This window comes from Sphingomonas sandaracina (assembly GCF_036663695.1).
Lineage (GTDB): Bacteria > Pseudomonadota > Alphaproteobacteria > Sphingomonadales > Sphingomonadaceae > Sphingomonas.
In genome coordinates this window covers 55,867-112,382 of sequence record NZ_JAXOJK010000002.1, presented here as the reverse complement: position 1 = coordinate 112,382, position 56,516 = coordinate 55,867, and the positions used below count along the sequence as shown (strand labels likewise).

The 56,516-nt window shown below is 65.7% G+C and carries 52 protein-coding genes and 1 tRNA gene (2 of these 53 only partly in view); 28 read left to right on the top strand and 25 right to left on the bottom strand.

Translation table 11 applies throughout. The features are described 5' to 3' along the window. The 3 genes in view from secD to U1707_RS05840 are tightly spaced (at most 14 nt apart) and all read left to right on the top strand, a layout consistent with a single transcriptional unit that may run on beyond the window. A protein-coding gene (secD, locus tag U1707_RS05850; RefSeq protein WP_332799168.1) for a protein translocase subunit SecD crosses the window boundary here: on the top strand, nt 1-930 show its 3' portion. The gene continues 675 nt to the left of window position 1, outside the view; only the last 930 of its 1,605 coding nucleotides appear in the window; its start codon lies off the left edge, out of view; the stop codon is at nt 928-930. A gap of 14 nt (nt 931-944) precedes the next feature. Next, nucleotides 945-1,913, top strand: a complete 969-nt coding sequence (gene secF, locus U1707_RS05845; RefSeq protein ID WP_332799167.1) for a protein translocase subunit SecF — start codon at nt 945-947, stop codon at nt 1,911-1,913. Next, entirely contained in the window at nt 1,910-2,284 is a 375-nt protein-coding gene (locus U1707_RS05840; protein WP_443025658.1) for an MTH938/NDUFAF3 family protein, read from the top strand. Before secF ends, U1707_RS05840 begins: the two co-directional genes overlap by 4 nt. Here U1707_RS05840 and U1707_RS05835 read toward each other — a convergent pair. Both U1707_RS05835 and U1707_RS05830 read right to left on the bottom strand, forming a co-directional pair. Next, complete coding sequence (locus U1707_RS05835; RefSeq protein ID WP_332799165.1) at nt 2,266-3,450, bottom strand: glycosyltransferase; 1,185 nt, start codon at nt 3,448-3,450, stop codon at nt 2,266-2,268. The two genes, U1707_RS05840 and U1707_RS05835, sit on opposite strands and share 19 nt — an antisense overlap. Before the next feature lie 503 nt (nt 3,451-3,953). Continuing rightward, nucleotides 3,954-4,778 (bottom strand): class I mannose-6-phosphate isomerase, encoded by an 825-nt coding sequence (locus tag U1707_RS05830; RefSeq protein ID WP_332799164.1) that lies wholly within the window; start codon nt 4,776-4,778, stop codon nt 3,954-3,956. A 164-nt stretch (nt 4,779-4,942) separates the two neighbouring features. Between U1707_RS05830 and U1707_RS05825 the strand changes: the two genes are divergently transcribed. Further along, entirely contained in the window at nt 4,943-5,902 is a 960-nt protein-coding gene (locus U1707_RS05825) for an outer membrane protein assembly factor BamD (RefSeq protein WP_332799163.1), read from the top strand. 88 nt (nt 5,903-5,990) lie between these two features. Further along, nucleotides 5,991-7,655 carry a DNA repair protein RecN gene (gene recN / locus U1707_RS05820; RefSeq protein ID WP_332799162.1) on the top strand — a complete coding sequence of 555 codons (1,665 nt, stop codon included), beginning with the start codon at nt 5,991-5,993 and terminating at the stop codon, nt 7,653-7,655. 417 nt (nt 7,656-8,072) lie between these two features. On the opposite strand, the gene U1707_RS05815 is transcribed toward recN, so the two are convergent. Then, on the bottom strand, nt 8,073-8,852 hold the full coding sequence (locus U1707_RS05815) for a class II aldolase/adducin family protein (protein WP_332799161.1): 780 nt from the start codon (nt 8,850-8,852) through the stop codon (nt 8,073-8,075). 97 nt (nt 8,853-8,949) lie between these two features. Between U1707_RS05815 and U1707_RS05810 the strand changes: the two genes are divergently transcribed. Continuing rightward, on the top strand, nt 8,950-9,618 hold the full coding sequence (locus U1707_RS05810) for a Crp/Fnr family transcriptional regulator (RefSeq protein ID WP_332799160.1): 669 nt from the start codon (nt 8,950-8,952) through the stop codon (nt 9,616-9,618). A gap of 145 nt (nt 9,619-9,763) precedes the next feature. Here the strand turns inward: U1707_RS05810 and U1707_RS05805 are convergent, their stop codons facing one another. After that, nucleotides 9,764-10,747 (bottom strand): SDR family oxidoreductase, encoded by a 984-nt coding sequence (locus U1707_RS05805; protein WP_332799159.1) that lies wholly within the window; start codon nt 10,745-10,747, stop codon nt 9,764-9,766. 115 nt (nt 10,748-10,862) lie between these two features. On the opposite strand from U1707_RS05805, the gene ligA reads away from it, so the two are divergent. From ligA to U1707_RS05775, 6 genes are all read left to right on the top strand, one after another. Then, nucleotides 10,863-13,043, top strand: a complete 2,181-nt coding sequence (gene ligA, locus U1707_RS05800; RefSeq protein ID WP_332799158.1) for an NAD-dependent DNA ligase LigA — start codon at nt 10,863-10,865, stop codon at nt 13,041-13,043. A gap of 206 nt (nt 13,044-13,249) precedes the next feature. Continuing rightward, nucleotides 13,250-16,585, top strand: coding sequence for a TonB-dependent receptor (locus tag U1707_RS05795; RefSeq protein WP_332799157.1), 3,336 nt, complete (start codon nt 13,250-13,252; stop codon nt 16,583-16,585). A gap of 138 nt (nt 16,586-16,723) precedes the next feature. Next, nucleotides 16,724-17,857 (top strand): sensor histidine kinase, encoded by a 1,134-nt coding sequence (locus U1707_RS05790; protein ID WP_332799156.1) that lies wholly within the window; start codon nt 16,724-16,726, stop codon nt 17,855-17,857. Then, a complete protein-coding gene (locus U1707_RS05785; protein ID WP_031393111.1) occupies nt 17,854-18,651 on the top strand; it encodes a LytR/AlgR family response regulator transcription factor in 798 nt (265 codons plus the stop codon). Before U1707_RS05790 ends, U1707_RS05785 begins: the two co-directional genes overlap by 4 nt. A 272-nt stretch (nt 18,652-18,923) precedes the next feature. Further along, complete coding sequence (locus U1707_RS05780) at nt 18,924-19,940, top strand: cell wall hydrolase (protein ID WP_332799155.1); 1,017 nt, start codon at nt 18,924-18,926, stop codon at nt 19,938-19,940. A gap of 325 nt (nt 19,941-20,265) precedes the next feature. Further along, a complete protein-coding gene (locus U1707_RS05775; protein WP_332799154.1) occupies nt 20,266-22,134 on the top strand; it encodes an ABC-F family ATP-binding cassette domain-containing protein in 1,869 nt (622 codons plus the stop codon). A 123-nt stretch (nt 22,135-22,257) separates the two neighbouring features. Here U1707_RS05775 and U1707_RS05770 read toward each other — a convergent pair whose 3' ends face one another. Further along, a complete protein-coding gene (locus tag U1707_RS05770) occupies nt 22,258-22,560 on the bottom strand; it encodes a DUF3297 family protein (RefSeq protein ID WP_443025677.1) in 303 nt (100 codons plus the stop codon). 117 nt (nt 22,561-22,677) lie between these two features. Beyond that, on the bottom strand, nt 22,678-23,061 hold the full coding sequence (locus U1707_RS05765) for a hypothetical protein (protein WP_332799152.1): 384 nt from the start codon (nt 23,059-23,061) through the stop codon (nt 22,678-22,680). Nucleotides 23,062-23,278: 217 nt separating this feature from the next. Here U1707_RS05765 and U1707_RS05760 point away from each other — a divergent pair, with 217 nt between their 5' ends. Next, the gene (locus U1707_RS05760) at nt 23,279-23,938 is read left to right on the top strand and encodes a L,D-transpeptidase family protein (protein ID WP_332799151.1); all 660 of its coding nucleotides are present in this window, start codon (nt 23,279-23,281) and stop codon (nt 23,936-23,938) included. 476 nt (nt 23,939-24,414) lie between these two features. Here U1707_RS05760 and typA read toward each other — a convergent pair whose 3' ends face one another. The 3 genes from typA to U1707_RS05745 all read right to left on the bottom strand — a co-directional run bounded on the left by typA (nt 24,415) and on the right by U1707_RS05745 (nt 28,907). Further along, nucleotides 24,415-26,259 carry a translational GTPase TypA gene (gene typA, locus U1707_RS05755; RefSeq protein ID WP_332799150.1) on the bottom strand — a complete coding sequence of 615 codons (1,845 nt, stop codon included), beginning with the start codon at nt 26,257-26,259 and terminating at the stop codon, nt 24,415-24,417. Nucleotides 26,260-26,453: 194 nt separating this feature from the next. Next, on the bottom strand, nt 26,454-27,419 hold the full coding sequence (locus U1707_RS05750; protein WP_332799149.1) for a DUF2268 domain-containing putative Zn-dependent protease: 966 nt from the start codon (nt 27,417-27,419) through the stop codon (nt 26,454-26,456). A 474-nt stretch (nt 27,420-27,893) separates the two neighbouring features. Beyond that, nucleotides 27,894-28,907 carry a zinc-binding alcohol dehydrogenase family protein gene (locus tag U1707_RS05745; RefSeq protein WP_332799148.1) on the bottom strand — a complete coding sequence of 338 codons (1,014 nt, stop codon included), beginning with the start codon at nt 28,905-28,907 and terminating at the stop codon, nt 27,894-27,896. Nucleotides 28,908-29,056: 149 nt separating this feature from the next. On the opposite strand from U1707_RS05745, the gene U1707_RS05740 reads away from it, so the two are divergent. Together U1707_RS05740 and U1707_RS05735 are read left to right on the top strand one after the other, a co-directional pair. Then, nucleotides 29,057-30,268: a toxic anion resistance protein gene (locus U1707_RS05740; RefSeq protein WP_332799147.1), complete on the top strand. Its 1,212-nt coding sequence runs from the start codon at nt 29,057-29,059 to the stop codon at nt 30,266-30,268. Nucleotides 30,269-30,273: 5 nt separating this feature from the next. Then, entirely contained in the window at nt 30,274-30,981 is a 708-nt protein-coding gene (locus U1707_RS05735) for a hypothetical protein (protein ID WP_332799146.1), read from the top strand. Nucleotides 30,982-31,210: 229 nt separating this feature from the next. On the opposite strand, the gene U1707_RS05730 is transcribed toward U1707_RS05735, so the two are convergent. The 5 genes from U1707_RS05730 to ubiA all read right to left on the bottom strand — a co-directional run bounded on the left by U1707_RS05730 (nt 31,211) and on the right by ubiA (nt 35,317). Further along, nucleotides 31,211-31,429: a hypothetical protein gene (locus U1707_RS05730; RefSeq protein ID WP_332799145.1), complete on the bottom strand. Its 219-nt coding sequence runs from the start codon at nt 31,427-31,429 to the stop codon at nt 31,211-31,213. Next, a complete protein-coding gene (locus tag U1707_RS05725; RefSeq protein ID WP_332799144.1) occupies nt 31,429-31,932 on the bottom strand; it encodes a hypothetical protein in 504 nt (167 codons plus the stop codon). The genes U1707_RS05730 and U1707_RS05725 overlap by 1 nt, the downstream gene beginning before the upstream one ends. A 276-nt stretch (nt 31,933-32,208) precedes the next feature. Then, complete coding sequence (locus U1707_RS05720) at nt 32,209-32,973, bottom strand: 3'(2'),5'-bisphosphate nucleotidase CysQ (protein WP_332799143.1); 765 nt, start codon at nt 32,971-32,973, stop codon at nt 32,209-32,211. A 46-nt stretch (nt 32,974-33,019) separates the two neighbouring features. Beyond that, on the bottom strand, nt 33,020-34,366 hold the full coding sequence (locus tag U1707_RS05715) for a TldD/PmbA family protein (protein WP_332799142.1): 1,347 nt from the start codon (nt 34,364-34,366) through the stop codon (nt 33,020-33,022). Nucleotides 34,367-34,375: 9 nt separating this feature from the next. Next, nucleotides 34,376-35,317: a 4-hydroxybenzoate octaprenyltransferase gene (gene ubiA / locus U1707_RS05710; RefSeq protein WP_332799141.1), complete on the bottom strand. Its 942-nt coding sequence runs from the start codon at nt 35,315-35,317 to the stop codon at nt 34,376-34,378. A gap of 82 nt (nt 35,318-35,399) precedes the next feature. On the opposite strand from ubiA, the gene U1707_RS05705 reads away from it, so the two are divergent. From U1707_RS05705 to U1707_RS05695, 3 genes are all read left to right on the top strand, one after another. Then, nucleotides 35,400-35,561, top strand: a complete 162-nt coding sequence (locus U1707_RS05705; RefSeq protein ID WP_332799140.1) for a hypothetical protein — start codon at nt 35,400-35,402, stop codon at nt 35,559-35,561. A 311-nt stretch (nt 35,562-35,872) separates the two neighbouring features. Then, nucleotides 35,873-36,622, top strand: a complete 750-nt coding sequence (locus U1707_RS05700) for a 16S rRNA (uracil(1498)-N(3))-methyltransferase (RefSeq protein WP_332799139.1) — start codon at nt 35,873-35,875, stop codon at nt 36,620-36,622. A 76-nt stretch (nt 36,623-36,698) separates the two neighbouring features. After that, nucleotides 36,699-38,072 (top strand): glutamate--cysteine ligase, encoded by a 1,374-nt coding sequence (locus U1707_RS05695; protein ID WP_332799138.1) that lies wholly within the window; start codon nt 36,699-36,701, stop codon nt 38,070-38,072. Nucleotides 38,073-38,243: 171 nt separating this feature from the next. Here U1707_RS05695 and U1707_RS05690 read toward each other — a convergent pair whose 3' ends face one another. Continuing rightward, a complete protein-coding gene (locus tag U1707_RS05690) occupies nt 38,244-39,524 on the bottom strand; it encodes a methyltransferase family protein (RefSeq protein WP_332799137.1) in 1,281 nt (426 codons plus the stop codon). 146 nt (nt 39,525-39,670) lie between these two features. Between U1707_RS05690 and U1707_RS05685 the strand changes: the two genes are divergently transcribed. Next, nucleotides 39,671-39,744: transfer RNA gene (locus tag U1707_RS05685), tRNA-Gly, on the top strand. A 44-nt stretch (nt 39,745-39,788) separates the two neighbouring features. On the opposite strand, the gene U1707_RS05680 is transcribed toward U1707_RS05685, so the two are convergent. The 5 genes from U1707_RS05680 to groES all read right to left on the bottom strand — a co-directional run bounded on the left by U1707_RS05680 (nt 39,789) and on the right by groES (nt 44,002). Continuing rightward, entirely contained in the window at nt 39,789-40,190 is a 402-nt protein-coding gene (locus U1707_RS05680) for a MarR family winged helix-turn-helix transcriptional regulator (protein ID WP_332799136.1), read from the bottom strand. Nucleotides 40,191-40,212: 22 nt separating this feature from the next. Further along, a complete protein-coding gene (locus U1707_RS05675; RefSeq protein ID WP_332799135.1) occupies nt 40,213-40,671 on the bottom strand; it encodes a hypothetical protein in 459 nt (152 codons plus the stop codon). 34 nt (nt 40,672-40,705) lie between these two features. Continuing rightward, nucleotides 40,706-41,665: a sigma factor-like helix-turn-helix DNA-binding protein gene (locus tag U1707_RS05670; protein WP_332799134.1), complete on the bottom strand. Its 960-nt coding sequence runs from the start codon at nt 41,663-41,665 to the stop codon at nt 40,706-40,708. Between the two features lie 339 nt (nt 41,666-42,004). After that, a complete protein-coding gene (groL, locus tag U1707_RS05665; RefSeq protein WP_056052034.1) occupies nt 42,005-43,648 on the bottom strand; it encodes a chaperonin GroEL in 1,644 nt (547 codons plus the stop codon). Nucleotides 43,649-43,714: 66 nt separating this feature from the next. Beyond that, complete coding sequence (gene groES, locus U1707_RS05660; RefSeq protein ID WP_056052039.1) at nt 43,715-44,002, bottom strand: co-chaperone GroES; 288 nt, start codon at nt 44,000-44,002, stop codon at nt 43,715-43,717. A gap of 492 nt (nt 44,003-44,494) precedes the next feature. Here groES and sppA point away from each other — a divergent pair, with 492 nt between their 5' ends. Together sppA and U1707_RS05650 are read left to right on the top strand one after the other, a co-directional pair. Next, complete coding sequence (gene sppA / locus U1707_RS05655; RefSeq protein ID WP_332799133.1) at nt 44,495-46,441, top strand: signal peptide peptidase SppA; 1,947 nt, start codon at nt 44,495-44,497, stop codon at nt 46,439-46,441. A 2-nt stretch (nt 46,442-46,443) separates the two neighbouring features. Beyond that, nucleotides 46,444-47,037, top strand: a complete 594-nt coding sequence (locus U1707_RS05650; RefSeq protein WP_332799132.1) for a GNAT family N-acetyltransferase — start codon at nt 46,444-46,446, stop codon at nt 47,035-47,037. 307 nt (nt 47,038-47,344) lie between these two features. On the opposite strand, the gene U1707_RS05645 is transcribed toward U1707_RS05650, so the two are convergent. Then, nucleotides 47,345-47,983 (bottom strand): trimeric intracellular cation channel family protein, encoded by a 639-nt coding sequence (locus U1707_RS05645; RefSeq protein WP_332799131.1) that lies wholly within the window; start codon nt 47,981-47,983, stop codon nt 47,345-47,347. Between the two features lie 161 nt (nt 47,984-48,144). Between U1707_RS05645 and U1707_RS05640 the strand changes: the two genes are divergently transcribed. From U1707_RS05640 to U1707_RS05630, 3 genes are all read left to right on the top strand, one after another. Beyond that, nucleotides 48,145-48,450, top strand: coding sequence for a glycine zipper 2TM domain-containing protein (locus tag U1707_RS05640; protein WP_131583811.1), 306 nt, complete (start codon nt 48,145-48,147; stop codon nt 48,448-48,450). 102 nt (nt 48,451-48,552) lie between these two features. Further along, complete coding sequence (locus U1707_RS05635) at nt 48,553-48,981, top strand: OsmC family protein (protein ID WP_332799130.1); 429 nt, start codon at nt 48,553-48,555, stop codon at nt 48,979-48,981. Nucleotides 48,982-49,092: 111 nt separating this feature from the next. Next, entirely contained in the window at nt 49,093-49,692 is a 600-nt protein-coding gene (locus tag U1707_RS05630) for a glycine zipper 2TM domain-containing protein (protein WP_332799129.1), read from the top strand. Between the two features lie 55 nt (nt 49,693-49,747). Here U1707_RS05630 and U1707_RS05625 read toward each other — a convergent pair whose 3' ends face one another. Then, the gene (locus U1707_RS05625) at nt 49,748-49,969 is read right to left on the bottom strand and encodes a hypothetical protein (protein ID WP_332799128.1); all 222 of its coding nucleotides are present in this window, start codon (nt 49,967-49,969) and stop codon (nt 49,748-49,750) included. A 157-nt stretch (nt 49,970-50,126) separates the two neighbouring features. On the opposite strand from U1707_RS05625, the gene U1707_RS05620 reads away from it, so the two are divergent. Next, nucleotides 50,127-50,852, top strand: coding sequence for a hypothetical protein (locus U1707_RS05620; RefSeq protein WP_332799127.1), 726 nt, complete (start codon nt 50,127-50,129; stop codon nt 50,850-50,852). A gap of 16 nt (nt 50,853-50,868) precedes the next feature. Here the strand turns inward: U1707_RS05620 and U1707_RS05615 are convergent, their stop codons facing one another. Beyond that, nucleotides 50,869-51,912, bottom strand: coding sequence for a CaiB/BaiF CoA transferase family protein (locus tag U1707_RS05615; RefSeq protein ID WP_332799126.1), 1,044 nt, complete (start codon nt 51,910-51,912; stop codon nt 50,869-50,871). Between the two features lie 182 nt (nt 51,913-52,094). Between U1707_RS05615 and U1707_RS05610 the strand changes: the two genes are divergently transcribed. The 3 genes from U1707_RS05610 (at nt 52,095) to U1707_RS05600 (ending at nt 55,076) form a co-directional block, all read left to right on the top strand. Then, entirely contained in the window at nt 52,095-53,738 is a 1,644-nt protein-coding gene (locus tag U1707_RS05610) for a Na+/H+ antiporter (protein WP_332799125.1), read from the top strand. Nucleotides 53,739-53,807: 69 nt separating this feature from the next. Beyond that, nucleotides 53,808-54,029: a hypothetical protein gene (locus tag U1707_RS05605; protein ID WP_332799124.1), complete on the top strand. Its 222-nt coding sequence runs from the start codon at nt 53,808-53,810 to the stop codon at nt 54,027-54,029. A gap of 84 nt (nt 54,030-54,113) precedes the next feature. Then, on the top strand, nt 54,114-55,076 hold the full coding sequence (locus U1707_RS05600) for a 2-hydroxyacid dehydrogenase (RefSeq protein WP_332799123.1): 963 nt from the start codon (nt 54,114-54,116) through the stop codon (nt 55,074-55,076). 2 nt (nt 55,077-55,078) lie between these two features. Here U1707_RS05600 and U1707_RS05595 read toward each other — a convergent pair whose 3' ends face one another. Beyond that, nucleotides 55,079-56,083, bottom strand: a complete 1,005-nt coding sequence (locus U1707_RS05595) for a sugar kinase (RefSeq protein WP_332799122.1) — start codon at nt 56,081-56,083, stop codon at nt 55,079-55,081. Continuing rightward, on the bottom strand, nt 56,080-56,516 hold the end of the coding sequence (locus tag U1707_RS05590) for a mannitol dehydrogenase family protein (protein WP_332799121.1). 1,018 nt of this gene lie beyond the right edge of the window; 437 of the gene's 1,455 nt are visible here — the last part of the coding sequence; its start codon lies off the right edge, out of view; it ends in the stop codon at nt 56,080-56,082. Before U1707_RS05590 ends, U1707_RS05595 begins: the two co-directional genes overlap by 4 nt.

Sequence of the window (56,516 nt, the reverse complement as noted above, 5' to 3'; positions counted from 1 at the left end):
CTGGTCAAGGGCATCGCACCGGTCGGCAGCCAGATCCTCCCCTACCCCGGCAACCCGCAGGGCGTGCCGCTCATCGCGGTGAAGCGATCGGTGATCATCTCAGGCGACCAGCTCGCCGATGCACGCCAGGAGTTCGAGCCGCAGACCAACGCGCCGCAGGTGGCGATCACGTTCGATGCGGTCGGCGGGCGTCGCTTCGCCAAGGTCACGACCGAGAACACCGGCAAGCCGTTTGCGATCATCCTCGACAATTCGGTGATCTCCGCGCCGAACATCAACGAGCCGATCCTGGGCGGTCGCGCGTCGATCTCGGGCAATTTCACGGTTGAATCGGCGAATGCGCTGGCGATCTCGCTGCGCTCGGGCAAGCTGCCGGTCGCGCTGAAGACGATCGCGGAAAGCACCGTCAGCCCCGATCTCGGCAAGGATTCGATCCGGGCCGGCGTGCTCGCGTCGATCATCGCGGCGCTTGCGGTGATCGTGTTCATGTTCGTCACCTATGGCCGGTTCGGCGTCTATGCGAACCTCGCCGTGGTCATCAACATCCTGGTCATCGTCGCCGTCATGGCAATGCTGAACGCGACGCTGACGCTGCCCGGTATCGCCGGCTTCGTGCTGACGATCGGCACCGCGGTGGACGCCAACGTGCTGATCAACGAGCGTATTCGCGAAGAGCGGCGACGCGGGCGTAGCGTCGTCCAGTCGGTCGAACTCGGCTACAAGGAAGCATCGCGGACGATCTTCGAGGCGAACATCACGCACGCCATCACCGGCGTGATCATGCTGCTGCTCGGTTCGGGTCCGGTGAAGGGCTTCGCGGTCGTGCTGCTGATCGGGATCTGCACGTCGGTGTTCACCGCCGTCACGTTCACGCGAATGATGGTCGCGCTGTGGCTGCGGAAGAACCGCCCCACCACGATCAATATTTGAGGCGGGAGATTACCATGCGCCTGCTGAAACTCGTACCCGACAACACGAACCTGAAGTTCGTCTCGCTCCGTAAATGGGCGTTCGGGCTGACCCTGCTGCTGTCGTTGCTGGCGATCGGCCTCGTCGCCGTGAAGGGCCTCAACATGGGCGTCGACTTCGCTGGGGGCGTCCTGATCGAAGAGAAGTTCGCGACCACGCCGTCGATCGACGTGGTCCGCACAGAGGTCGATCGGCTCGGCGTCGGCGAGGCCTCGATCCAGTCGTTCAGCGACCCCAAGACGCTGTCGATCCGCCTGCCCTTGCCCGACAGTGGCGACGAAGGCGCGACCAACCGGCTGGTGAAGAAGGTGTCGGACGACCTCGCCGCGAAGTTCCCCGGCGCGACGTTCTCGAAGTACGACACGATCTCGGGCAAGGTTTCGGACGAACTGATCAGCAAGGGGCTCCTCGCGGTCGGCCTCGCGATCCTCGGCATCGCATTGTTCGCGGTGGTGCGGTTCGAGTGGCAGTTCGGCGTCTCGACCGTCGTCGCGATCGTCCACGATCTGTTGATGACGCTCGGCTTCTTCGCGCTGACGCAGTTCGAGTTCGACCTGAACATCGTTGCCGCCGTGCTGACGATAATCTCGTATTCGATCAACGACAAGATCGTGATCGACGACCGTATCCGCGAGAACATGCGCCGGTACCGGAAAATGGACATGCGCGAGATCATCGACCTGTCGGTGAACGAGACGCTGCCGCGGACCGTGATGACCTCGGTGACGATCCTGCTGGCGCTGGTCGCGATGCTGGTGCTGGGCGGCCACGTGCTGCGCGGGTTCACCGCGGCGATGATTCTGGGTATCGTCGTGGGGACGTATTCGTCGATCTACGTGTCGTCGTCGCTCCTGATTACGCTTGGGCTGCGGGCCGATCCGGCCCCCCGCAAGGGCGGCGTGCAGGACGGGGCCGAGCGGGTGGGTCCGAAGGTCGAGCGTTGAGGATGGACCGCGAGAAGACCGATGGGCCGATGATTTCGGCGATCGGTCGGGCGGGGTTCAAGGTCGACGACGGCTATTACACCGCATTGTCGATCAGTCCCGAGCGCTCCGATGGCTGGAAGCCGCCGGCGTTCGAGGCCCTCGGCGAGGCGGATGTCGCGGCGCTGCTCGCGCTCGATCCGCCGCCGGAGTTCCTGTTGCTGGGGACCGGTTCGGCGCTGCGCCAGCCGCCGCTCGCGTTCAAGCGTGCGGTCGAGGCGCGGGGGTTCGGGATCGAGGCGATGGACAGCCGCGCTGCGGCCCGCGCGTGGGCGGTGCTGCGCGGCGAAGGTCGCTGGATCGTGGCGGCGCTCTACCCTCTCGAAGGGTGATCCGCGACGAGCGTCGCGAGATGCGCGTACAGCGTCGCGGTGTTCTTCTCCCAGGTAAAGCCCGCCGCCATCGCCCGCGTCGCATCTGGTAGCGGCGGCGCGGCGAGCAGGTCGCTCAACGCCGCGGCGAACGCGAGCGGATCGCCGATCGTGACGCGGCCGGCATCGGGCGACGTCACGACCTCGCAGGCGCCGCCGGCCGCGGTGATGACGATCGGTGTCCCGCAGGCGAGCGACTCGACCCAGACATTGGCGAGCCCCTCCGAACTGGAGGCCAGCGCGCTGACGTCGGCGGCGGCGATCAGCCCCGGCAGGTCCGCGTGCGGGAGCGCGCCCAACAGGCGGACTCGGTCGCCGATGCCCAGTCTTGCGATTTGCGCTTCCAGCGTGGCGCGTGCGGGGCCTGCGCCTGCGATCAGCAGCGTGACCCCGGGTAACGCGGCGACCGCATCGATGACGATGTCATGGCCCTTGCGCGACAGGAGTCCGCCGATCGCGATGACCAGTGGCCCCGCCACGCCGAGGCTGGCCTTGGCGGCGGCCCGGTCGTCGGCGGGGCGGAAGCGGTCCTGGTCGACGCCGGTATGGTGCACCGTGATCCGGTCGCCCGGCATGCCCAGCGTGACCATGTCGGCCTTCATCGCCGCGCTGACCGCAAGGAGTCCGGCGGCGCCCTGCCCTGCGCTGCGGACCTGCGCCGCGGTCGCCCGCGCTTCGCCCCAATGGTGGATGTCGGAGCCACGGGCCTTGATCGAGACGGGCACGCCGTAGCGCTTGCCGAGAACGACGGCGGCGGGGCCGTCGGGGAAGAAGAACGACACGTCGATGACGTCGAACGCGAAGTCCGAGCGGATCGCATCGAGCACCGGCACGAGCGCGCGCTCCAGCGCGGCGGCATGATGACGGCCCTTGGTGAACGGGAGCGCGGCGAAGCGCGGGCGGTGGACATCCACGCCCTTCCAGGTTTCGCGCACCGGGAGCGTGGCGAGGCGCGCGTAGCGGCCTATGCGGCCGAGGGGCCCCGGAGGGAGACCGATTGGCGCTACCGCCACGAGTGATACGTCCGGGTGCGCGGCAAGGCCCAGCGTCTGTCGTTCGACGAAGCCGCCGAAGTTCGGACGGGTCGCGTCCGGGAACAGGGTGGAGAGGGTGAGAACGCGCAGCATTGCGCGGGGGTATAGGGCGACACGGGTTAATTGGGGATGATTGCGGTGGCCAGGAGCACCTGCTCGATCCCCGCCGCAGCTTCACCAACTCGGCGGAGGCCGGAGAGCAGTTGGGGAGGTGGAAAACGGCGTGCCCGGCTCAATTAACACCGTCACCCAACTGGGCCCCGGCCTTCGCCGGGGTGGTGGTGATGGTGACGTGCCTGGGTAATGAGGGGCTAGTTAGCGGGCAAAAGAGGAGGCGTGCCATCCCCGCTTACCACCCCGGCGGAGGCCGGGGCCCAATTGGTAAGGTGGCAATAACCGTGTGCCACGCTTCATTAGCAACGTTCCCCAATTGGGCCCCGGCCTCGCCGGGGTGGTTGCCCTTGGGAATGGCGCACGTCTGAACCATGATGTTTTCCCGCGAAGGCGGGGATCCAGGCTGGGCTCCCGCCTTCGCGGGAGAACAAGGAGGGGCGGGATGCGCTTTCTTCCCCCTCCTCGTTCGATCTACCCCTTGCTCAGATACGCTTTGCCAGGGGATATGCGAAGAGCACGTCGGCGTCGGGGCTGGTGGCGACCGTCTCGCTGCCGGTCATCGTCGCGCATTCGCCTGCCTTGAACGCCACGCCGGCGACATCGCCCGATCCGGTGATCGGGATCACCCAGCCGGTCGTGCCCTCGGGCAGATTGACGACGTGGTCGCCGCCCTTCCAGCGCTCGAGCACGAACTTCGGGCCTTCGACCATGATCGTGCGACCGGTCTCGATCTCGATCGGCGGCGCGACGGGGACGTAGGGCGTCGGGTCGGCGACGTCGATGCCGTCGTCGAGATGCAGTTCACGATCGCTGCCATAGTCATAGAGGCGGTAGGTAGTCTCGGAATTTTGCTGGACCTCGATCACGGTCACCCCGCCGCCGATCGCGTGGATCGTGTCGGACGCGCAATACATGAAGTCGCCCGGCTTGACCGGCTTCCAGTCCAGCTTGTCCTCGATCGTGCCGTCGATCGCCGAGGCGCGCAGATCGTCCTTCGACATCGGCGCCTTGGTGCCGACCGCGATCGTCGAATCGGGCTCGGCGGCCAGGATCGTCCAGCATTCGTCCTTGCCGCGCGGCAGGCCACGTGCGTGCGCCTGTTCGTCGTTGGGATGGACCTGCACCGACAGCTTCTGGCTGGTGAACAGATATTTGATCAGCAGGTCGGGCGTGGTGTTGCCGGGCTCCTGGAACCAGACTTCGCCGATCGGCGGCGATCCTGCTGCGGGATTTGCGAAACCGGGCCAGAGCGTGTCGCGACCCCAGGGCTTTTCGACACGGTGGGTTTGCAACAGGGTGGCGGGCATGGGGTGATCCTCGATTTGAATGGCTTTTGGAATGGCGTTTCGGCAACGAACGACCCTTGCCGTGTGATCCGCGCCGGCGGAAGCCCCCCACCTGCGAAAGCGCGTTGGCGTGTTTGGCGAAAGGGATTGTTCGCGAAGCCCCGCTTACGCTAAGGACGACGCCAATGCGTATCCCCCAGTCCATTCCGAGCATGCCACGCGCCCTCGCGGTCACGCTCATCGCCGCGCTTGCGCTCCCCATGGCCGGCTGCGGAGGCGGTCGCGCCGCCAAGGGCGATCTGCCCTATGTGGCGCGCGACGTGGGTACGCTGTACTCGACCGCCAAGCGGCGGCTTGATCAGGCGCGCTATAAGGAAGCGGCGCAGCTGTTCGACGAGGTCGAGCGCCAGCATCCCTATTCGATCTGGGCGCGCCGTGCGCAGATCATGTCGGCGTTCAGCTATTACCTTGCGCGGGACTATACTGCATCGATCAGCTCGGCGCAGCGCTTCCTGGCCGTGCATCCGGGCAACCGCGATGCGCCATATGCCTATTACCTGATCGCGCTCGGCTATTACGAGCAGATCACCGACGTGACGCGCGACCAGAAAATCACGCGACAGGCGCTCGATTCGCTCGGCGAACTGATGCGGCGCTATCCGAACACGCGCTATGCGTCGGATGCGCGCCTCAAGATCGATCTGGTCAACGACCATCTCGCGGGCAAGGAGATGGAGATCGGGCGGTTCTATGAGACGCGCGGCCAATGGCTCGCGGCGAATGGCCGGTTCCGCACCGTGATCGACAAGTTCCAGCAGACCACGCACACGCCGGAAGCGCTGATGCGACTGACCGAGACGTATCTGGCGCTCGGCGTACCTGTCGAGGCCGAGAAGGCCGGCGCGGTGCTGGGGCGCAACTATCCGGGCACCGACTGGTACCAGCACGCGTACGACCTGTTGAAGAAGAATCAGGTGCCGGCCGTGCCGCCGCTGACGCCTGGCGAACAGGTGGTGCCGGTCGGCACCAAGGGCACGCCGTCGGTGATGGTCGAGCTCGACGAGCCCGGCTCGACGCCGACCGGCCCGGCCGAGCGCGCGCCTGCTCCCCGGGCGGCCGGCCAGCCGTCCAACACCGGTAACTGAAGCGCCCTTAAGCGATAGCGGCGCGGATCGTCGGGTTGGAACATAGGGGGATCGCATTGCGCGCCCGTTCGTCTAAGGCGGACAAACTATGCTGACCGAACTTTCCATTCGCGACGTGGTGCTGATCGAGGCGCTGGATCTGGGATTCGGCGTCGGGCTTGGCGTGCTCACCGGCGAGACCGGGGCGGGCAAGTCGATCCTGCTCGATGCGCTGGGCCTGGCGCTGGGCGGGCGCGGCGACAGCGGGCTGGTGCGACACGGCGCGGCGCAGGCGGTGGTGACCGCGACGTTCGACGCCCCTGCGCCCGAATCGCCCCTCGCCCTACTGTTCGACGAGAACGGGCTGGAGATCGAGCGCGGCGAACCGTTGATCGTGAAGCGAATCGTCAAAGCGGGCGGCGGCAGTCGCGGGTTCGTCAACGACCAGCCGGCATCGGCGGGGCTGCTGCGCGAGATGGCGCCGCATTTGGTCGAGATCCACGGCCAGCATGACGAGCGCGGATTACTGAACGCGCGTGGGCATCGCGCGCTGCTCGATATTTTCGGGCGGACCGAGCCGGGCGCTACCGGCAAGGCGTATGTTTCGTTCCGCGCGGCCGAGGCTGAGCTTGCCGCCGCCCGTGCGGATATCGAGACCGCCGCGCGCGATCGCGAATGGCTGGAGCATACGGTTGCCGAACTGACCGCGCTGGCGCCTGTCGCGGGCGAGGAGGAGACGTTGGCGGATACGCGACGGTCGATGCAGCGCGCCGAGAAGATCGCCGACGATCTCGCCGCGATCGACGATTTTCTCGAGGGCAAGGACGGCGGCATGGCGAAGCTGCGCCAGGCCGCGCGCGTGCTCGAGCGGATCGCGGAGGATCATGTTGCGCTCGGCAATGCGCTGGCGGCGGTCGATCGCGCGGTGATCGAGGCGTCGGTGGCCGAGGAGAGCCTGCGCGATGCGCGGGCGGAAATGGCGTATGACCCGCGCGCGCTGGAGGATGACGAGGCACGGTTGTTCGAGTTGCGGGCGATGGCGCGCAAGCACCGCGTGCAGCCGGATGACCTGGCGGCACTGGCCGACGAGATGCAGGCGCGGTTGGAACGGCTCGATGCGGGCGAAGGCGGGATCGCGGTGATCGAGGCGCGGGTAGCGGCGGCTCGGAAGGCGTATGACACCGCGTCCGATGCGTTGACGAAGCGGCGGCTGGCAGCGGCGAAACGGCTGGACGTGGCGGTCGCAGGCGAGCTTGCACCGTTGAAGCTCGACGCGGCGCGGTTCCAGACGGTGGTTGCGCCGCTCGGCGAGGAGGGCTGGTCGGCGGCCGGCAAGGACCGGGTCGAGTTCGAAATCTCGACCAATCCGGGCGCGCCGTTCGCGGCGCTGACCAAGATCGCGTCGGGCGGCGAATTGTCGCGCTTCATTCTCGCGTTGAAGGTGGCGCTGGCGGAAGAGGGCGGCGCGTCGACGATGGTGTTCGACGAGATCGACCGCGGCGTCGGCGGCGCGGTGGCGAGCGCGATCGGCGAACGACTTGCGCGGCTTGCGCTGAGCACGCAGCTGCTGGTGGTGACGCACAGCCCGCAGGTGGCGGCGCGCGGCGCGAAGCATCTGCTGATCGCCAAAAGCAGCGACGGAACCGTCACGCGGACCGGCGTGCGGGCGTTGTCTGAGGACGAGCGCCGCGAGGAGATCGCACGGATGCTGTCCGGCGCGCAGATCACGGACGAGGCGCGAGCCCAGGCGGAGCGGTTGCTGGAGCGCGCGTGAAGGCGCGACGTTTCGACAATTTCTCCCCCCTCCCTGAAAGGGAGGGGTCGGGGGTGGGTCGGTTTCCGCGGGTTCGGACTGTGGTGGCACAAGCCGGCCTACCCACCCCCAGCCCCTCCCTTTCAGGGAGGGGAGCCGACATTTTCCAGGGCGAGGTCATCTTAATGGATGCGATCACGGCATCGCCTGCCGCGGCGGGGTTGCCTCGAAAGAGCGTGAGCGCGAATACCGGCGACGTTTTCGGCACCCTCGCGCCTAACTACCCCGGCGGGGGCCGGGGCTCGGTTGGGCGACGGCATTTGGCGAATGCCTCCAACCGTTACAGCGGCCTTGCCAACTGGGCCCCGGCCTTCGCCGGGGTGGTGAGCTTGGCTGACGGGTAGCAAGAATTCGAACGCATCTCCTCGCGGGCTCGCTTCAGTCGCGGAAGCTCGGGTCGATCCGGTCTAGCTTGCGCAGCAACGCCGGCCACGCCAGCCCGTCCGCCAGCATCCGCATGCCGGGACCGCTCGACTGGCCTTCGACCTTTTCCGCGACGCCCTGGTTGGGGGTGTTCAGATTCTCGCGGCCGGCACTCAGCATCAGCACCTGCGCCTCGCACGCGCGCTCGAGGAAATACATGCGGAGGAACGCCTGCGGGATCGACTCGCCGACCGTGAGCGTGCCGTGGTTGCGCAGGATCATGCTGTGCTTCGTACCCAGGTCGACGACGAGTCGCTCGCGCTCCTCGAGCTCGGTCGCGATGCCTTCGAAGTCATGATACGCCACGTCGTGCCCGGCGATCATCGCCGTCTGGGTGTGCGGGAGCAGCCCTTCCGACATCGCCGACACCGCCTGACCGTGCGGCGTATGCAGATGCAGCACCGCGACCGCATCGTCGCGCGCGGCGTGGATGGCGGAGTGGATCACGAAGCCCGCGCGGTTGACCGGCGCCGGCGTGTCCATGACCTTGTTGCCATCGACGTCGATCTTCACGAGCGACGAGGCGGTGATCTCCTCGAACATGTGCGTGTAGGGATTGATCAGGAAGTGATGCTCGGGACCGGGCACGCGCGCCGACAGATGCGTGAAGATCAGGTCGTCCCAGCCATAATAGGCGATCAGGCGATAGGCGGCGGCGAGATCGACGCGCAGCGCCCATTCCTCGGGTGAAACGAGATCGCGTACGGTCGGTTCGGTCCTGAATGCGGTCGCCATCGTCCATCTCCTGTTATTATGGGCCCTGCGTATCACGCCGCCACTGCCGAGAATGTCGCCACATTGACAATGTGCGCAAAGCCCGGAGAGTCGTGCGATGTCGACCATCGATCACGCCTTGCTCGACGCCGATCCGTGGTTCGGCGCGATCCCGGCGGGGCGGCGGGCAGTGTTGCTGAATCAGGCGATCGTGCGGTCCGTGACCGCGGGCACGCAAATATACGGCGTCGGCGATCCGCCCGATGGGCTGTGGGCGGTGCTGGACGGGCAGGTCCGGCTGATCGGCTATCCCGCTATCGGCGCCGAACTGGTGGTGCTGATCATGCGGCCGGGAACGTGGTTCGGCGAACTGTCGACGCTCGACGACGGGCCGCGGCCGCACGACGCGATCGCGTTCGGTCCGGCGCGGGTCCTGCACATCGGGATCGAGGCTGTCCGGCGGCTGGCGCGCGACACGCCGGAGCTGTGGCACGACATCGCGCTGTTGGCGTGCGCGCACCAGCGGGCCTCGCTGGCGTTCATGATGAACACGCTCGCGCAGCCGATCCCGGTACGACTGGCGCGAACGCTGGGAGGGATGGTGCGCGCGGCGGGCGGCGACAGCGTCGGCATCCGCCAGGAAGACATCGCCGCGATGATCGGCGTGTCGCGCCAGACGCTCAACAAGGCGCTGAAGGCGATGGAACGGGCGGGGGTTATCGCGCTTGAGTATGCGCGGATCAGGGTGGTGGATGCGGAGGGGTTGCGGCGGTGGGGTATGGGGTGAGGCTTTTAGGGAACTATCACGCCGCCACCCCGGCGAAGGCCGGGGCCCAATTGGAAAGGTTGCGGTAACGCAGCGGTGCGCCAAGTCATTACCGTCCCCCAATTGGGCCCCGGCCTGCGCCGGGGTGGGCTTATAACTCGAGCAGTTACAGCACGCCGCTGCCGCCGGTGGCGGCGAATACGCTGCCACTCGTGAAGCTCGTGCCCGTCTCCGCCAGCGTCACGAACAGCGAGGCGAGTTCGGCCGGCTGGCCCGCGCGACCGAGCGGCGTGTCCTGCCCGAACTCGCCCATCTTGCCCGGCAGCTGGCCGCCCGCCACCTGGAGCGGTGTCCAGATCGGGCCAGGCGCGACCATGTTGACGCGGATGCCCTTCTTGCCGAGCTGTTTCGCAAGCCCCTTGGTGAAGATCAGGATCGCGCCCTTGGTGGTCGCATAGTCGAGCAGTTCCTCGCCCGGATCGACCGAATTGACCGAACCGGTGTTGATGATCGACGCGCCCGGCTTCATCAGCGGGATCGCCGCCTTGCACAGGTGAAACATCGCATAGACGTTGGTCTTCATCGTCCGGTCGAATTGCTCGACGCTGATCTCGGCGATCGACGCCTTCGATTGCTGGTACGCGGCGTTGTTGACGAGGATGTCGAGCCCGCCGAGTTCGCGATTGGCGCGCGCGATCAGGTCGTTGCAGAACTTCGCATCGGTCAGGTCGCCGGGAATCAGCACGACCTTGCGCCCTTCCGCGCGGAGCAGCTTGGCAACGTCCTGCGCGTCGGGCTCCTCGGTCGGATAATAGTTGATCGCGACGTCGGCGCCCTCGCGCGAGAAGGCGATCACGGCCGCGCGACCGATGCCCGAGTCGCCGCCGGTGACCAGCGCCTTGCGGCCTTGGAGACGACCTGAACCGCGGTAGCTCGCCTCACCGCTGTCGGGGACGGGGCGCATGTCGCGCTGGAGTGCGGGCCATTTCTGGCGCTGTTCGGGGAAGGGTGCCGACGTGAACCGCGTCTGCGGATCGGCGAGTTGCGCCTGCCCCGCCGCCTGCCCTTGCGCGAAGGCCGGCGCGGCGGCTGCGGCGAGGCCGGTGACGGCGGCGCCCTTGAACAGGTCTCGGCGGCTGGTGTCTGTCATGATTGCGCTTCCCGGAAAAATTCTCTTGGGATGTCAGCGCGCAAGTCGGGCGAATGTTCACGCCATGTTGATCGAGCTCTTGTCGAAAGACGCCCCCCTCCCCTAACCCGGCGCGATGACCGACCTTCCCGCGACCGAGACCGAAGCCGCTGCCGAGCTGGAGGCGCTCGCCACGCAGATCGCGTTTCACAACGCGCGCTATCATACCGACGACGCGCCCGAGATCAGCGATGCCGAGTATGACGCGCTGGTGCGGCGCAATGCGGCGATCGAGGCGGCGTTTCCGGCGGCGGTCCGGGGCGATTCGCCTAGTCGGACGGTCGGCGCAGCACCGGCCGGCCATCTGGCGAAGGTCCCGCATGCGAAGGCGATGATGAGCCTCGACAACGCGTTTGCGGACGAGGAGGTCGAGGAGTTCGTCGCGCGCGTGCGCCGATTCCTGAAGCTGGCGGACGACGAGCCCGTGGCGCTGACCGCGGAGCCGAAGATCGACGGGCTGTCATGTTCGCTTCGCTATGAAGAGGGCGAGCTAGTCCAGGCACTCACGCGCGGCGACGGGCAGGTTGGCGAAGATGTTACCGCCAATGTGCGGACCATCAGCGACATCCCCCCGACCTTGTTCCCCCGCGAAGGCGGGGGCCCAGACTGGACCCCCGCCTTCGCGGGGGAACATAGTGAGCCAGGCATTCCTGCGATCTTCGAGGTCCGCGGCGAGGTGTACATGGCGAAGGACGACTTCGCCGCGTTGAACGCCCGCCTGCTCGCCGGGGCAGAGGAGACCGGCAAGGACGCGCGGCAGTTTGCCAATCCGCGCAACGCCGCTGCCGGCTCGCTGCGCCAGAAGGACGCCGGCGTTACCGCGAGCCGGACGCTGCGGTTCCTCGCGCATGGCTGGGGCCAGGCCAGTGTCGTGCCGGGGAATACCCAGGCGGAGGTCGTCGATACCCTACGCAGCTGGGGCTTCCCGATCGCCGACGGGTTTGCGCGGGTCGAAGGGACGGCGGCGGCGCTCGACGTGTACCGGGAGATCGAGACCGAACGCGCCGACCTCCCGTTCGATATCGACGGCGTGGTCTACAAGGTCGACCGGCTCGACTGGCAGGCGCGACTCGGCCAGGTCGCCAAAGCGCCGCGCTGGGCGATCGCGCACAAATTCCCCGCCGAGCGTGCGCAGACGCTGCTGGAGCGGATCGACATCCAGGTCGGCCGGACCGGTGCGATGACCCCGGTCGCGCGCCTCTCCCCCGTCACCGTCGGCGGCGTCGTCGTGACCAACGCGACGTTGCATAATGCCGACGAGATCGAGCGACTCGGCGTGCGCCCCGGTGACCGCGTGCTCGTCCAGCGCGCCGGCGACGTCATCCCGCAGATCGTCGAGAACCTGACGCCGGACGCCGAGCGCGAGGCCTACGTCTTCCCGCATGCCTGCCCCGAATGCGGGTCCGCCGCCGAGCGCGAGGAGGGTGAGGTCGTCTATCGCTGCACCGGCGGGCTGATCTGCCCGGCGCAGCGAGTCGAGCGACTGATCCATTTCGCCTCGCGCCACGCGTTCGACATCGGCGGGCTTGGCCAGACGCTGATCGAGGCGTTCTTCCGCGAAGGCCTGATCGAATCGCCTGCCGACATCTTCCGCCTGACCGAGGAACAGCTCGCCGCGCGGAAGAAGGACGGGCGCGTCTGGGCGGCGAAGGTCATCGCGGCGATCGAGACCAAGCGGACGATCCCGCTCGACCGGTTCCTGTTCTCGCTTGGCATCCGTCACGTCGGTGAGATTACCGCGCGTGACCTTGCGCGACGCTATGTTTCAGCCAAGGCGCTCGGCGCGGTGCTGCGTCACGCGGTGTTCCTGCGCAGCCGGATCGAGCCGGTAATCGGCGAATCCGAACGCAAGTTCGTCCTGCGCCGTGACAAGCTGCTGGTCGGCGCGATCGAGACCGCGGGGATCGGCCCCGAGGTCGCCAGCGCGCTCGTCGGCTTCTGCGCCGAGCCGCACAACCGCCGCGTCGTGTTCGACCTGTTGCGCGAAGTAAGGCCCGCAGACGTCGTCCATGAAACCCGCGAATCGCCGGTAGCCGGCCAGATTCTGGTCTTCACCGGCAGCCTGGAAACGCTCAGCCGCGACGAGGCCAAGGCGCAAGCCGAAGCGCTCGGCGCACGCGTGGCCGCATCGGTATCGAGCAAGACCGGGCTGGTGATCGCCGGACCGGGCGCAGGCTCCAAACTTAAAAAGGCCACCGACCTCGGCATCCGCGTCATCACCGAAGCCGAATGGGCGGAAATCGTCGCGGGGATTTGAGGCGCGCCGCATCGGTTCCGCATTGGTTCCGACAACCCCCAAAAGAGTTCGATTGCGTGGCTTTTTTGCAACGCACCATGACCGAGTGTGTCTGTGACACTTCCCGACTCGCCAATGTCACAGAACCGAAATATCCGGCGTGCAGGGGCGCAGCAGGCCGAACGAAAAGTCGCGGATCTAGAGCAGAAGCTCAAAGGGGAACTTCAATGCGTAACAACCTATCGCTAGGTGCGGCAGCAATTGCGCTGATCGCACCGATGACTGCGTCCGCGCAGGAAACGACGTCTTCGATCCGCGGTACCGTGACGGCAAACGGTTCGCCCGTCGCCGGCGCGACCGTCACGATCGTGCATGTGCCATCGGGCACGCGTAGTACGCTCACCACCAACGAGAACGGTGCCTACACCGCGCAAGGCCTGCGTATCGGCGGACCGTTCAGCGTCAGCGTTACCGCATCGGGCTATCCCGACACGCAGATCACCGACATCAACACGAATTTCGGCCAACCCTACGATCTGCCGATCGAACTCGCGGCCGCGGGCGGCGGCGAAGAGATCGTCGTCAATGCCTCGCGCGTGACCAGCGCACGGTCGGTAAGCCAGGGCCCCGTGACGATCCTTGGTACTGAGCAGATCAGCCGCATCGCCAGTGTCAATCGCGACATTCGCGACTTGATGAAGCGTGATCCGTTCGCTTCGCTCGACACGAGCAGTACCACGGGGCGCAACGTCAGTTTCGCCGGCCAGAATTCGCGCTTCAACCGGTTCACCGTCGACGGTGTGGCGATCAATGACAGCTTCGGCCTGAACCCGGACGGCCTGCCGTCGCGTCGCGGCCCCGTCCCGCTCGACGCGATCGGCCAGTTCCAGACCAAGGTCGCGCCATACGACATACGCGAAGGCTTTTTCCAGGGTGGCGTGGTTAACGCCATTCTGCGCTCGGGTACCAACAAGTTCCAGGGTACCGGTTTCTATACCTACAACAGCGACAAGCTGGTCGGTGATCGCACCAAGTCGTTCATCTCGAACGTCAGCGGCTCCATCCCCCAGCCGAAGTTCAAGAGCGAGGATTACGGCATCGAGCTGTCCGGTCCGATCATCAAGGACAAGCTGTTCTTTATGATTGCAGCTGAGCGCGTCCGGGCGAACAATCCGATTACGTTCGGCACGACCGAGACCAACTCTGGCACGCCGGTCGTCGGCCTAACCGACGCGGTGCTTGCCAAGACCCTAGACGCATACAACGCCCGGTATAGCGGTCGTGATCCCGGCGGCATCCTGTCGAACAACCAAGACAAGGACGATCGTATCGTCGGCAAACTCGACGCCAACATCTCGGACACGCAGCGGTTGGCGCTGACCGGCATCTACACCAAGGATTCGCTGGCAACGCCGTCTACGTCGGGGAACACCTCGCTCGGCCTGTCCTCAAACGCCTATACCAAGCCTAACCGCGTCTATGCCGGCATCGTCCAGTTGAACTCGGACTGGTCCGACACCTTCTCGACCGAAGTGCGCGGCGTCTATCGTAACTACAAGAGCGGCCAGTTCCCGCTCAACGGCAACAGCTCGTCCTTCTCGATCTGCACCGCGGATACGTCGGACCGCACGAACAACGGCACCTCGACCGGCACGAGCCTGTCGCAGGTCTGCCCGACCAACACCGCGCAGGTCGTCGTCGGACCGGGTGGTCCGAGCCAGGCAAATATCCTCACCGTCGAGGCGTTCGGTGGATCGTTCGTCGGCCGCCTGGCCATGAACAACCACAACGTGCGCGTACTGGCCGAAGGCAACGATACCAAGGTCTACAACCAGTTCGTAAACAACTTCCGCGGCACCTATTATTTCGACTCGCTGGCTGATCTGCGTGCGGGGAACGCTCAACAGTTGACCTACCAGAACGCGCCATCGCTCGATCCTGACGATGCCGCTGCCCGGTTCCGCTACCAAACCTTCACCTTCGGCATTCAGGACGACATCCGCGTCACTGACACGCTGAACGTCTCGGCCGGCATGCGCTACGACCTGTTCGGCGGTAACAGCCGCCCAGCAGGAAACCCCAACTTCCTGGCGCGTTACGGTTACACCAACACGAGCTATGTCTCGGGCCGCGGCCTGTTCCAGCCACGCGCTGGCTTCGACTTTACACCGACGCCTCGCCTTTCGATCCGCGGCGGCGGCGGCATCTTCGGTGGGGGCACTCCCGACGTGTATGTCGGCAACAGCTTCTCGGTTTCGGGCGTGCTGTCGAGCACCGTCACGGCCCGCGTCACCGATGGTGGCATTTACCAGCTCAACGGGAGCAACACGGCAGCCAATGCCGCAATTGCACGGCAAATCCTGAACGGCGTCGACATCAACGCGGTCAACCCAGCGGCCAGCGCAGTTATCGCGGGCAGTGATCCAACCGTGACATCGACCACGTCGGTCAATGCCCTTGCGCCGAACTTCAAGATCCCGTCGCAGTGGCGCTCCACCCTGTCGACCACCTATCGCGCCAATCTCGGCCCGCTCGGTGACGGCTGGAACTTCGGCCTCGACGGATTCTTCTCGAAGGTTCGCGATCAGGTCCTAGTGGTCGACATCCGCTCGATCCCGTTGGCCGGCGTCGGTTCGCTGACTCCAGACGGTCGTCAACGCTATCGTGGCCTGCTGGGCAACAACGACAACGGTCAGGACCTGATCGTGACCAACACGAGCCGTGGTCGCAGCCTCGTTGGTGTCGCGCGCTTCGACAAGCAGTTCGACACGGGCATCGGCCTTGCTGCCAGCTTCACGTATCAGCACGTCAAGGATCAGTCGCCGCTGACCTCGTCGCAGGCTGGCTCGCTGTACGGCAACTCGGCAAACTTCGATCCGAACCTGCCCGCCTACGGGACCGCGAACGAGCAGGTTAAGTACTCAATCCGTTACAACGTCAGCTTCGACCATGCGTTCTTTGGCGACTACAAGACCCGCATCGACCTGTTCGGCGAGACCCGTATCGGCTCGCCTTACAGCTACACCTTCCAGGATCTGGCAGGCGGTCGTAACGGCGCGTTCGGCACTGCCGGCACCGCCGGGCGCTACTTGTTCTACGTACCCACAGGCCCCAACGATCCGTTGGTCGCTTATGACAGCACCGCTACGCGCGACCGGATCGAGGCGATCGTCGCAGGCTCCGGCTTGAAGGATTTCCGCGGTAAGGTCGCACCGCGTAACGGCTTTACGTCGAAGTGGTTCACCAAGCTCGATCTGCACGTCGAGCAACAGGTTCCGGCGTTCATGGGTTCGCGCATTTCGGTCTTCGCCGACGTCGAGAACGTCCTGAACTTGGTCGATCACGATTGGGGCCAGCAGCTCCGTTCGTTCTTCCCATACAACAAGGTCGTGACGCGCGTATCCTGCCAGGCGACGGCGGCAACTGCGACGACGCCAGCCAACCCGTGCGGCCAGTATCTCTACACGCAGCCGTCGAACGATCTGACGCTTGCCGACCAGCTGGTCACCGCGAACGGCTCGTCGCTCTACTCGGTCCGTGTCGGTGCTCGCTTCAGCTTCTGATCCGCGCCTGACGTGACCGGTCGAATTGGCCGCCGCTCCCTCCGGGGTGCGGTGGCCTTTTTCTTTTTGCGTCCTCGCTCCCGGATCACCGGTCCGCTTTTTGCGTGTGCCTTGCAGCGCGTGTAAGACCGCCAGCCAATGGCTAACTCTTCCGCCCCGCCCCCCGGCCAACCCCGGCGTCCGCTGCCCTTCACCGCGCGGCCATTCTTCGAGAATAAAAGCCGCGCGTTCTGGACGTTGCAGGCGGTCGGGTGGAGCGGATATCTGCTGCTGCGCGGCGTCGTGTCGATCTCGAACGGGGTCACCCTCGACGTCGTGATCCCGGTGATCGTCGAGGCGATCCTGGGCTATTGCATCACGCTGCTGCTATCGACCTTCTACGGCATGTATCGGGGGCTGCCGCGGCTGGTCGGGATCTTCCTGACGATCGCGACGCTCGCGGCCGCGACGTTCCTCTATGCGGTGCTCGACGCGTTCACCTTCTCGTTCATCGCGAGCGCGACGCCGGGCGTGACGGTGGGCCGGTTGCTGGTCTCGATCTACATCACCTTCACCGTGCTGTTCGGCTGGTCGGCGCTGTATTTCGGGATCAACTTCTACCTCATCGTCGAGCAGCAGATCGACCGGATGGAGCATCTGGAGAATCAGGCGTCGTCGGCGCAGCTGGCGATGCTGCGCTATCAGCTCAACCCGCATTTCCTGTTCAACACGTTGAATTCGATCTCGACCCTGGTGCTGCTGAAACAGACCGAGCGGGCGAATGCGATGCTGAGCCGGCTGTCGTCGTTCCTGCGCTATACGCTGGCGAACGAGCCGACCGCGCATGTCACCGTCGCGCAGGAGGTCGATCAGCTGAAGCTGTATCTGGAGATCGAGAAGATGCGCTTCGAGGACCGGATGCGACCGAAGTTCGATATCGATCCGCGCGCCGAACGCGCGCGATTGCCCTCGCTGCTGCTGCAACCTTTGGTCGAAAACGCAATCAAATACGCCGTCACCCCGCAGGAAGAGGGCGCCGATATCCACGTCGAAGTGCGCCTTGCCGGGGAACGGGTGCAGATCGCCGTATCCGATACCGGTCCGGGCTTGATCGAAGGCAGGATCGGTTCAAGCCATTCGACCGGCGTGGGGCTCGCTAATATTAGAGACAGGTTGGCTCAGGCATATGGGCCCGACCACCGTTTCGAAACCCGCTCCACGCCGGCTGGCGGCTTCTCGGTGGAAATCGAGATACCGTATCAGCTGGAAGACGTGAACAGAGAGGCCGCATGACCATCCGTACTATTCTCGTCGACGACGAGCCGCTGGCGATCCAGGGGCTGGAACTCCGACTCCAGGCCCATGAAGACGTCGAGATCATCGAAAAATGCTCGAACGGCCGCGAGGCGATTCGCGCGATCAAGACGCACAAGCCCGACCTCGTTTTCCTGGATATTCAGATGCCGGGGTTCGACGGATTCTCTGTCGTGCAGGGCCTGATGGAGGTCGAGCCGCCTTTGTTCGTGTTCGTGACCGCGTATTCGGACCACGCCTTGCGCGCGTTCGAGGCGCAGGCGGTCGATTATTTGATGAAGCCCGTCGAGGAATCGCGGCTGGCCGATACTATCGAGCGGGTTCGCCAGCGTCTGTCGGAGAAGCGTGGGGTCGAGGAGGTCGATCGGTTGCGCGAAGTGCTGGCCGATGTGGCGCCGGATGCGGCGGCGGACATGCCTGACGGTGACGCCGTGTCGGCGAACCGGTTCGAGAAGCTCATCAACATCAAGGATCGCGGGCAGATCTTCCGCGTCGATGTCGACACGATCGAGCGGATCGATGCGGCGGGCGATTACATGTGCATCTATACCGGCGATAACACGCTGATTTTGCGCGAGACTATGAAGGACCTGGAGAAGCGGCTCGACCCGCGGCGGTTCCAGCGGGTGCATCGGTCGACGATCGTGAATTTGGATCTGGTGAAGCAGGTGAAGCCGCATACGAATGGCGAATGTTTCCTGGTGCTGAATTCCGGGGCGAGTGTGAAGGTCTCGCGGTCGTACCGTGATGTGGTGGCGCGGTTCGTTCACTGAGTTCGAGCCCGTCGTCCTAACCCCGCATCCGTCATCCTGACGAAAGTCAGGATCCAGAGCCATTGAGGGCAACGCTCGTTACTCTGGATCCTGACTTTCGTCAGGATGACGGATGCGGGACCTGAGTGTGATGGCGTGCGTCGAAAGCACGCCTTTCCACGTCCGTCCTCGCCGATCGAGGTCCCGACTTTCGTCGGGATGACGGGGGTGCGCTTCCTTAGCGGCCGCACCCCATTAACCAGTCCCTAAACCCCGCGTCCTAGAGCGGGGTGATGAAGACGTCGGGTTACGGCCTTTATCCGCATGCGCTGATCAGCCTGCCCGCGTTGGTGATGGCGACGTCGTGCGTGCCCGCGGATCGACCTGCGGCGATCGCTCGGGTTCAGCCGGGGCGCAATTCGCGCGCGTTGCTGAGCCGGATGGCCTTGCATGTGCCAGACGATATCTCGCCGAAGATGGCGACGGCTTTACCTGATGCGCCGTTTGCAACTGCAGCGCCGTTCGTTGCTCCACCTTTCCTGATGTCAAACTCCGTCGACGATGCGAGCCGTGCTGCCGAGTGCCTTACGGCTGCGGTCTATTACGAAGCGCGGTCGCAGTCCGTGGATGGGCAGCGGGCGGTAGCGCAGGTGGTGCTGAACCGGGTCCGCGATCGAGCTTTCCCGGGCAGCGTTTGCGGGGTCGTGTACCAGGGCGCGGAGCGGCGGACCGGGTGCCAGTTCAGCTTCACCTGCGACGGTTCGATGAATCGCGCGCGGGAGCCGGGGGCTTGGGACCGCGCGCGTGCGGTGGCGAGCGCGGCGCTTGGGGGGAGCGTGTATGCGCCGGTCGGGGCGGCGACGTCGTTTCATACGACCAGCATCCTGCCGTGGTGGGCATCGAGTCTTGCCCGGATCACGACGGTTGGGGCGCACGTATTCTATCGCTGGCAGGGGGCGCTGGAGCGGGCGCTGACGTTTCGGCAGACTTATGCTGGGGTTGAGCCTGGGGTTCGGGGTGTTGGTTTGGCGAGCGGTAGTGGCGTGGCGGCGCTCGCGGTGCAGGTTGCTGGGGTTTCGGTGCATTATGGTAATCGGGACGACGTTGCGGAATCGGGTGCGGCGCCCGACGATGCGTTGCATGGGGTGACGGTGCACCGGGGGGTGCTGCGTTCTGCTTCAGCGATTGCGGGTGCGGCGATCGTGCCTACGCGGCTCGTTTCGGGGGTACGGGTTCATGTTGGTGGGCGAGTGTCTGCGATGATCGGTAATGGTACCGACGACGACGCGGTAGTGTCGGACGAAACCTAACCACCCAAACGGCACCACCCCGGCGAAGGCCGGGGCCCAATTGGGAAGCGTTGCTAACGGCGGATGGCGCTCCGTTACGACCACCTTTCCACTTGGGCCCCGGCCTTCGCCGGGGTGGGAGTAATGCGGGATAGTTTTGGTGGCGGGACTGCCCGTGCTTGTTCCCCCGCGGAGGCGGGGGTCCAGGGTATCGGGCGGTGGCGTTTGTGATCCTGGACCCCCGCGTCCGCGGGGGAACAGCTTGTTTCAATGGATCGCTCACCGCTCGATCGTCGCCCCTCCCCAACCCTCGCAAAACCATGCTGCATCTGCTAACGGCACGCCCATGCTGAACCTGAACAATATCACGGTGCGCCTGGGCGGACGCGTTATCCTCGATGGCGCCACCGCCGCGTTGCCGCCGGGCTCGCGCGTCGGGCTGATCGGGCGCAACGGCGCGGGCAAGTCGACGATGGTGCGCGTGATCGCAGGGCAGCTGGAGCCGGACGACGGTTCCGCCGACATGCCGAAGGGTGCGCGGATCGGCTATCTCGCGCAGGAAGCGCCGCACGGCGTGAAGACGCCGTTCGAGACCGTGCTCGAAGCCGATCTGGAGCGCGCCGCGCTGATGATCGAGAGCGAGACGAGCGAGGATCCCGACCGGCTCGGCGACGTGTACGAGCGGCTGATCGCGATCGACGCCTACACCGCGCCCGCGCGCGCCGCGCAGATCCTGCTTGGGCTCGGCTTCGACGAGGACATGCAGGCGCGCTCGCTCGACAGCTTTTCGGGCGGCTGGAAGATGCGCGTGGCGCTCGCCGCCCTGCTGTTCTCGCAGCCGGACCTGCTGCTGCTCGACGAGCCCTCGAACCATCTCGATCTCGAAGCGGTGATGTGGCTGGAGGACTTCCTGAAGGGCTACAAGGCGACGATCGTGGTGGTCAGCCACGAGCGCGATTTCCTCAACAACGTGGTCGATCACATCCTGCATCTGCAGGGCGGCAAGATCACGCTATATCCAGGCGGCTACGACGCGTTCGAGCGGCAGCGTGCCGAGCGGCTGGCGCAGATCGAGGCGGCGCGTGCCAACCAGGCGGTGCAGCGCGAGAAGCTTCAGGAATATATCGCCAAGAATAGTGCGCGTGCATCCACCGCGAAGCAGGCGCAGTCGCGGCAGAAGATGCTGTCGAAGATGCAGCCGATCGCCGAGAGCTATAACGATCCGACGCTGTCGTTCGGCTTCCCCAATCCGACCGAACTGCGGCCGCCGTTGATCACGCTCGACATGGCGACGGTGGGCTATGCCGACGTGCCGATCCTGAAGCGCCTCAACATGCGGCTCGATCCCGACGACCGGGTCGCGCTGCTCGGGCGCAACGGCAACGGCAAGACCACGCTCGCGCGGCTGCTGGCGGCGCAACTGACGCCGATGGATGGCGAGATGTCGTCGTCGGGCAAGATGAAGGTCGGGTATTTCACCCAGTATCAGGTCGAGGAACTCGATCCGACCGATTCGCCGATCGAGCATATGTCGCATCTGATGAAGGGCGCCACGCCGGCCGCAGTGCGCGCGCAGCTGGGGCGGTTCGGGTTTTCGGGCGACAAGGCGACGACGAGGGTTGGCAAACTCTCCGGGGGTGAGCGCGCAAGGCTAGCCTTGGCGCTGATCACGCGCGATGCGCCGCATCTGCTGATCCTCGATGAGCCTACCAACCATCTGGACGTCGATGCGCGTGAGGCGCTCGTGCAGGCGCTCAACGCCTATACCGGCGCCGTGGTGCTGGTCAGCCATGACCGGCATATGCTGGAGCTGACCGCGGACCGGCTCGTGCTGGTCGATGACGGGACGGCGAAGGAGTTCGACGGCAGCCTCGACGACTACATTGCGTTCGTCCTGAAGGGCGACGGCGGCAAGGGCGATGCAGCGTCGAAGGCCGACAAGAAAGCGGGCAAGAAGGCGGCGGCCGATGCGAAGAGCAACGACGCGGCTCTGCGGAAGGCTTTGCGCGAGATCGAGGAGCAGACGGCCAAGTTCACCAAGGAGCGTAATGCTCTGGACCGCGCGATGGTCGATCCGGCGACGGCGGAGCCCAGGTTCTCGCGGATGTCGATGGGGGATCTGAGCAAGCGTCGCGCCGAAGTGCATGCGAAGTTGGAGGCTAGCGAGGCCAAGTGGCTCGAGGCTAGCGAGGCGCTGGACGGCGTGGCGGCTTAAGCCGCGTCTCGTCATCCTGACGAAAGTCAGGATCCAGAGTTACGGACGACAGCGCCCGTAACTCTGGATCCTGGGTCAAGCCCAGGATGACGAAGAAAGTGTCAGGATCGGTGCAGGTGGGGCTCAGCCCTCGGCTTCGTCGGTAGCCGCAGGACGCTCGAACCAGGCCTCGACCGGGCCGACCAGCTTTAGGGTCAGCGGATTGCCGGCGCGGTCGACCTTTTTGCCGAGCGCAACCCGGATCCAGCCTTCAGAGATGCAATATTCCTCGACGTCGTGGCGGACAGCGTCCTTGAAGCGGATGCCGATACCGCGCTCGAGCAGCTCCTGCTGGAAGAACGGGCTGCGTTGGTTGATCGACAGGCGGTCCGGGGGCGTGTCGCCCGTTGCGGTGGTCGGCGTGTCGGTCTCGGGGGTGTTGGGCATATCGGTCATGGTCGCGCGTTTAGCGGCAAGCGCCTGCCCCACGCCACAAAAAAGGCACCTGATAAAAAAGCGGCGCCGGGATCGCTCCCGACGCCGCCCGTCAATCTCGCGAACCGCTCAGCTGCAGACCCGCACCGAAACCCGGTCGCCATAATACGGATCGACCCGCCATTCATTCCAGCACCGCGGCGCATAATAGGTCGCCACCGGCGCTTCGTAATAGACACGCGGGGGGGGGGGAGGCGCATCATAGTAACCGCGGTCGTAATAACGCGGGCGGTTGCTGCTCGCGATCGCCGCACCGACACCCAGGCCGAGGATGCCGCCGAGCACAGCTGCGCCTGCTACGTTGCCGCCACCGCGATGATGATAGCCACCCCAGCCGCCGCCATAGCCACGGCCGTATCCACCCCAACGCTGCGCATCGGCCGGTGCGGCCGTGGTGAGTGCAGTTGCGGCGAGTGCTACGCCCAGGCCTGCCTTCTTGAAAAACCCGTTCATCATCCGAACTCCGTTACTAGTTACGCCCGGTCCGTCTGGGACAAACGCATAAGTGTCCGACCGTGTTTCAGGACCTAGGCGATTCGGCCTGAACTGGTTCGGAACGGGCTGTTAACCCACGGTATATCTGCGTGGTCCCGTGCAGGGACATGCGGTAGTGCCGCACGTCTGGGCTTCGTTCACGAATATGGGATAGGGTGACGGGATGCGCAGGACCATGACGACGCGAACGATCGCCTTTGCCGTTCTAGGGGGCAGCGCCGTGCTGATCGGCGGGCTGGCGCTCTCCGGGTCGCCCGTGAAGGTGCGCGCTAAGAATGCGCCGCCCCGCGCCGTAGCCGCTCTGCCGGCCAAGCCGGTCGCGACAACCCCCGCAACGCCTGCCCCCGTTGCCGCTGTGGAACCGGCCGATGCCTATGTCGTGAAGCGGGTGCTCGATGTGCCCGAGCCGCTGCGGCACGGCGCCTATTACTGGGATACGGAGGGCGTACCCGAGGGGCCGATCGTGATTACGGTCGATCTCGTTGCGCAGACCCTGTCGATCTTCCGCAGCGGGTATGAGATCGGAACGGCCGCGGTGATCTATGGCGCGGACGAGAAACCGACTCCGCTGGGTGTGTTCGCGATCACGCAGAAGGACGCGCATCATGTGTCGAACCTTTACGGCGCGCCGATGCCGTACATGCTGCGGTTGACCAATGACGGGATTTCGATCCACGGCAGCGCGCTGATGGACGGGAAATACGCGACGCATGGGTGTGTCGGGGTGCCTACTGCGTTTGCGAAGCTGATTTTTGGGCAGGTTAAGCTTGGAGATCGGGTGATCGTTACGAGTGGCGAGATGTTGGAGCGGGGCGGGCGGATTACGGCTGCTTGAGGTGGGTAGCAGCGGGGCGGTAGCGCACTGTGCCTTCATCTTTCGTTCGGCGATGGCGTTCAATTCATTGCCCTCGCCCTCGCGGCGCGCTCCCCCATCGCCGCCTTCGGTCTCTTCCTCTCCCCTTGGGAAAGGAACCTTGGCTGATTAGCCTGCATTTGGCTCGCTAGCTTGCCGGAGAGACCGCCGTTCCCCCCTCCCTGAAAGGGAGGGGTTGGGGTGGGTCGGCCAGCTTCGGCCGCTGTCGTTCGATAATGCGGAACCCGACCCACCCCCGGCCCCTCCCTTTCAGGGAGGGGGGAGAAACGATGCCTTGGTTCGGTCGCGCGCGTCCCAGCACAAAGAAAAGGCCGGAGGTTTCCCCCCGGCCCTTCTTCATTTCTTGCCCAGCGCGACACGGCAAAGCCGCGTCGTCGGACCTCGCCTGAGCGAGGCCAGCCGAGCTTATAAGCTTGGCCGGCTTCGCCGCGCCAGGCTTACGAACTCTGCTTAGCCCGGCTCGCGCGCTTGCGCTCATTCGCGTCCAGATAGCGCTTGCGCAACCGGATCGACTTCGGCGTGACTTCGACCAGCTCGTCGTCGTCGATGTACGCGATCGCCTGCTCCAGCGTCGCGCGCTTCGGCGGGGTGAGGCGAACCTGATCGTCCTTGCCGCCCGAAGCGCGGAAGTTGGTCAGCGCCTTGGTCTTCATCGGGTTGACCTCGAGGTCGTCCGGCTTGGCGTTCTCGCCGACGATCATGCCCTCGTACAGAGCTTCGCCGTGGCCGACGAACAGGATGCCGCGCTCTTCGAGCGGACCCAGCGCGTAGTTGTTGGCTTCACCCGAGCCGTTCGAGATCAGAACGCCGTTCTTGCGGCCTTCAATCTGGCCCTTGTGCGGACCGTACTTCTCGAACAGCCGGTTCATGATGCCCGTGCCGCGCGTGTCGGACAGGAATTCGCCATGATAGCCGATCATCCCGCGCGACGGCGCCGAGAAGGTGATGCGGGTCTTGCCGCCGGTCGACGGACGCATGTCGGTCATCTCGGCCTTGCGGATGTTCATCTTCTCGACGACGGTGCCCGAATGCTCCTCGTCGACGTCGATGATGACGGTCTCGTATGGCTCGGTCTTCTTGCCGTTCTCGTCCTCGCCGAACAGCACGCGCGGACGCGAGATGCCCAGCTCGAAGCCTTCGCGCCGCATCGTCTCGATCAGCACGCCCAGCTGAAGCTCGCCGCGACCGGCGACTTCGAAGCTGTCCTTGTCGGCCGCCTCGGTCACCTTCACGGCGACGTTCGACTCGGCTTCGCGGAACAGGCGCTCGCGGATCATGCGCGACGTCACCTTGGTGCCCTCACGGCCCGCCATCGGCGAATCGTTCACGGCAAAACGCATCGACAGCGTGGGGGGATCGATCGGCTGCGCGTGCAGCGGCTCGGTCACCGTGATGTCGGCGATCGTGTCGGCAACCGTGGCAACCGAAAGCCCTGCGAGCGAGATGATGTCGCCGGCCTTGGCTTCGTCGACCGGCACGCGGTCGAGACCGCGGAACGACATGATCTTCGAGGCGCGACCCGTCTCGATGATCTTGCCATCGTTATCGAGCGCATGGATCGGCTGGTTGGTCTTCACGGTACCCGAATTGACGCGACCGGTGAGGACGCGGCCGAGGAACGGATCGCGGTCGAGCAGCGTGACGAGGAAGGTGAACGGCACCCCAGCGACTTCAACGGCCGGCGGCGAGACGTACTTCACGATCGTCTCGAACATCGGGATCAGCGTGCCTTCGCGCGCATCCATGTCGGTCGAGGCATAGCCGTTGCGGCCCGAGGCGTAGAGCACCGGGAAATCGAGCTGGTCATCGTTCGCGTCGAGCGACACGAACAGGTCGAACACTTCGTCGAGCACTTCCTGGATGCGCGCGTCGTTACGATCGACCTTGTTGACGACGACGATCGGCTTCAGGCCGAGCGCGAGCGCCTTGCCGGTGACGAACTTGGTCTGCGGCATCGCGCCTTCCGAGGAATCGACCAGCAGGACGACGCCGTCGACCATCGACAGGATGCGCTCGACTTCGCCGCCGAAATCGGCGTGGCCGGGCGTGTCGACGATGTTGATGCGGATGCTCTCGGTTTCGCCCGGGGGAGTCCAGTCGACCGAAGTCGGCTTGGCGAGAATCGTGATCCCGCGCTCCTTTTCGAGGTCGTTCGAATCCATTGCGCGCTCTTCGATGCGCTGGTTGTCGCGGAAGGTGCCGGACTGGCGGAAGAGCTGGTCGACCAGCGTCGTCTTGCCGTGATCGACGTGCGCAATGATCGCCACGTTGCGGAGGCTCATGAATGTATTCTCTTGATCGAGGGATTGGTTGGCGCGCGCCATAGCGTAATTGTTGTGCCGCGGGAAGACCGGGCATGGTTTCGAGGCTTCCGAGCCGTGTCGTCATCCTGACGAAAGTCAGGACCCAGGGTAACGAAAGCTGCCATCCGTGGCTCTGGGTCCTGACTTTCGTCAGGATGACGGGGGGCGTGTGGTCAACGCCGTTTATAAATTCCGGCGGCGAGAATGCTCCGAGGATCGCGAACCGCCAGCATAGCCCTGAGCGCGGCGTGTTTGTCGGGGGCGGCGGCGTAGTAACGCTGCCAGACCCTCAGGCCCATCCAATAGCCGAGCTCGGGCGGCCAGCCGGCGGGCGGCGTGGAGTAGTTGCCGATCCAGCGGGCATAGGCCTTGGCCTCGGGCGAGCCTTCTTCCGGGTCGTCATTGTCGGTGAGCTTGCGGGTAAGCGCGATGTCGGCCTGCATCTGGCGCCAGAGTTCCGCCTCGCGGGGTGCGGCCCAGGCGGCGCGGGCGGCGTCAGGCTCCTCGCCGGTGACGAGTTGTGCGATGAAGTCCGCGGCGCCCTCGACGAGGATCGCGGTGAGCAGCGGGTCGCGGGCGAGCGTCATGCCGGCGTCCTGCTGGAAGGCATGCACCGTCTCGTGTGCGAAGAAATGGCGGAGCGTCTGGCGGAGTTTCTCGGGCGTGGGGGACATGCGGCACAGCACTTCGAGGCCGAGGACTTGCGCACCGGGCTTGGCGGTACCGCCCGAGGTGTTCGCGCCGAAGACTATATAGACTTGCGGGAGCTTCACGTCGGGGAGCGCGCCCTGGAGGCCGAGATAGATTGATCGGAGATCGGCGGTGGCGGCCTTGGCGGCGGGGAGGCAGGTCTTGATCGCCTGCGCGTAACGGGTCGGGTTGGCGGCGATGGCGCGCGCGAGATTGTCGGCGTCGACGATCCGGCCGGGGGTGAAGACGCCGATCCCGAAACTGCCCTTGTCGAGATAGTCGCGCTTGAGTTGCGCGGCGCTGGGCTTGCCTTTAGTCTTGGCGAAAAGGGTGGCAAAGCGGTCGGCGTCTTCGGTGTGGATCGTGGCGGTTAGTGGATCCGCTGGCGGGGGACGGTTTGTGGCTGCCGCAGGGAGGAGAGCGAGCGCGAGGATCAGCGGGCGGAGCATATCGTAGAGTATCGTGTGTTTGCTTCGCCGCCAGTCTCAATCGGTAGCAATCGAGCGAGCACCCACCCCGCTGTTCCCCCGCGAAGGGGGGGGGGTCCAGAGTTACAAGCGATGACGTCCCTGGCTCCTGGGCCCCCGCGTTCGCGAGGGAACAGGAAGAGGCCCCAGCCCTCCAATCTCGCCACCCCGGCGGAGGCCGGGGCCCAATTGGTAAGGTGGCAATAATGGAGCGCCGCCATCCGTTAGCAACGTCCCCCAATTGGGCCCCGGCCTTCGCCGGGGTGGTGGCCGAAGCTGGAGGGGTACCTATGATCGAGTAGCCCGTCTCGGATTCCCCCACCCGATATTTCGCTTCGCCCTGTACAACCCACTCCGTCACCCCGGACCTGTTCCGGGGTCTACCGTTCCGCACGCTCGCCACCATTGGTTGCGCGGATCGGTGATGCCGGAACAAGCCCGGCATGACGGGGTGCCTTAAAACCCCTCCAGCACGATCTTCCCCTTGGCCGTATGGCTCTCGATCCGCTCATGCGCCCGCCGCAGGTTCGCCGCGTCGATCTTCCCGAAATTCTCCGCGAGCGTCGTCCGGATCGTCCCCGCATCGACCAGCCGCGCGACCTCGTCGAGCAGCTTGCCCTGCTCCGCCATGTCCGCGGTCTGGAACAGCGAGCGCGTGAACATCAGCTCCCAGTGCACCGAGATCGACTTCTGCTTCAGCGGCACGATGTCGAGCGTCTTCGGATCGTCGATCAGCGCCAGCCGGCCCTGCGGCGCGAGCAATTCGCCAATCTCGGCGATATGCTCGTCGGTATGCGTCGTCGAGAACACGAACGCCGGCGCCCCTAGCCCGAGCGCCTCGACCTGCGCGGCGAGCGGCTTGCGGTGATCGATCACGTGATGCGCGCCGAGCTCCTCGACCCAGCCACGCGTCTCGTCGCGCGACGCGGTGGCGATCACGGTCAGGTCGGTGAGCTGCCGCGCGAGCTGGATCGTGATCGAGCCGACCCCGCCTGCCCCGCCGATGATCAGGATCGCGTTCGCCGCGCCGGGGACGGGCTTGCGCACGTCGAGGCGGTCGAACAGCGTCTCCCATGCGGTGACCGAGGTCAGCGGCAGCGCCGCCGCCTGCGCCCAGTCTAGCGACACCGGCTTGTGCCCGACGATGCGTTCGTCGACGCTGTGATACTCCGAATTGGTACCGGGCCGGTCGATCGCACCTGCGTAGAACACTTCGTCGCCGACCTTGAACCCGGTCACGTCCGGGCCGACCGCGACGATGATGCCCGATGCGTCCCAGCCCAGCACCTGCGGCTTGCCTTCGGGATCAGCGCGACGCTGGCGGATCTTGGTGTCGACCGGATTGACCGACACCGCCTTCACTTCGACCAGCAGATCGCGACCGGTCGCTTCCGGTTTAGAAAGGTCGAGATCGACGAGCGACTGCGGATCGTCGATCGGGAGCGACTTGGTGTAGCCGATGGCGCGCATGCTGGAACTCCGGTGATGTCTGCCCCAAGCTGTCGACGCCGTCCCGACGTTTCAAGGCGAGGTTGGCAAGTCTGGTGTGTTATCTATATATGCCACTTGAACGTGGGACGGGTTGCAGCCACCATGTCCCATCGAACGGAGATTGACGCATGGCGACGACACCCGAAACGCTGACTGAAGAGCCTGGCCTGGTGCTGACCCCGCCCGATCCGGTGCCGACCGTCGCGGCCTCGAAGGCGGCCGGGCTGGTGCCCGTCGATGCCGGCGTGAAGTCGCAGCTCGAGGAGCGCGTGTCGGGCTTCGTCACCGATCTCGTCGCGCAGGACGTCAATTCGCCCGAGTTCGGCAAGCGCGTCGATGCGATCACCGCGATGGGCGCGAAGGAAATCCGCGAGGCCGCCGGCCAGTCGAACCGCTTCCTCGATCGCCCGGTCAAGGCGATGGATCAGGAGACCGGCGTCGGTAAGGACCTGGCCGAGCTGCGCCGCGTCGTCGAGGATCTCGATCCCGGCAAGAAGGGCAATCTCACCGCGCCGCAGAAGCTGTTCGGGATCATCCCGTTCGGGGGCAAGATGCGCAATTATTTCGACGGCTATAAGTCCTCGCAGACGCACATCGCGCAGATCCTGAAGAGCCTCGGCTCGGGCAAGGACGAGCTGCTGATGGACAATGCCGCGATCGATACCGAGCGCGCGAACCTGTGGGCGGCGATGGGCCGGCTCGAGCAGATGATCCATCTGTCGAAGACGATGGACGCCAAGCTGGAGGACGTCGCCAACGATCTCGATCATACCGATCCCGCCAAGGCGAAGGCGATCCGCGAAACCGCGCTGTTCTACACGCGCCAGCGGACGCAGGACCTGCTGACGCAGATGGCGGTGACCGTGCAGGGCTATCTCGCGCTCGATCTGGTCAAGAAGAACAATGTCGAGCTGGTGAAGGGTGTCGATCGCGCGTCGACCACGACCGTCTCGGCGCTGCGCACCGCGGTGACGGTGGCGCAGGCGCTGACCAACCAGAAGCTGGTGCTGGAGCAGATCACCGCGCTCAACACGACGACCGCGAACATCATCGATTCGACCGGCAAGCTGCTCAAATCGCAGACCGCACAGATCCATGAGCAGGCGGCATCGGCGACGATCCCGCTGGAGACGCTGCAACGCGCGTTCCAGAACATCTACGACACGATGGACGCGATTGACGTGTTCAAGCTGAAGGCGCTCGATTCGATGAAGGTCACCGTCGGCGCGCTGTCGAACGAGGTCGATAAATCCCGTGGGTACATCGCGCGGGCTGAAGGCGCGACTCAAGGCCAGCTTGGCGGACCTTCCGCCAGCCCGTTCAAGCTGGAGGCGATGTAACCCTCGTGAGCGAAGTCGACGATGCCATCGCCAGCGCCCGCGCCTCCTGGTCGCGCATTTCGGACGACCGCACCGGCGCGGGGATCGCGGGTGCGCCTTCTCGGGGACGGGCACGGCAGACTCAAGCGATCGGCAAGCGCCTGACCCGGATCGCGGTCGCCGACGTCGCGATCCTGATAGCGGCGATGGTGATCGGCTGGATCGTGCCGCTCGGGATCGGCGGCGCGATGCTCGTGATGGCGTTGCTGGTCGCCGCCACAGTGCTGTTCGCGGTGTGGCCGGCGGAACGTGCTCCGACGCCCGAGCGCCTCGCGGCGGTCGACATCCGCGCACTCCCTTCGCAGACCGAACGCTGGCTGGAGGCGCAACGCCCCGCCCTCCCCGCACCGGCGATGACGCTGGTCGACCGGATCGGCCTGCGACTCGAAACGCTGAAGCCGCAACTCGCAACGCTCGACGCGAACACGCAGGAAGCGGTCGACGTGCGGAAGCTGATCGGCGAACAGCTCCCCGCCTTCGTCAAGGATTACGAGAAAGTCCCGGCGTCGCTCCGCACCACCCCGCGCAACGGCCGTACGCCCGATGCCGAACTGGTCGACGGGCTGAAGCTGATCGAACAGGAAATCGGCGAAATGACCGCGCGGCTGGCGCAAAGCGACCTCGACAATCTGTCGACGCGGGGCCGCTTCTTGGAGATGAAGTACAAGGAGTGAGCGGGTGAAACGTACCCGGCTCAGCGTCTGCCGTCGAAAGGCGCGGTTCGTGTCGGCGGCTGATGCGTTGGTCGTGGCGGAAGCCGGGCGAGTGCCGCTCAGGGCCTATCGTTGCGACCGGTGTACCCAGTTTCATTTGACCAGCCGGACGAAGGGTAATCGGGCGAGCGGTCGCAGGAGCCGCTACGGGCCGCGCGTGGAACCAAGCTGACAGCCGGGGACTAAACCTTCAAAATGGCACGTCGTCATCAAACTCTGAGTCGTCGTCGGCTTGGTCGGTTATCAGCATTGGCGGTCCCTCGACGCGCAGTTGCTCCTCTTCATTGGCCGCGTGATCCGCGCCTAGCCGGGCGATTATGTTATGAACCGCCTCGATCGCTTTGGGTAACTGAGCTAGCCCCGTCATGGATGTGCCAAACACGGCGGAGATTGGGACAATCACCGCCATTACCGTGCATAGCTGAGGCGCTCTCGATCCAGTGCTTTGATCAATTCGTTGAGCTTTTCGGTAAGCGATACTCGCTTCCATTTCGGTAGATCTGCTTCGATTACGAACTTTTTTAAGTGTTCTAGCTCCTGCCGTAGCCACGCCTTATTTTTTACCGACAGGCGAAGGGAACTGACTGCATTGCTCTGCCTTTCGCGTAGGCGATATCGAGCGATTAGCTTACTCACCAACCCTTGAACTTCGGCGTACCGCCCTGCCTGCATCACACGGGAATCCAGTAGATCGGTGATGCCGAGTTCTTCCGCTAGTCCCTCGATCTCGCCTACGAATTGTCCCTTGATGGAGTCCACCTCGCTGTACTCCTGCGAGAACACATCCCTGTCACGAATGATATATCGGTCGAGCGACTCTCGCGCGGCTTGGGCTAGGATGACGAACTGCTGTTCCCTCGTTCCGGATGCTTGCTCGTACGCGTCTTGCGGTATCATCTCGAAACTGGACATCGGTATCCCTTGGCCGTTGCCGAGCCCGTTCGGCAAACAAGTACTATATCGCGCTTTGCCTCGGAAATACCAAAACCAGCCGTGTAGTCGTCGAGTCGTTTGAGATCAGTGCCAGTTGCCCGATGGGGCTCTACTGCTGCGTAAGGGATTACAATGGCTTGTGACGCAAAGGAAAAATGGTTCGTGCCTGGAATGCGTATCGTTCGTAAACGGACGGCCGAAATTGCCGCCAGCTTCGCGTAAGGAGACCGTACGCAATCCTCTGCATGATCGCCGTCACCCCAGCACGGTGCGCGCCCGGTCCGCTAACCGCTCGACGGCTGCGGCATGAATGCCCGCCGCGCAGGCTAACACACCAAACGCCTGCGGCCGCGGCTTGTTGAACACCAGCGGTGCGCCCAGCGCATCGCTCACCGTCGCCCCCGCTTCGCTCGCCACCAGCACCGCGGCGGCGATGTCCCATTCGTTGCCCCAGCGGAGGGTGGCGACGAGGTCGGCTTCGTTGGCGGCGACCATCGCTATGCGGAGCGCGATTGAGTTGGGTTTGTGGACCATGACGAGGTCGCGGTCGGATTTGGGAAGGGCGTCGACTGGGGTGCGGCTGCCGGCGAATTCCGTGCGGGTGCCGGTCTGTAGCGCTATGCCGTTGCGGGTGGCGCCCTGGCCTGCGACGGCTTGCCAATGCTCGCCGCGGGAGGGGGCGTCGAGGATGCCGATAACCGGGCGGCCGCGGTCTACCAGCGCGATCGAGACGCACCAGCCGGGGCGGGCGCGGATATAGTCGCGGGTGCCGTCGATCGGGTCGACCACCCAGAGCAGGTCGTGGGCGAGGCGGTCGGCATTGTCGGCGGTCTCCTCGGAGAGCCAGCCGGCTTCGGGGAGCAGAGTCGACAGGTGGGACTTGAGCATCCGGTCGATCGCGATATCGAGTTCGCAGACCGGGCTGCCTGGGGTCTTTTCCCAGCGCTGGAAATCGGTGTCGAAGCGGTCGTGCGCCATCGCGCCGGCCTCCATGGCGATCTTCGCGACGGCGTCGGCCATCGCGCGCAGCCATTCCGGCGACCGTTCCGGCCCGCGGCGCCGCCGGTCAGCCACTCGCCACCGTCATGCCCTCCACGCGGAGAGTCGGTACGTTGACGCCGTAGCGAAATTCGAGATCGTTCGCTGGCGTCATCGCGAGGAACATGTCCTTGACGTTGCCCGCGATCGTGAACTCGGCGACCGGCGTGGTGATCTGGCCGTTCTCGATGCGGAAGCCGGCCGCGCCACGGCTGTAGTCGCCGGTCACGCCGTTCGCGCCGCCGCCCATCAGTTCGGTGACGTAGACGCCCGATTCGATGTCGGCGATCAGCGTTTCGAGCGGGACATGGCCCGGCTCCATGAAGACGTTGCTGGTCGCTACGCCGGGGCCGCCGCCGACACCGCGGGCGGCATGGCCGGTCGGTTCGAGACCGAGCTGGCGTGCCGAAGCTGAGTCGAGCAGCCAGCGTTCGAGCATGCCATTCTCGATGATCTCGCTCGGCGATACGGGTAGGCCCTCGCCGTCGAACGGGCGCGAGCGCAGGCCATGCGGGCGATGCGGATCGTCGCGAATGGTGATGCCGTGCGCGAAGATTTGGCTGCCGAGCGAATCGAGCAGGAAGCTGGTCTTCCGCGTGATCGCCTGTCCGGAGATTGCGCCAAGCATGTGGCCGACGAGCGATCCACCGACGCGACGGTCGTAGACGATCGTGGTGGGCCCGCTGACGAGGCGACCGGGGTTGAGCCGGGCGACCGCCTGTTCACCGGCGCGGCGGCCGATCGCTTCGGGGGATTCGAGATGTGCGCGGAGGCGGGCGCTGTGGTGCGCGTAATCACGCTGCATGTTGCCGCCTTCCCCGGCGAGCACGCTGGCCGAGACGCCGTAGCCGGTCGCGGCGTAGGCACCGGCGAAACCGTGACTGGTGGCGAGCGCCCAGACGCTGCGCGAGGCGCTGGCGCCACCGCCTTCGCTATTCGAGACGCCGGGGACGGCACGGGCGGCGTCTTCGGCTTCGAGGGCTGCATCGCGGAGTTGCTCGGGGCTGGCTTCGCCGCCGTCGTCTAGGCCGAGCATCGGGACGATGCCGTGGAGGAGGCGGTCGGCGGGAGCGAGCCCGGCCCAGGGATCTTCGGGGGCTTCGCGTGCCATCGCCACCGCGCGTTCGACCAGCGCGTCCATCGCGGCGGTCGACAGATCGGAGGTCGAGACGCTGGCCGAGCGCTGGCCGACGAAAACGCGCAGGCCGAGATCCTCGCTTTCGGAGCGGCCGATATCTTCGAGCTTGCCGAGGCGGATCGACACGTCGAGTGCGGCATCGGCGGCGAAGACCGCGTCGGCGGCGTCGGCGCCGGCGGCCCTCGCGCGCTGGACGATGTCGTGGGCGCGGTCGCGGGCTTGGTCTGGGGTCAGCATATCAGCGACTTAAGGATGCAGGCTCGTGCCGACAACCACGCAGGCGAGGAACATGAGTAGTCCGGCGAAACGGTTCGCGCGGAAGCGGGCGAGCGCGGCGATGCCGGCGCCTTCGTGGGTGTCGGGTTTTAGGGTGGCGACCTGCCACGCGAGATGGGTTGCGACGGGGACGAGCGCCGCGAGCGCAAGCGGGTCGGGACGGACTTGCCAGAAGGCTGCGGCCCAGAGCGCGATGGCAGCGATGTAGCAGACGCCGACACCGGCCTTTACGTGTGTGCCCATACGGAGCGCGGACGAGCGGATGCCGATCATTGCGTCGTCCTCACGGTCCTGCAGCGCATAGATTGTGTCGTAGCCGATTACCCAGGCGATCGAGCCGGCATAGAGCAGCCACATCGGCGTATTGAGAGCGCCTGCGACATCGCTCCAGCCGACCAGCAGCGCCCAGGAGAAGACGATGCCGAGCCACGCCTGTGGCCACCAGGTGATGCGCTTCATGAAGGGATAAGCGGCGACCGGGGCGAGGCTTGCGAGCGCGACGATCGCGGCGAAGGGGGTGAGTTGGACCAGGACGACCAAGCCGATCAGGCAGAGCGAGACGAGCCAGATCCAGGCGAGCTTGATCGAGACGAGCCCGCTGGGGATCGGCCGGGCCCGTGTGCGGGCGACCTGTGCGTCGAGGTCGCGGTCGACGATGTCGTTGAAGACACAGCCTGCTCCGCGCATCGCGATGCTGCCGAGGAGAAGCCAGAGGATCAGGTCCCATCGGTCGACCGCGCCGCCGGCGAGCGCGACGCCCCAGGCGCCGGGCCAGAACAGCAGCCACCAGCCGATCGGGCGGTCGAACCGGGCGAGGAGCGCAAGGCCGCGGAGGGTTGGCGGGAGGCTGCCGACCAAGCCCTTGTGTTCGCTGTCGGGGACGATTTCCGCGTGGCTCGGCTTGGTCTGCATAGCGGAGGCGTAGGAAGACGGGGTTTGGCGCGCAAGCCTTTGCCGGCTACCGGTGGGGCGTGTCGCGTGTGGAGCCCCTTTTGTGATCGGCCTTTCGGTCGCGGTCGGCCGCTTCGTCGAGGCATTGTTCTGGGGGATCTTTCGGGTCGCCGGGGCGGTGGCTGGGGTTTTGATCCTTGGCGTCGTGATTCTGGTTGTTGCGTGGGTGGTGGCGCGGAAGATGTGGGCGCGGCGGAAGCGCTGAACTGAACTGCCAAAAAGGGGCGGCTCAGGAACAATTGTACGAGGAACGTTGAGGATCCATCGCTCACCCGCCGTCCGACTACGAACAATCAGCTACCAAGATCGCTAACCGTCATCCTGACGAAAGTCAGGATACAGAGCCAAGAAGGACAATCCGCAATTACCCTGGATCCTGACTTTCGTCAGGATGACGGAGCCTTGGGTATCCGCCGGTCAAACTCTGTAGATGCCAACACCCGTCAACTTGACTCGGTCTGCTGGCGACGGACTGCCCCCCTCCCCGTGCTGGTGAGGATTTGCTAGGACGCCCCCATGCCCGCGACTCCCGCCTGGCCGCCGCAATCCACGCCGCGCCTATTCGTCGATACGCCGCTTTCGGCCGGTCCCCTCCACGTGGATGGCCCGGCCGCGCATTATCTCGTTGGGGTGATGCGGATGAAGATCGGCAATCCGGTGAAGCTGTTCGACGATCGGACCGGCGAATGGCTCGGGGTCGCGGCGAGCGTCGGCAAGCGCGACCTGGGGCTCGACGTCACCGCATTGCTGCGGCCGCGGGAGGACGTGCCCGATCTGTGGCTGTGCGCCGCGCCACTCAAGAAGGGCCGGATCGACTGGATGGCGGAGAAGGCGTGCGAGCTCGGCGTCGCGCGGCTGGTGCCGGTGGTCACGCGGCGGACGATCGTCGACAAGCCCAATACCGAGCGCCTGCGGACGCAGATGATCGAGGCCGCGGAGCAATGCGGTCGCACGGCCCTGCCCGAGGTTGCCGAGCCGGTGAAGCTCGCCGCGCTGCTACGCGACTGGCCGCAGGATCGCGCGCTGTTCTTTGCCGACGAGACCGGCGGCGTGCCGGCGCTGGAGGCGATGCGGTCGCGTCCCGGTCCGGCGGCGATACTGATCGGTCCCGAAGGCGGCTTCGACGCGGAGGAGCGGGAGGCGATCCGCGCGCATCCGAACGCGGTCGGCATCGGGCTCGGTCCGCGCATCCTGCGCGCTGAAACGGCAGCGGGCGCGGCGGTCGCGTTGTGGATGGCGGCGGCGGGCGATTGGAGTCCCGCCTGAGCAGCCGGGCGATATAGGTACCGATTGGTCCGAATCCCCTCTAGCGGGGTCGTTCATCGGCGCGTAAGGCGCGATCATGACGCTTAATTCCGCTCCGAAAAAGACCAGCCCGACGATCGAGTCGCGCGACCAGTTGATCGCTAGCTTCGCGCGCGGCGAAAAGCCGAAGGACGCGTGGCGGATCGGCACCGAGCACGAGAAGTTCGTCTATGCGAACGGCGATCATCACGCACCGTCCTATGACGAGCCCAGCGGCATCCGCGCGCTGCTCGGCGAGCTGGAGCAATATGGCTGGAAGCCGGTCATGGAGGGCGGCAACGCCATCGCCATGTCGGGTCCCGACGGCAGCATCAGCCTGGAGCCCGCGGGCCAGTTCGAACTCTCGGGCGCGCCGCTCGACTCGTTGCATGAAACCTGCGCCGAGACCGGGCGCCATCTGGAGCAGGTGAAGGCGGCGGGCGAGAAGCTTGGCATCGGCTTCCTCGGGCTCGGCATGTGGCCGGACAAGACGCGCGTCGAACTGCCGACGATGCCCAAGGGGCGCTATGCGATCATGCTGCGGCACATGCCGCGCGTCGGCAGCATGGGGCTCGACATGATGCTGCGGACCTGCACGATCCAGGTGAACCTGGATTACGCGTCCGAAGCCGACATGGTGAAGAAATTCCGCGTAGGCCTCGCGCTCCAGCCGCTGGCGACCGCGCTGTTCGCCAACTCGCCGTTCACGGAGGGCAAGCCGAACGGCATGCTGTCGTATCGCAGCCATATCTGGTCCGACACCGATCCGCACCGCACCGGCATGCTGCCGTTCGTGTTCGAGGATGGCTTCGGGTATGAGCGGTACACCGAGTATGCGCTCGATGTGCCGATGTACTTCGTCTACCGCGAGGGCAAGTATATCGACGCGGCCGGGCTGTCGTTCCGCGACTTCCTAAAGGGTGAATTGTCGGTGCTGCCGGGCGAGATGCCGACGCTCGACGACTGGACCGATCATCTGTCGACCGCGTTCCCCGAGGTGCGGCTGAAGACCTTCCTCGAGATGCGCGGTGCCGATGGCGGGCCGTGGAACCGTATCTGCGCGCTGCCGGCTTTGTGGGTCGGACTGCTGTACGATCAGGGCGCGCTCGATGCGGCGTGGGACTTGGTCAAGGACTGGTCGATCGACGAGCGTCAGGCATTGCGCGATGCGGTGCCGAAGCTGGGTCTGGACGCGCCGATCGCGGGCGGCGGCACGCTGCGCGATATCGCGGGCCATGCGCTGGATATTGCCGGGGCCGGGCTGTCGGCACGGGCGCGGTTCAATCGGGCGGGCGACAACGAGACCGGCTTCCTCGACCCGCTGCGGGAGATCGTACGCAGCGGCAAGGTGCCGGCGGAAGTGCTGCTAGAGAAGTATCACGGCGTTTGGGGCGGCGACGTTTCGAAGGTGTACGACGAATCGAGCTTCTAATCGCCCCTTCGCCTCGGCGGAGACAAGCCTGCACTGGTATCGTCATCCTAAGTAAAGTCAGGATCCAGAGCCATTAACGGCTGTCCTTGGTGACCCTGGATCCTGACTTTCGTCAGGATGACGGACGCGAGGTGGCTTATGTCCTAGCCAGATCCGGACAGTTTTCGGTCCTCAGGCCTTGCCCTTGATCCTCGCGAACAGCCGCGGCACCAGTCCGTTGCGGGTCATCCAGTCGAAATACACGCGGTAGTCCGGATCGAGCTTCAGATGCCGCTCTTCGGTCTTCGCGCGCCAGAAATACACGCCGCCGACCGCCGCCAGCAGCAACGTCGCCCGCGTCGCATCGACGATGCTGCCCGTGGTCAGGACCGGAATCGTCGAGATCCACCAGAACAGGTTCTTCGACAGATACGCCGGATGCCGCGATATCGCATAGGGCCCGTGCGTCAGGATGCCGCGGTTGGTCAGGTTGGAAAAGCGAAAGCCGAATGCCACCGTCGCCCAGGCATAGATCGCGGTCAGCGCGACCAGGACCGCGCCAATGAGGGCAAGCAACACCGGATGCCCCTGGAACCAGTACGCCCAGTCCGACGTGCCCGGATGATAATCGAGCGGACCGCCGTCGTTCATCAGGATGAACGGCGGATAGCACATCAACGCCGCCATCCACGCGGCGGCGAACGGGTTGGCGCTGCGGATATGCGAATCGAGTGGACGAAGCGTCAGGATGTAGCCGACCGTCGCGAACGCCACGTCGATCAGGAACATGAAGGTGATCAGCCAGTTCGCCAATGCGACGGGATCGTGCAGCACCGACCCCAGATCGCCGCGGACGAACGTGGCGAATCCTGGCGGTACGATCGCCAGCATGAAGGCGAGGAAGAACGTCTTCACCCCCCATGCGCGGAGATGGCCATATATGGCCTCATGCTCGACATCCGCCTGCCCGGTCAGCCAGGCGCCGAGGTGCCAGGCGCCGTCGCGCGGCTCGATCAGATATCGGTCGATCCATACGACATAGGGGATGGAGGCGACGAACAGGATGGGCGCCGCGTTCGTGAAGCACCACATCGCAAACGCGAAATTGCCCTGCCAGTATGATCGCACCGTTCCGTATATCACCGCGATGGCCGCCCATGTCGCCCAGAGCCCGGCGAGTTTGGTAAGGCTCGTCTCGAGCGTCGCGCGCACAGGCTTGCGGGCGGACCAGTCGATCCCGGTACTGTCGTTGCGGTGGACCTTGTCGATCGCCAGCGACCAGACGACCATCGGCAACCCGCACGCGAACACGTTGACCAACGCCGAATACGGACCGTCCATCCCATACCAGCGGGCGATACCGAGCCATGTGAAGATGCCCAGCAGGCCGCAAATCCCCGCGCCCCCGCTTACCGCGGATCGCGGACGGGGATCGGGCCTGGCCCGGTCGGGAAGCGTCGCGTCGTGATCCATCGGCTATCGCCCGTAGCGCGGAATGGTGAGCAACGCGTGAACCATCTCGCGGCGTTGCGAGCAAGGCCTTGGGGGCTGCGATGCCATGTGACGCTTGCGCCGGCCGCGCTGCGACGCTAACTCGGCGCCACGCCTGGGTGCACCGAGCGGGTGTAGTACAATGGTAGTACAGCAGCCTTCCAAGCTGAATACGCGGGTTCGATTCCCGTCATCCGCTCCAGCGCTCCATGCGTGGCAACCCGCTCTCCGGCTCGGCTGATTCGCTCACACGTCCACCATGCGTGCGAGCAACCCTTCCATCCGCCTGCGGCCGAGTGGCGTGAGCTGGACGTGAGACCGCCGGCCGTCGCGTTCGTCGCGGCTGCGCTCGACGAGACCCGAATCCTGCAGCATCGTCAGATATCGCAGGGCCGTCGCCGAGGGTGCGCGGGCGCCGATGCACACCGCCGATACACTCAGTCTCAGACCTTCGTCATCGGAGATGAACAGGTCCAGCATGATATCCCATGCCGGTTCGGAAAACAGGTTGGTGCCCAACAGGTCGTCGCGAACCTTTCGCATCATGTAGAGCCGCCGCGCGACCTCGACCAGGACGGGGTCCGACGGGACGGGTGGCGGATTGTGTTTGAGCGCAACGCCGGAAACGATGGAGCATGCGTAGGTCATCAGGGCTGTGTCCGATATCACTTCAGCGTATCGTCGGATCTTGCCGGCTCCAATCGAGATCCCAGCCCTTTGCCCGGATCCGTTGCGAGTGCCTGGCTGTCCCGATCACGAGAAGCAGAACGATGGGATAACTCCATGCCGCGGAGAGCAGCGCGTAGACGAGCCGGATCACATCGGGGCTGATCGCTCTGGCCAGATGCGCCCCGGTCCCCAACGCGTGAAGCGCGGTGACCCAGGCCGGCCAGAAACGATCGGCGCTCAGCGTGATCCCGATCATGACTGCGAGCAGGATCAGGTCGACGATCATGACGCCCAGTTCCAACCCCGAAAACAGGGAAGTCACGTTGCGCTCGACGATACCGGTCGACAGCGCCGCGATCAGCAACGCCAGCCCCGTCAGCCGCTCCGGTGCGCCACCCCGCAGGATGGCATAGCCCGAAGCCGCCAACTGTATCGTGTAGAAGATCAGGACCCGATCCAACTTTACCCTCCGAAGCAGGACCGTACGTGGTCGATCAGGCGACCGCGGCGAGGCGAAGTGGCGGGTCTGCGCGCAAGGCACCTTCGTTCGGCGGGCATTCGGCGGTGTCGCCATAGCCGTAGAACTGGCCAAGCCCGATGTCCGTCCGGACCTGGACGAGCGCGTGATGCGCCTCGACGAACCGCTGGCGCGCGGTGATGATGTCGAGCGAGGCCTGAGAGATCATTTGCAACGCGGCGACACCCGTGCCGACCGGCAGGTTGGCGGCGACACGTTGTTGCAGCAGCGTCGCCACGCACGACGCGGCGAGCATGGCTGCCTCGTCGACGGCGGCTTCGGCCTTCAGGAATTGCAGCGTGACCGCGTCGGTCGCGGTGCGGCGTTCTTTCAGCATCGTTATTCTCCCCCTTGGCGCCGCCGTAGCCGGACCGTGTATCGGAGCAGTATGGTTGCGGTTCGACCGCAACAGGCTGGTCAGCGTCATCGCCATGTTCACGATCGCCATCGAGGTAATGGCGATCAGACCCATGAGTCCGATCAATCTGACGATCCTGTCGCCCTTCGAAATCCGGTTCCGCGCTGTGCCGATCGGCCCGCCTGGCTGGGACATTCCCATGAAGCGGCGAACGAGCCCCCACGGCTCGATCTGGTCGACCTTTGGCGGTGGGGACGGGGGAATGGGAACGTCGATTGGTTCGGATGGGAGCCGTTCGTACGTCAAAATGGGTGTATCTGCAGGCGGTGCTTCGTCGCTCGGCGGGCGTTCCGGCGTGATGACGCTGTCCTGCAACCCCTCATGCTCCTGGAGCCGCCGTGCCGCCTCGAACCGCGTGCCGACGCCGAGAATCTGGATCGCCCGCTCGATCCGCTTGTCGATCGCCGACGGCGACACGCCGAAGATCGCCGCGATTTCCTTCGAGTTGTGATGCGTCAACACAAGCCGCAAGCACGCGCGCTGAGCTTCGGTCAGTTGATCGATGCGTCCTGGCGTCATGCGGCGGTAGTAGCGCTATCGTAGCGCGGTTGCACCTCCCGAGTGGCCGTGTCCGGGACGATGTCGACGATTGCGGATGGTATACACATCGCGGGTATTCTGGCCGGATCGGTCCGGTTGCTTTGCGTAAAGCCCGATGATCCGCGCTTGTCTTCGAACGACAAACAAAGGGCCGGGGATTGCTCCCCAGCCCTTTGCCTTGGTCGGTGGTTTGGCTTGGAACCGAGCATCGGCGGAGCCGCTGCTTTCGTCGGACGGGATCGGTGGCTTGCGCCGCCGACCCGCCGGCCGTCCTCGGGCAGGATTATAGCCAGTCTGGCTATAATCCTGCCCTTCGGATCAGAAGTCCATGCCGCCCATGCCGCCCATGCCGCCGCCGCCCATGGGCATGGCGGGCTTGTCTTCGGCCATTTCGCTCACGGCCGCTTCGGTCGTGATCAGGAGGCCTGCAACCGATGCTGCGTTCTGCAGCGCGGTGCGGACGACCTTGGTCGGATCGATCACGCCGGCTTCCACGAGGTTCTCGTAGGTGTCGGTCGCGGCGTTGAAGCCGATGTTCGAGTCGTTGCCGTCGAGCAGCTTGCCCGAAACCACCGCACCGTCATGACCGGCATTCTGAGCGATCTGGCGAACCAGAGCCGTCAGCGACTTGCGGACGATATCGATACCGCGCGTCTGGTCGTCGTTCGCACCCTCTAGGCCGTCAAGCGCCTTGGTTGCGTACAGCAGGGCCGTACCGCCGCCGGGGACGATGCCTTCTTCGACGGCTGCGCGGGTTGCGTGCAGCGCGTCGTCGACGCGGTCCTTGCGCTCCTTGACTTCGACTTCCGAAGAACCGCCGACCTTGATCACGGCAACGCCGCCGGCAAGCTTGGCGAGACGCTCCTGGAGCTTCTCCTTGTCGTAGTCGCTGGTCGTGTTCTCGATCTGCTGGCGGATCGCTTCGGTGCGGCCCTTGATCGTGTCGTGATCGCCGGCACCGTCGACGATGACGGTGTTGTCCTTGTCGATCGTAACGCGCTTGGCGGTGCCGAGCATGCCGAGCGTGACGGTCTCGAGCTTGATGCCGAGGTCTTCCGAGATCATCTCGCCCTTGGTCAGGATCGCGATGTCCTCGAGCATCGCCTTGCGACGATCGCCGAAGCCCGGTGCCTTGACCGCTGCGACCTTCAGGCCGCCGCGCAGCTTGTTGACGACGAGCGTGGCCAGAGCCTCACCCTCGATGTCCTCGGCGATGATCAGGAGCGGACGACCCGACTGAACGACGGCTTCCAGGATCGGGAGCATCGCCTGCAGGTTCGAGAGCTTCTTCTCGTGGATCAGGATGTAGGGATCCTGAAGCTCGACGGTCATCTTCTCGGGGTTGGTGATGAAGTACGGCGACAGATAGCCGCGGTCGAACTGCATGCCCTCGACGACGTCGAGCTCGAATTCGAGACCCTTCGCTTCCTCGACGGTGATCACGCCTTCCTTGCCGACCTTCTCCATGGCTTCGGCGATCTTCTCGCCGACTTCACGGTCGCCGTTTGCCGAGATGATACCGACCTGCGCCACTTCCTTCGAACCCGAAACCGGCTTCGAACGCGCCTTGACGTCCTCGACGACCTTGATGACGGCGAGATCGATGCCGCGCTTCAGGTCCATCGGGTTCATGCCCGCTGCGACCGACTTCATGCCCTCGCGGACGATGGCCTGCGCCAGAACCGTCGCGGTGGTGGTGCCGTCACCGGCGATGTCGTTGGTCTTCGAGGCCACTTCGCGCAGCATCTGCGCACCCATGTTCTCGAACTTGTCCTTGAGCTCGATCTCCTTGGCGACGGTGACGCCGTCCTTGGTGATGCGCGGTGCGCCGAAGCTCTTGTCGATGACGACGTTGCGGCCCTTGGGGCCCAAGGTCACCTTGACTGCGTCGGCGAGGATGTCGACGCCGCGGAGGATGCGCTCACGCGCGTCACGACCGAATTTTACGTCCTTGGAAGCCATGTCAGCTGCCCTTTCGCATAAGTTGAAAAGTCACGATAAGGTTACACTTAGGTAACCCGGCAGAAGTCAGCCGACGATCCCGAGGATGTCGGATTCCTTCATGATCAGAAGGTCTTCGCCGTCGACCTTGACCTCGGTGCCCGACCATTTGCCGAACAGGATCTTGTCGCCGGTCTTGACGTCGAGCGGGGTGATCGTGCCGTTCTCGGCGCGGGTGCCGGTGCCGATGGCGACGACTTCGCCTTCCTGCGGCTTTTCCTTGGCGGTGTCGGGGATGATGATGCCGCCAGCCGTCTTCTCTTCGGCTTCGAGGCGCTTCACCAGCACGCGATCATGCAACGGACGAAAGTTCATGGGATCCATGTCCTTTTGGGATTGTGACAGATTTCTGGCACTCAGGGATCCCGAGTGCCAACGAACGGCATATGTGTCCGGTGGGCGGCCATGTCAAAGGTTCCGGGGGCGAATTTTTTCGGGCGGGCGTGGGTTTCGGGCATCGTGGCTGAGGGGTCGATACTTGTTCTGATAACCGCACTGGCGTTCTCCTGCGCACGCAGGAGTCCAGGGTGACGGAGGGCGGTGCTTGGTATCCTGGGCTCCTGCGTTCGCAGGAGAACACTCGGGCGGTTCGATGCTCCCTTCTGCCCCCCTTCCGCTTGCGGGAGGGGTCGGGGGAGGGGTTTTTCGGGCGGGATGCTCGTGGGACTCCCCTCCCCTAACCCCTCCCGCAAGCGGGAGGGGGACTCTGTAGCGCTCGGGTAAATGCGAGGACTCGAACGCCCGCCTGTGTTGGCACCGTAATACAGGGCATTTACCTCCGTCCACGCATGCTCTAGCTCTCGTGCCATGACCGATACCGCTGCGCCGTCCTACACCCCCTCCTATGTCGATCCCGCCCGCCCCCCGCGGAAGAAATGGCGACTTGTCCGGGGCGTGTGGAAGTTCCTCGTGGCGATCAAGGACGCGCTCGTCCTGATCGCGATGCTGTTGTTCTTGGGGCTGGTCTTCGCGGCGCTCAACGCGCGGCCGGGGACCAAGCCGATCAAGGACGGCGCGCTGGTGCTCGACCTCAACGGGTCGATCGTCGAGCAGCCCGAGGAACAGGCAGCCTTCGCCGCCCTGTCGGGGCAGAGCACGACTCGCCAGTTCCGCCTGCGCGACGTGGTCCGCTCGATCGACACCGCGCGGACCGATGCGCGCGTGAAGGTGCTGGTGCTCGATCTCGACAGCTTCGGCGGTGCCTATCCCGCAGCCCTGGGCGAAGTCGGCGACGCGCTGGCGCGGGTGCGGGCGAGCGGCAAGCCGGTGCTGGCCTATGCGACCGCGTACACCGATGGCGGCTATCGCTTGGCCGCGAACGCGAGCGAGGTCTGGGTCAATCCGCTGGGCGGCACGATCTTCATGGGACCGGGCGGAAACCAGCTCTATTACAAGGGCCTGATCGACAAGCTCGGCGTCAACGCGCACGTCTACCGCGTCGGCCGCTACAAGTCGTTCGTCGAACCCTACACGCGCGCCGACCAGAGCGACGACGCGAAAGCGGCGAGCACCGCGCTGTACGGCACGCTGTTCGCGCAGTGGCGCGAGGCCGTTGCGAAGGCACGCCCCAAGGCGCAGATCGCACAGTTCCTGAGCGCGCCCGACAAGATCATCATCGCCGCGAACGGCAGCGTCGCCGAAGCGAACCTGCGCGCCGGGATCGTCGACAAGCTCGGCGACCGCACCGCATTCGGGCGGCGCGTCGCGGAGATCGCCGGGTCGGACGACAAGAAGCCCGCGGGCAATTACAACGCGATCAAATACGACGCCTGGGTGAGGGCGAACCCGTTGCCGACCGGCGGCGACGCGATCGGCGTGCTGACGATCGCCGGCGAGATCGTCGACGGCGAGAGCGGTCCCGGCAAGGCGGCGGGCAAGACGATCGAGAAGGCGGTGCTCGACGGGCTCGCGAAGAAGACGCTGAAGGCGCTGGTCGTGCGCGTCGATTCGCCGGGTGGTTCGGTGCTGGCGTCGGAACAGATCCGGCTCGCGATCCTCGAGGCCAAGCGGCAGAAACTGCCCGTGGTCGTTTCGATGGGCGGGCTCGCGGCAAGCGGCGGATACTGGGTGTCGACGCCCGCCGACGTGATCTTTGCCGAGCCGGGCACGATCACCGGCTCGATCGGCATTTTCGGCGTCATCCCGACCTTCGAGAACGCGCTCGCCAAGATCGGCGTGACCAGCGACGGCGTGAAGACCACGCCGCTGTCGGGCCAGCCCGATGTCGTCGGCGGCACCACGCCGATGTTCGACGCGATCGCACAGGCCGGCATCGAGAACGGCTATCGCGAGTTCGTCGCGCGCGTGGCGGCGTCGCGAAAGATGACGCCGGCGCGGGTCGACGCGATCGGCCAGGGCCGCGTCTGGGATGGCGGCACCGCGCGGCAGATCGGCCTGGTCGACCGGTTCGGCACGTTGCAGGATGCGATCGACGAAGCGGCAAAGCGCGCCAAGCTCGATCCGGCCAAGGTGCATGCCGAATATCTGGAAAAGAAGCCGGGCTTCCTCGCGACGATCGCGCAGGATTTCGGCAATGACGGTTCGGACGATGACGCAGGCGGTGGCGATGCGTTCGCGCATGTCGCGGCGGACCGGCGCCAGATGCTCGCGCGCGCGGTGGGCGACATGAAGCGACTGGCGACGTCGGGATCGATCCAGGCGCGCTGTTTGGAGTGCGGCGGCATGGGGCCGACGACGGCTGGCATCGGCGATGCGAAGCTGCTCGACCTGTTGCTGGCGCGCATCGGGTTCTGAGGATGGCGGCGCCTGCGAACGGAGGGGGTATCGTGATCCGGGCTGCCCGGCTCGCAGATGCTGCCTCGATCGCGGCGATCTATGCGCCGCACGTGCTGGTCGGGACGGTATCGTTCGAGACCGAGGCGCCCGATGCGGAGGAAATGCGGGCGCGGATGGCCGCGTCGGACGGGCTGTATCCGTGGCTGGTGGCGACGACTGGCGATGATGGCGGCGCTGAAGGTGGTGTGCTGGCCTATGCCTATGCGTCCGCGTTCCACAAGCGCGCGGCGTATCGGTTCGCATGCGAAACCACCATCTACGTCGCGGACGCGGCGCAGCGGCGGGGCGTGGGCCGGCGGCTGTACGCGGTGCTGATCGACACGCTGCGCGCGCAAGGGTTCACGCAGGCGATCGGCGCGATCGCGCTGCCCAACGACGGCTCGGTCATGCTGCACGAAGCGGCCGGTTTTCGCCGCACGGGGGGATATCGCGAGGTCGGGTACAAGAATGGGCAGTGGATCGACGTGGGGCACTGGCGATATGCGCTGAACGAGTCTGCGGTGCCGCCGATGGAGTTGAAGCGGTTTGCGGATGTTGGCGTGGTGCTGGGGTGATGGCACCGACCTTGTCGGCACACCTCTTAGCAATCCGTAAAATAGACGCCCGCTAGATATCCACCCCGGCGAAGGCCGGGGGCCAATTGGGAGACGTCGCAACGGCGGACTGCGCTTCGTTACTGCGACCTCACCAATTGGGCCCCGGCCTTCGCCGGGGTGGTGTAGGGTAGCGATAGGACTGGGCTGGACGGACGAGGGACCGGACCCTTGCTAAAGTCCGGCCGCCCTCCTTGTTCTCCCGCGAAGGCGGGAGCCCAGTCTGGATCCCCGCCTTCGCGGGGAAACACGGTAAAAAGCGGGCAGGCTAGCGGCTTCCACCATACGCCGGCAGCGCCAGGTGGAAACGGATCGCGGCCGCCCTCAGCGTGAACCCGGCGCTCGCCGCAATGACAGCGGCCCATCCGAGCGGAACGCCGGCCAGCACCAGCCCAACGTAACTCGTCGCGGCCAGCGCCGCCGCGGTCACATAGAGTTCGGGTCGCATCAGGATCGACGGTTCGCCCGCCAGCACGTCGCGGATGATGCCGCCGACGCACGCCGTCATCACCCCCATCAGCGCCGCGGGCACGGGCGGGATCCCGTAGCCGAGCGCCTTGGCCGCGCCGTAGACCGCGTATGCCGCGAGCCCGACCGCATCGAACCAGCCCAGTGCCTCGTCCTTCCACCAACGCTCGGGCGTCACCCAGATCAGCAGCGCCACGCTCAGGCAGACGCTCGCCGCGCGCGCGTCGTGGACCCAGAACACCGGCGCGCCGATCAACAGGTCGCGCACCGTGCCGCCGCCGACGCCCGTGATCAGGCCGAAGAACACGAGCGTCACGACGGTCTGGCCGCGCTTGGCCGCTGCCAGCGCACCCGAAGCGGCGAACACCGCGAGACCGGCGAGGTCGAGCCACGGCGCAGCGACGGGCAGAATCTCGACAGGCAGGGGGACGGGCAACATGCAGGCGGCGTAACCGCCGCGCCGGTACCGGTAAAGGACAAGCGCCGGACCGCGGCGCAATACTGTGAGCCAACATGAACGCGGTGTTGTTTTCGGTTCATGAAACCAGCGGTATAGTCTCCTCGTTACGCTATCAGATCAATTCACTAGGGAGTTTACTCATGCGGAAGTTCATCCTCGCACTCGGCTGCAGCGCCATGGTCCTGCCAACCGTCCTCATCCCGGTTTCTGCCGCAGACGCCCGCGATCGTCGCGAATGGCGTGGTCGTGACGGCCGCGTCTATTGCAAGAAGAGCAACGGCACGACCGGGACGATCATCGGCGGCGTCGGCGGTGCCCTGCTCGGCCGTACGGTCGACACCCGCGGCGACCGTACGGTCGGCACGCTCGGTGGTGCGGTGCTCGGCGGTCTTGCCGGTCGCGCGATCGACAAGGGCACGAGCAACAACAATCGTCGTTGCCGCTAAGTCGGAAAAATACTGCGTCGCTATTTCGGTAGTCGCGCGTTGTGAGAGGGCGTCGTGGGAAACCACGGCGCCTTTTTTCTTGTCCAGCGAAGGATCAAAACGATGACCACACGCAGCGGTTCGGCAAAGTATGACGGTCTCGGCAAGAGCGGCAAGGGCCATGTCTCGACGCAATCGGGCGTGTTGTCCGACAGCCCCTACGGCTTCAACACGCGGTTCGAGAACGAGCCGGGCACCAACCCCGAGGAGCTGATCGCGGCGGCGCATGCGTCGTGCTTCACGATGGCGCTGAGCTTCGCGCTGGCGGGCAAGGGCTATGAGGCCGGCACGCTGGAGACGTCGGCGAAGGTGACGCTCGACAAGGACGGCGATGGCTTCAAGATCACCAAGTCGGCGCTGACGCTGAACGCCAAGATCGACGGTATCACCAAGGAAGAGTTCGAGGCGATCGCCGCGGACGCCAAGGCGAATTGCCCGGTGTCGAAGGTCCTCAATGCCGAGATCACGCTTGAGCACAACCTGGCCGCATAAAAGCGCCTGATCTCAGATACCTGTCGGCCGGCTGAATGCGACGTAGTTTGCGGTTCACGCAACCCGCGCATCGGCCGGCCGTTCTCTTTCCATACTATCGGGAGAGAGATCATGCGTATTGCCATTCTGTCGGCGGCCCTTGCCGCCACCGCGTTCGGCGCAATCCCCGCGACCGCGCAATCGACGGTCCGCGGTGCCAATCGCGAGTATAACGACCAGGTCCGCGACGCGCAGCGCGATTATCGTCGCGACGTGCGCGATGCCGATTCGCGCGGCGACGTGCGTGACGCCCGCCGCGAATACCGCGAGGAGGTGCGCGATGCCCGCCAGGACCGCCGCGGCGATATCCGTGACATCCGCCAGGATCGCCGCAACGACGGGCGCAACTGGCAGCAGTATCGCGGCTATGACTATAATCGGTACGAGCGTGGCCAGCGCGGCTATTTCGCCGACCGCTATTACCGCGACGGGCGCTATTACCAGGAGCGGCGTCTCGGCCGGAACGACCGCATCTATCGCGGCGGCAACGGGCGCTATTATTGCCGTCGCAGCGACGGGACAACGGGCCTGATCGTCGGTGGGCTTGCCGGCGGTGCGCTGGGCAACGTCATCGCGGGCGGCGGTTCGCGACTGCTCGGTACGCTGATCGGCGCGGGCGGTGGCGCGGTGCTCGGCTCGTCGATCGACCGCGGCAACGTCCGCTGTCGTTGATCCGGCACCGGTGTAAGTCAGGAGGGCCCGGTGGAAACGCCGGGCCCTTCTTGCGTCAGATGATGCCGCCGCCGAGGCTGAGGCGGATGGCGAAGACGATGATCAGGACGATGTTGAGGTTGCGCCCGCCGCTGCTCGACGACAGCGCGCCGACTGCGGCGCCGACGATCCCGATCGGGATGACGAGCCAGTTCATCCAGCCGAGTAGCGGAATGAAGGCGACGAGGCCGAGCACCAGGGTGACGAGGCCGATGAGGATCGAGACGATGTTCAGCATAAGATGAACATGGCGGGTCGGACCGGTTCGGACAAGATCGACGTCGCGTGACCATCCGTGCGGTGATGCGGAGTGCACGGCGGCACACGCGGGCAGTTCGCCTGCGCGATTGCGGAAAACGCTTTCTTCACCGTCGTCGGTGCATAGGATGCGAGTGATGACTTTCCCCCTGCGCTCCGCACTTCTGCTCCCGCTCGCGCTCGCCGCCTGCAACCGGTCGTCGACCGATCAGCAGGATCTCAACAGCCTCGATGCCGAACTGATCAACGGCACGCGCGATCCGGCGCTGACGTCGTCGTTGGGCGGCCAGATCATGGTCGATCCGCGACTGGCGCAATCGTCGAATACCGGTGCGGTGCGCCCGCCGCCGCAGCCCATGACGGGTGCGGTACCCGCGGACGCGGCGTTGCCGAGGGATCCGGTCGATCCGGCGACGCTGAAACGCGCACCGGCGGCGTCGAACGACTGCCCGGAATGCAAATCGGCGGACGGCGCGCTGACCCTGGGCGCGCTCGCCGAGCGGCAGAAGACGCCGGATGCCGGGGTCTGTGCGCAGAAGATCGGCTATTCGGCGGGGTGGGCGAACCGGTTGCCGGCGGACCTGCCGCTGTATCCGGCGGCGCGGTTGTCCGAGGCGGCGGGCGCGGACAAGGACGGGTGTCGCCTGCGGGTCGTGAGCTTTGCGAGCAGCGCGCCGATGCAGAAGATGCTCGATTATTATTATACCAGGGCGACCGCGGCCGGATATTCGGCGGGGCATAGCAGCGACGGACGCCAGCATGTGCTGGGCGGGGTGCGGGGCAACGACGCGTATGTCGTGTATGTGCGGGCACGGACCGGCGGCGGTAGCGACGTGGATATGGTCTCGAACGCGGGACGGTAACGGCCGTCTCTTCAGGCTAGTCCAGAGCTGGGGCTGAAAAGCGGGGCGCCGGCGCCGGATACCCGTCGACGAAGGTGCCGCGTGCGACGTTGTGCGGATGGTGCGGCGCTTCGGCGAGATCGAGGACGGGCGTGACGCAGGCATCGGTGCCGGCGAAATGCTCCGCCCAGGCGTCGCGCGGGCGGGTCGCGAACGCGGCCTCGAACGCGGCGGCCATCTCGGGCCAGCGGGTGCGGTCGTGCTGCACCGCGCGCCAGTCCGCGACGTCCAGCCCGGCGAGCAGCGCCGCGAAGAATTGCGGCTCGATCGCGCCGACCGCGACATGCCTGCCGTCCGCGCATGCATAACAGCGGTAGAAGGGCGCACCGCCGTCGAGCAGATTGGACGCGCGCCGGTCGCTCCATTGGCCGGCCGCGTGCAACGTGAAGAACAGGCTCGACAGCAATGCGGCGCCGTCGGTCATCGCCGCGTCGACCACCCTGCCCGGCCCACCGCCACGCGCCGCCAGCACGCCGGCAACGACGCCGAGCGCGAGCATCATCGCCCCGCCGCCGTAATCGCCGACAAGATTTAGCGGCGGTATCGGTCGTTCGGCCGGGCCGATCGCGTGCAGCGCCCCGGTGAGCGCGAGATAGTTTATGTCGTGCCCGGCCTCCTGCGCCAGCGGTCCGGTCTGGCCCCACCCCGTCATGCGGCCATAGACGAGCGTCGGATTGACCGCGTGACAGTCGGCAGGACCAAGGCCGAGCCGCTCCATCACCCCCGGCCGCGTCCCCTCCAGCAGCGCATCCGCCGCCGCGACGAGCGCCAGCGCGTCGGCACGCCCCGCCTCGGTCTTCAGGTCGAGTTCGACGCTGCGCCGGCCACGTCCCAGGGCCGGCCCATCGGCGCTGGGGCTATAGGCGCGACCGGGCCGGACGATGCGGACGATCTGCGCGCCCATGTCGCCGAGCATCATCGCCGCGAACGGCACCGGCCCGATTGCATCGAACTCGACGATCATGACGCCGGCAAGCGGCCCCGCCATTCCCATACCTGTGCCCGTATCGCTGTCGCCCATGCGCTGTTCCGATCCGTCAATCGTGCGGCCAGCGCGGTGCTGGAAACACGGGTTCTGCCTGAACGCCGCGTCGGACGCTATGTGGTCCTGCGCAGTTTTCCCCCGCGCTTTCGGTCCGCGCGGGGTTGTTCTACCCCGACCGCGCCCGGTACTGACGAGCGTGTCGACCCTGGGAGTGCCGCTTGGAAGCCGTATCGATCGTCCTGTTCCTGTTGCTCGCCGTGGTGATGAGCGGCGCGATGTCGCGCATGATCCCGGTGTCGGTGCCCACGCCGCTGGTACAAATCCTGCTCGGCGCGGTCATCGGGCTGTCGACGTCCTACCGCGTGGCGCTCGATCCCGAGCTGTTCCTGCTGCTGTTCCTGCCGCCGCTGCTGTTCCTCGACGGCTGGCGGATTCCCAAGGACGAACTGCTGAAGGATCTGTCGGTCGTCGTCGAACTCGCGCTCGGGCTGGTTCTGCTGACGGTGGTCGGGATGGGGTTCTTCATCCACTGGATGATCCCGGCGATGCCGTTGGCGGTAGCGTTCGCACTGGCCGCCGTCGTCTCCCCGACCGATCCGATCGCGGTGTCGGCGATTGCTGCACGCGTGCCGATCCCGAAGCGGATGATGCACATCCTCGAAGGCGAATCGCTGCTGAACGATGCCTCGGGGCTGGTGTGCCTGCGCTTCGCGATCGCAGCGGCGCTGACGGGGACGTTCTCGGCATCCGCGGCGGCGACCAACTTCATCTGGGTGGCAGGGATCGGTATTGCCGTCGGCATCATCGTCACGCTCGCCGCTACGCGCGCCAAAGCCTGGGTATCGCGGCGGTTCGGCGAAGAGCCCGGCTCGCAGATCCTGGTCAGCCTGCTGATCCCGTTCGGGTCGTATCTGATGGCCGAGCATCTGCACGCCTCGGGCATCCTCGCGGCGGTTGCGGCGGGCGTGACGATGACCTTCGCGGAGATCTCGCGACAGGCGCTGGCCGCCACCCGGATGCGCCGAAACTCGGTGTGGGACACGATCCAGTTCGCGCTCAACGGGATCATCTTCGTGCTGCTGGGCGAACAGCTTCCCGCCATTCTCGCAGGCGCCAAGGCGACGGTACTGCTGACCGGGCATCACGGCACGTGGTGGCTCGGCGTGTACGTGCTGGCGATCGTCGCGGGACTGGCGACGTTGCGGTTCGGCTGGGTGTGGATTTCGCTGCGGCTGACGTTGCTGCGACGCCGGCACCGCGGCTCGGACAAGCCCGAATACAGCCCCGACTGGCGACTGGTGGCGGCGATGTCGCTGGCCGGCGTGCGCGGCGCGATCACCCTCGCAGGTGTCCTCACCATCCCGCTGACGATGACGGACGGCACGGCGTTTCCGGCGCGCGATCTTGCGATCTTCCTCGCAGCCGGGGTGATCATCGTATCGCTCGCCGTCGCCAGCATCGCCTTGCCGATCCTGCTCAACGGTCTGACCATGCCGCCCGAGCCCTCGTTGCAGGCCGAGGAGGATGCCGCGCGCGTCGCGGCCGCGGAGGCGGCGATCGGGGCCATCGAGGTCGCGCAACACACGCTCGCCACCCGCGAGGGCAAGGCCGATTTCTACACCGCCGCCGGTACGCGGGTCATGGACCTCTACCGCGAGCGGATCGAGAGCCGCACCGGGTCCGCCAAGGCATCGGCGGAGGCGCGGCTTCAGGACCAGCTCGAACGCAGCTTCCGGCTGACCGGCATCAAGGCCGAACGCGCCTCGGTCGTCGAGCGGGTCCGCGACCGGCGCATCGGCAGCGCCACGGCACAGAAGATGATGCGGGAACTGGATTTGCTCGAAGCCCGCTACCGGGTGTGATCCTTCTGCTTGTCGGCAACGCTCGCTAAGGGCCTTTCGAACGATCACGGATTTCTAAAGGCGACACACATGGCAACGACCGTCATTACCCCCAGCGGCCCCGGCGCGATGGAAGCGGGGCTGATCCTCGACGAAGACGGCCAGCGGTTCGTCGTCCTGACCTTCAAGGAGCCCAAGGGCGAGCCGACGCTGGTCACGTTCACGGTTCCGGTCTTCCAGAACTATGTCCAGCACCTCGTCCGGACGGCGGCCGCCGCCAACGAGGAGGCGAATTGGGGCATTCCCGGCTGATTGGCTGCACGGTTTGGCGGCGCTAGAGGCCAAGATCGTGCGGAAGGGGATGCCGGCGCACCGCGTGGCGGCTAAAGTCGCGGCATGAGCCTTCCAGAGATACTGATACCCGCCCCCATGTTGCCGGGCGTCGCCGACGCGTTGCGCGAGCGGTTCGTCGTCCACCAATTATGGGACCATGCGGATTCCGATGCCTTCCTGGCTACGGTGGCGCCCCGCATCCGTGGCCTCGCGGCGAGTTCGCTGGCGGGGCGGATCGGCAGCGACTGGTTCGACCGGTTGCCCGCGCTGGAGATCGTCGCCAATTTCGGCGTCGGGTATGACGGAATCGATGCGGAGGCCGCGGCCACGCGCGGGATCGTCGTCACCAATACGCCCGGCGTGCTGGACGAGGAGGTCGCCGACCTGACCGTCGGACTGTTGCTGGCGACGTTGCGCCGCATTCCTCAGGCCGACCGCCATGTCCGCACCGGCGCATGGGCGCAAAATCCCTTTCCGCTGTCGCCGACGTTGCGGGGCCGGCGGATCGGCATCTTCGGGCTCGGCGCGATCGGCAAGGCGGTGGCGCGGCGGCTCGAGGCGTTCGGCGTGAGCGTCGCCTATCACGGCCGGTCGCAGCAGACGGACATCGGCTATGACTATCACGCGACGCCGGTCGCGCTGGCCGCGACGTGCGACGTGCTGATCGCGATCGTGCCCGGCGGACAGGGGACGCAGCATCTGGTGGACGCCGCCGTCCTGGAGGCGCTCGGTCGGGAGGGCGTCTTCATCAACGTCGCACGGGGCAGCGTGGTCGACCAGGACGCGCTGATCGCCGCCCTGCAAGCCGGCACGATCCTCGCGGCGGGGCTCGACGTCTATGCCGACGAGCCGAACGTCCCCGATGCCTTGCGCGAACTCCCCAACACGGTGTTGCTGCCGCATATCGGCTCGGCCTCGCAGCAGACGCGCGACGCGATGGGCAAGCTTGTCGTCGACAATCTTTGCGCGTGGTTCGATAGCGGCAGGGCACTCACGCCGGTTTCGGAAACGCCGAACCCGGCCTGAGTTCAGCGCCGAACGTCGACAGGCGTTCCGGTGAAGGCGGCGAGATCGGCCAGCGCCGTCCGGCTGTGATCGCCCGCCGTCGCATGCTTGAGCGCAGCCAGCGCCAGGCCGCACCGGGCAGCGGCTTCGCAACCATCGTCGAGGCGCGACAGCACGCCGGCGGCGAACGCGTCGCCGGTGCCGATCCGGTCGACGATCTGGGTGACGAGGATCGTCTCGGTCTCGAAAGCCTCGTCGCGGCGATCGACCCGAGCGGACAGTTCGTGCGTGTCGGCGTCGATGACGCGGCGCGCGGTCGAGGCGATGCAGGTCAGGCTCGGGAACCGCGCGAACGCCGCCTCGCACGCGCGGCGTCGGGCGTCGGACGTGTCGCCGGCGAAATCCTCGCCGAGCAGCAGCGAGATATCGCGGTGACTGCCGAACAGCAGGTCCGCGCCGGCGACGTGATCGAGCAGGATCTGTTGCGGATCGGCGCACCAGCGCGCCCACATGCTCGCGCGGAAATTGCCGTCGAACGAGACTTTCAGGCCGGCCGCCTTCGCCGCGGCGATCGCGTCGAGCGACAGGCGCGCGGCGTCCGGGCCGATCGCGGGAATGATCCCCGACAGGTGCAGCCAGTCCACGCCGTGAAGTAGCGCGGGCCAGTCATAGGCGTCGGACGGCGTCACCGCGAAACTGCTGTCGAGGCGGTCGTAGATGATATGCGCGCCACGCGGACCGCTCGGCGGCGACAGGAAATACAGGCCCAACCGGCCGTCGGTGCGCTTTACGCGCGCGACATCTACGCCGGCGGCGCGGACCGACTCCAGCGCGGCGTCACCGAGCGATCCGTGCGGCAGGGTCGTGACCACCGCAGCGGGTTCGCCGATCCGCGCGAGCGCGACCGCGACGTTCGCCTCGGCGCCGCCGAAATGCGCGTCGAGCCGTGCTTCCTGAAACAGGTGTCCGCGATCGGGTGCTGCGAGGCGCAGCAGCATCTCGCCGAAACAAAGCACCGGGCCGGTCATGCTTCAAACTCCCGTATCGCTGCACGCAGCGCGGCCCGTGGACCTTCCGCGCGCCATGTTGCAACGGATTGGGCGAGCGAATCGACGATCGCGTCGTCGAACTGTGCGGGGAATATGCCGAGCTCGGTGACGAAGCGCGTAACGACCTGCCGCGGATCGCCCGCGGACTCGGCCCAGATCGCGGCGAAACGTTCGCGCAACGGATCGTCGGAGATGTGCGGGGCGTCGGCGGTGTAGGCGATCCATGCGGCGATGCTCAGGCTGTGCCGCGGACTGTCCAGCCCTTGTGCCAGCCGGTCGGTCACCGTCGCGATCCAGCGTTGCGGCAGCTTCTGCGATCCATCCATCGCGATCTGATCGAGCCGGTGATGCAGATCGGCGTTGGCGAAGCGATCGAGGATCGCGGCGATATACGCGTCCGGATCGAGTCCCG

What these genes read in the sequence shown, in the direction of transcription:
- secF (WP_332799167.1), top strand. Translation starts at nt 945, where the DNA reads ATGCGCCTGCTGAAACTCGTACCCGACAACACGAACCTGAAGTTCGTC.
- U1707_RS05835 (WP_332799165.1), bottom strand. Translation starts at nt 3,450, where the DNA reads ATGCTGCGCGTTCTCACCCTCTCCACCCTGTTCCCGGACGCGACCCGT.
- U1707_RS05830 (WP_332799164.1), bottom strand. Translation starts at nt 4,778, where the DNA reads ATGCCCGCCACCCTGTTGCAAACCCACCGTGTCGAAAAGCCCTGGGGT.
- U1707_RS05825 (WP_332799163.1), top strand. Translation starts at nt 4,943, where the DNA reads ATGCGTATCCCCCAGTCCATTCCGAGCATGCCACGCGCCCTCGCGGTC.
- recN (WP_332799162.1), top strand. Translation starts at nt 5,991, where the DNA reads ATGCTGACCGAACTTTCCATTCGCGACGTGGTGCTGATCGAGGCGCTG.
- U1707_RS05815 (WP_332799161.1), bottom strand. Translation starts at nt 8,852, where the DNA reads ATGGCGACCGCATTCAGGACCGAACCGACCGTACGCGATCTCGTTTCA.
- U1707_RS05810 (WP_332799160.1), top strand. Translation starts at nt 8,950, where the DNA reads ATGTCGACCATCGATCACGCCTTGCTCGACGCCGATCCGTGGTTCGGC.
- U1707_RS05805 (WP_332799159.1), bottom strand. Translation starts at nt 10,747, where the DNA reads ATGACAGACACCAGCCGCCGAGACCTGTTCAAGGGCGCCGCCGTCACC.
- ligA (WP_332799158.1), top strand. Translation starts at nt 10,863, where the DNA reads ATGACCGACCTTCCCGCGACCGAGACCGAAGCCGCTGCCGAGCTGGAG.
- U1707_RS05795 (WP_332799157.1), top strand. Translation starts at nt 13,250, where the DNA reads ATGCGTAACAACCTATCGCTAGGTGCGGCAGCAATTGCGCTGATCGCA.
- U1707_RS05790 (WP_332799156.1), top strand. Translation starts at nt 16,724, where the DNA reads ATGGCTAACTCTTCCGCCCCGCCCCCCGGCCAACCCCGGCGTCCGCTG.
- U1707_RS05785 (WP_031393111.1), top strand. Translation starts at nt 17,854, where the DNA reads ATGACCATCCGTACTATTCTCGTCGACGACGAGCCGCTGGCGATCCAG.
- U1707_RS05780 (WP_332799155.1), top strand. Translation starts at nt 18,924, where the DNA reads ATGAAGACGTCGGGTTACGGCCTTTATCCGCATGCGCTGATCAGCCTG.
- U1707_RS05775 (WP_332799154.1), top strand. Translation starts at nt 20,266, where the DNA reads ATGCTGAACCTGAACAATATCACGGTGCGCCTGGGCGGACGCGTTATC.
- U1707_RS05770 (WP_443025677.1), bottom strand. Translation starts at nt 22,560, where the DNA reads ATGCCCAACACCCCCGAGACCGACACGCCGACCACCGCAACGGGCGAC.
- U1707_RS05765 (WP_332799152.1), bottom strand. Translation starts at nt 23,061, where the DNA reads ATGAACGGGTTTTTCAAGAAGGCAGGCCTGGGCGTAGCACTCGCCGCA.
- U1707_RS05760 (WP_332799151.1), top strand. Translation starts at nt 23,279, where the DNA reads ATGACGACGCGAACGATCGCCTTTGCCGTTCTAGGGGGCAGCGCCGTG.
- typA (WP_332799150.1), bottom strand. Translation starts at nt 26,259, where the DNA reads ATGAGCCTCCGCAACGTGGCGATCATTGCGCACGTCGATCACGGCAAG.
- U1707_RS05750 (WP_332799149.1), bottom strand. Translation starts at nt 27,419, where the DNA reads ATGCTCCGCCCGCTGATCCTCGCGCTCGCTCTCCTCCCTGCGGCAGCC.
- U1707_RS05745 (WP_332799148.1), bottom strand. Translation starts at nt 28,907, where the DNA reads ATGCGCGCCATCGGCTACACCAAGTCGCTCCCGATCGACGATCCGCAG.
- U1707_RS05740 (WP_332799147.1), top strand. Translation starts at nt 29,057, where the DNA reads ATGGCGACGACACCCGAAACGCTGACTGAAGAGCCTGGCCTGGTGCTG.
- U1707_RS05730 (WP_332799145.1), bottom strand. Translation starts at nt 31,429, where the DNA reads ATGGCGGTGATTGTCCCAATCTCCGCCGTGTTTGGCACATCCATGACG.
- U1707_RS05725 (WP_332799144.1), bottom strand. Translation starts at nt 31,932, where the DNA reads ATGTCCAGTTTCGAGATGATACCGCAAGACGCGTACGAGCAAGCATCC.
- U1707_RS05720 (WP_332799143.1), bottom strand. Translation starts at nt 32,973, where the DNA reads ATGGCCGACGCCGTCGCGAAGATCGCCATGGAGGCCGGCGCGATGGCG.
- U1707_RS05715 (WP_332799142.1), bottom strand. Translation starts at nt 34,366, where the DNA reads ATGCTGACCCCAGACCAAGCCCGCGACCGCGCCCACGACATCGTCCAG.
- ubiA (WP_332799141.1), bottom strand. Translation starts at nt 35,317, where the DNA reads ATGCAGACCAAGCCGAGCCACGCGGAAATCGTCCCCGACAGCGAACAC.
- U1707_RS05700 (WP_332799139.1), top strand. Translation starts at nt 35,873, where the DNA reads ATGCCCGCGACTCCCGCCTGGCCGCCGCAATCCACGCCGCGCCTATTC.
- U1707_RS05695 (WP_332799138.1), top strand. Translation starts at nt 36,699, where the DNA reads ATGACGCTTAATTCCGCTCCGAAAAAGACCAGCCCGACGATCGAGTCG.
- U1707_RS05690 (WP_332799137.1), bottom strand. Translation starts at nt 39,524, where the DNA reads ATGGATCACGACGCGACGCTTCCCGACCGGGCCAGGCCCGATCCCCGT.
- U1707_RS05680 (WP_332799136.1), bottom strand. Translation starts at nt 40,190, where the DNA reads ATGACCTACGCATGCTCCATCGTTTCCGGCGTTGCGCTCAAACACAAT.
- U1707_RS05670 (WP_332799134.1), bottom strand. Translation starts at nt 41,665, where the DNA reads ATGACGCCAGGACGCATCGATCAACTGACCGAAGCTCAGCGCGCGTGC.
- groL (WP_056052034.1), bottom strand. Translation starts at nt 43,648, where the DNA reads ATGGCTTCCAAGGACGTAAAATTCGGTCGTGACGCGCGTGAGCGCATC.
- groES (WP_056052039.1), bottom strand. Translation starts at nt 44,002, where the DNA reads ATGAACTTTCGTCCGTTGCATGATCGCGTGCTGGTGAAGCGCCTCGAA.
- sppA (WP_332799133.1), top strand. Translation starts at nt 44,495, where the DNA reads ATGACCGATACCGCTGCGCCGTCCTACACCCCCTCCTATGTCGATCCC.
- U1707_RS05650 (WP_332799132.1), top strand. Translation starts at nt 46,444, where the DNA reads ATGGCGGCGCCTGCGAACGGAGGGGGTATCGTGATCCGGGCTGCCCGG.
- U1707_RS05645 (WP_332799131.1), bottom strand. Translation starts at nt 47,983, where the DNA reads ATGTTGCCCGTCCCCCTGCCTGTCGAGATTCTGCCCGTCGCTGCGCCG.
- U1707_RS05640 (WP_131583811.1), top strand. Translation starts at nt 48,145, where the DNA reads ATGCGGAAGTTCATCCTCGCACTCGGCTGCAGCGCCATGGTCCTGCCA.
- U1707_RS05635 (WP_332799130.1), top strand. Translation starts at nt 48,553, where the DNA reads ATGACCACACGCAGCGGTTCGGCAAAGTATGACGGTCTCGGCAAGAGC.
- U1707_RS05630 (WP_332799129.1), top strand. Translation starts at nt 49,093, where the DNA reads ATGCGTATTGCCATTCTGTCGGCGGCCCTTGCCGCCACCGCGTTCGGC.
- U1707_RS05625 (WP_332799128.1), bottom strand. Translation starts at nt 49,969, where the DNA reads ATGCTGAACATCGTCTCGATCCTCATCGGCCTCGTCACCCTGGTGCTC.
- U1707_RS05620 (WP_332799127.1), top strand. Translation starts at nt 50,127, where the DNA reads ATGACTTTCCCCCTGCGCTCCGCACTTCTGCTCCCGCTCGCGCTCGCC.
- U1707_RS05615 (WP_332799126.1), bottom strand. Translation starts at nt 51,912, where the DNA reads ATGGGCGACAGCGATACGGGCACAGGTATGGGAATGGCGGGGCCGCTT.
- U1707_RS05605 (WP_332799124.1), top strand. Translation starts at nt 53,808, where the DNA reads ATGGCAACGACCGTCATTACCCCCAGCGGCCCCGGCGCGATGGAAGCG.
- U1707_RS05600 (WP_332799123.1), top strand. Translation starts at nt 54,114, where the DNA reads ATGAGCCTTCCAGAGATACTGATACCCGCCCCCATGTTGCCGGGCGTC.
- U1707_RS05595 (WP_332799122.1), bottom strand. Translation starts at nt 56,083, where the DNA reads ATGACCGGCCCGGTGCTTTGTTTCGGCGAGATGCTGCTGCGCCTCGCA.